We start from the raw sequence: 54,468 nt of genomic DNA, 5'->3' as shown, positions 1-54,468 counted from the left end.
CCGCGGTCGGTGCCGCCCCAGCCCATCGGGTTGTCGCTCGCATCGTAGATGTACCAGACGCTGAAGGCCCGCGAGGCGTTGACGTAGAAGAGCCCGGTCTGCGGGCTGAAACTCGGCGAGAACCAGTTGGTGGCGCCGCCCTGGTTGGGCGTGACGAGCGCACCGGCCACCTGCGGACGCTTGTCGGGATTGGGGATCGGCTGGCCCTTCTCGTCGTAGCCCTTCGACCAGTTCGTCTTCACGTACTCGGCCGACACGATGTTCTTGCCGGTGAGCCGATCGAGCACGAAGAAGTGGCCGTTGCGCGCCGCCATGGCCACCAGCTTGCGCGGCTTGCCGGCGACCGTGCCATCGATGAGCACGGGGGTCTGCGTCGCGTCCCAGTCGTGCGTGTCCTGCGGCGAGGCCTGGAAGTACCACTTCATCTTGCCGGTGTCGGCATCGAGCGCCACCAGCGACGCCGTGTACAGGTTCGAGCCCTCGCGGTTCTTGTACGCGACCACCGGCTGCGGGTTCCCCGTCGTCACGTAGATCGTGTTCGTGTCGGGGTCGTAGGTGATCGGCTGCCACGTCATGCCGCCGCCGTGCTGCGCCATGTCGAGGTTCGGCCACGTGTCGAGGCCGGGATCGCCTGCCTTCTGCGGCGTCACGTACCAGCGCCAGATGAGCGAGCCGTCCTTCGGGCTGCGCGCATCGAGGTACGCGGGCATGTCGAGGTCGTCGCCGCTGACGCCGACGATCAGCTTGTCCTTGACCACGACCGGTGCGACCGAGCCGTAGTAGACCATCTCGGTCGAGCAGTACTCGGTGAACCAGCGCTCCTTGCCGGTCGTGATGTCGAGCGCCACGAGGTTGCAGTCGGGCGTGACGAAGTACACCGAGTCGCCGAGGATGGCGACGCCGCGGTTGCCGATGTGGATGCCGCCGCGGTTGCGCGTCCACGTGTAGTGCCAGATCTCGCGTCCGGTGCGCGCCTCGACCGCGTACGCATGGTCCGGAATCGTGAAGTACAGCACGCCGTCGACCTGCAGCGGCGTCGCCTTGATCGCCCCGCCGGCGTTGGGCAGGTCGTAGAGCCAGGCGAGGCTCAGGTGCTGCACGTTCTTGTCGGTGATGTGCGTGAGCGTGCTGAAGCGGCGGCCCGAGTAGTCGCCGTTGTAGGTAGGCCACGACGAGAGCGTGGGCTTCAGGATCTGCGCGACCGTGAGCCCGCCCTGCTGGGCCACCACCACGCTCGTCGCCAGGCTGGCGGCCGCGACGGCCGCGAGGATGAGGCGCTTCACTTCAGGGACTCCAGGTAGGCCACCAGATCGTGGATCTGTGTGTCGGTGATCACGTCGAGCAGGTCGATGTGGGCCTGCAGCGGGTTGGTGGTCGTGACCGTCGTGCCGGGCGCCTTCCGCACGGCGCGCACGCTGCCGTCGGCCAGCCGCAGCGTGACGAAGAAGTCGCTCTGCTCGAGCAGGACGCCCGACACGGCCGGTCCCGTGGGCGGCGTCACCGTGGCGGTGACCGCGTTGGGGCCCGGCGTGGCGGCGGCCGCTGCGGCGGGACCGCGCCCGCGACCAGGACCCGCGCCGGGGAACAGCATCCGCTGCTGGATGTCGACGGGGGCGGGGATGCGCTTGCCGATGCCGGCCAGGCTCTTCGACGTCGACGTGTGGCAGGTGGCGCACTTGCCGGCGCCGTTGAAGTAGGCCTCGCCAGCCGCGCGGTCGCCGACGAGGATGTCGCCGACCGTGAACAGCGCGGATCCGCGCATGGTGTCGTTAACCCGCTGACGCAGGAAGTGGGCGAGCGCGACGACGTCGGCATCCGTGAAGCTGGCGCTCGGCGTGCCGCTCTGCGTCTTGTGCCCGGCCTTGAGGAAGGGCCCGAGCACGCTGCCGGCCACCTGCGCCGACCGGTCGAAGTTGACCGTCGTCGTGCGGATGATGTTCGGTCCGCCGCCGTCGCCACCGCGCGCCTGCGTGCCGTGACAGTCCACGCACTCGCGGGCCCAGATGGCGCGGCCCCGGTCGTGCGCCGCCTGGTCCACGACGGGCGTGCGCGGAATCTGCACCACGGGACCGTCGGCCCGCGTGCCGTCGGGTCGGGGCATGGTCACCCGGATCTCCTGCGGCTGCTGACCGGCTGGCGGGGCTTGCTGGGCCGACAGCCCCAGCCCCAGGCTGGCCACGACTGCGGCCACCAACGACGAACGCACCTTGTGCATGCAGGCTCCCGAGAGATACACGTGACGAGGCACAAGGGATACGCGAACAGGACGGCCGTCGTCAAACGGGACGGCCTTTGGCCGTCAGGACCGGCAGTCGGGAGTCGGGCGTCGGCAGTGAAGGGCGCCCGTGCCCGCCGCATTGGCCCTCCCGACTGCCGACTCCCGACTCCCGACTCCCGACAAAGGACCTACAACGACATCACGTCGAACTGCTCGTGGTGCAGGTACGCGTCGGGTCGCACGGTGACCCGGCGGCCGATGACCTGCTCCACTTCCCTCAACACGCCGCGCTCCTCGCCAGCCAGCGCGTCGGCGATCTCGGGGTTCACGCGCAGCAGCACGCCGTTGCCGTCGATATCGTGGCCCACCTTGCGCATCTCGTTCAGGATCTCCTGGCACACGGTGGCGCTCGACTTGATCGTGCCGCTGCCGGAGCAGTACGGGCACGTGTCGGTCATCAGCCGCTCGAGGCTCTGCTTCACGCGCTTGCGGGTGATGATGATCAGCCCGAAGTCGGAGACCTGGATGGCCTTGCTCGGCGCGCGGTCGCGCCGCAGCTCCTGCTCCAGTGTCTGGAAGACCTTCTGGCGGTTCTTCTTGTCCTCCATGTCGATGAAGTCGAGGACGACGATGCCGCCCATGTCGCGCAGGCGCAACTGCCGCACGATCTCCTTCACCGCCTCGAGGTTGGTCTTGAGGATGGTGTCCTCGAGCCGCCCGCTGGTCTTCTTGCCGACGTAGCGCCCGGTGTTGACGTCGATCGCGACGAGGGCTTCCGTCTGGTTGATGACGATGTAGCCGCCCGACTTCAGCCACACCTTGCTGCGGAGCGCCTTGTCGATCTCGGTGCGGACGCCGTACTCCTCGAAGATCGGGAAGTCGCGCGTGTAGAGCTTCACGCGCGGCAGCATGGCCGGCATGATGCGCTCGATGAGCGACGTCACGCGCCGGTGCTCTTCCGGCGAATCGATCCGGATGACGCTGAACTCGTCGGTCAGCAGGTCGCGCAGCAGCTTGGCCACCAGCGACTGCTCGCGGTAGATGACCGCGGGCGACCGCTGCGTGTCGGACTTGTGCTTGATCTCCTTCCACACCTGGTGGAAGTACTCGAGGTCGCCGAGGATGTCGGCGTCGGGACGGCTGGCCGCGGCGGTGCGGATGATCACGCCGCCGTTGAAGCCATGGGCCTCGCGGAACTGCTTGACGATGCCGCGCAGGCGCGCCCGCTCCTCGCGCGACTCGATCTTGCGCGACACGCCGATGTGGTCCACCGTCGGCATGAAGACCAGGAAGCGGCCCGGGATGGTCACGTGCGAGGTGATCCGGGCGCCCTTGGTGCCGATGGGCTCCTTGACCACCTGCACGAGGACGTCCTGGCCCTCCTTCAGCAGGTCCTCGATGTTGGGCTGCGCGGCGCGGTCCTGCCGCTGCCGGCGATCGCCGCTGCGCTGCGCCGCCTGTGCGCCCGCCTCCGCGCCGGTCTCGCCGGCGGCCTCGATCCCCTCCTCGGCCGCGTCCGCGTCGGCGTGATCGGCGGCCGTGGTGGGCTCGTCGGGGTCGTCCTCGAGCGCCTCGGCCGGCGTGATGACGTCCGAGACGTAGAGGAACCCGTCACGCTCGAGGCCGAGGTCGATGAACGACGACTGCATGCCGGGCAGCACCTTCGACACCCGGCCCTTGTAGACGTTCCCGACGACGCCCTGCTGGCGCTCCCGCTCGATGAAGAACTCGACGACCTGGTCGTCCTCGAGAATGGCGACCGCGGTTTCGCGGTCGTTCGCGGAGACGATCATCTCCTTGGTCATGCACGACACTCCCGGTGGCCGCCGCCCCCTCCGCATGTGCCCTCGCGCGACGCGCGCGCGACGGGCCCCGGTGCGCCGCCGGCGACCCGGCGGTCAGGCCGAGCAGCCGCAGCACCAGGTGCCACACGAGGAGGAAGGACGAGGTCACCATCAATTCGCGAACCGCCGCATCCGCACGTTGAGGATGAGGCCGAAGCTCATGAGCGTGGCGATCATGGACGAACCGCCGTAGCTCATCAGGGGCAGGGTGAGGCCCTTGACCGGCGCGAGGCCGGCCGACATCGCGATGTTGTAGATCACCTGGAAGGCGAAGCACGAGACCAGGCCCACCACCAGGTAGGCCCCGATGCGGTCCCGCGCGAGCCGCGCCGCCTCCAGCGAGCGGAGCAGCACGAACAGGTACAGCCCGAGGGTCGCCAGCACCCCCAGGAAGCCGTGCTCCTCGGCGAGCACGGAGTAGACGAAGTCGTTGTGGGCGACGGGCAGGAACTTGTACTGCCCCTGCGTGCCGTTGAGGAAACCCTTACCCGTGAGGCCGCCCGACCCCACGGTGATGCGGGCCTGAATCTGCTGGTAGCCCGCGCCGCGGGCGTCCTGCGAGGGATCCAGGAAGGTGACGACGCGGGATCGCTGGTAGTCCTTGAGCCCGTACACCCAGGCCACGGGCGCGAGCAGGACGCAGACCAGGACGGCGTATCCGACCAGGCGCATGCGCAGCCCGGCCGCGTACGCGATGCCGCCGAGGACCGGCAGCAGCGTGACCGCGGATCCGAGGTCGGGCTGGCGTGCGATGAGGAGGAATGGCAGGAGGAGCAACCCGCCGGCGACGGCGAGATCGCCGGTGCGCAGCGCCAAGAGCTTCTCCTGGCCGAACCACGTGGCCAGCAGGAGCGCCAGCGCCGCCTTGGCGAACTCGGACGGCTGCAGGTTGAAGACGACGAGCGAGATCCAGCGCCGCGACCCGCCAGCGACGACGCCGAAGAAGAGCACGTAGACCAACAGCACGGCCACGCCGACGAAGAACACCGGCGCGTACTCCGACAGCGTGCGGTAGTCGATCATCAGCACCAGCGTCATCGCGATCAGGCCGATGCCGCACGCCGAGAGCTGGGTGTAGAACTCGCGGCCGACCCGATCGCGGATCGGGTCGTAGGTGGTGCTGTAGATCATCAGCAACCCGACCCCGCAGAGCAGCACGATCGCGCCGAACAGGAACCAGTCGAGGTGGCGGTAGAGGCGTTCTTCGAACATCAGCGTGCCTCCACTCGACGGGAATCGGGAATCGGGAGTCGAGAGTCGGGCGCGTCGAGCCGGGCACCGCTGACCGTCGACCAGGGTCGACGGCTACGAACTGGCGCGGAGCGCTCGCGACGCATCGGCACCAGTCGCTGCTCGAGGTCGCCGAGCAGCCGCGATGTGCGAACCATGACCGCCGGCTCCGCCGAGGATTCGTAGGCGCCGGACTTGTCCGGCGCGATGGCGGCCCCGCTCATCGCGCGCCTCCGGTCGGGGCGGGCGCGGCGGGGGGCGGCGGCGTGACACGCGCGACGGGCGCAGCTGGCGCGCGCGGCGTGGCGCGCTGCGTGGCGATCGTCGCGCCGGGCGTGGCAGGCGCGGCGCCGAGCGTCGGCAGCGCGCGGCCCTCCTCCTTGGCGAACCACGTCTCCATCATGAACTTCGCGATGGGCGCGGCCGAGTAGCCGTGCTCGGCGTGCTCGGCGAACACGACCCCCGCGATCGTCGGGTTCTTGGCCGGGGCGAAGAACACGAACCAGCCGTGATCGCGCAGGTCGCGGTCGCCCTTCGCACGCGCCTTGCCCTGGTTGGAGATCACCTGCGCCGTACCGGTCTTGCCACCGACGTCGTAGCCGACGATCTTGCCGCGGCCGCCCGTGCCGGCGCCGTTGACCACCATCCACAGCCCCTCGCGCACGACGTCCACGTTCAGCGGCGTGATGCCGAGGTCCCGCTGGCCGTCGGGAGCCGGCAGTTGCTCCCAGCCCTTGCCGTTGTCCACCGCACGCACCAGGTGCGGCACCACGCGCGTGCCGCCGTTGGCCACCGAGGCCATCATCACCGCGAGGGACACCGGCGTGACCGACACCTGGCCCTGCCCGATCGACACCGAGATCGTCTCGCCGGCGTACCACTTCTCGCCGGTGCGCTGCTTCTTCCACGCCGTCGACGGCATGATGCCCTGCGTCTCGTGCGGCAGGTCGATGCCGCTCATCTCGCCGAGGCCGAGCGCCGTGGCCCACTTGTGCATGCGGTCGACGCCCAGCATGTTGCCGAGCGTGTAGAAGTACACGTTGCACGACTTCTCCAGCGCCTCGCGCATCGCGACCGATCCGTGACCGCCGGCCTTGTGGCACTTGAAGAAGCGTCCGTAGAAGGAGGCGCCGCCGCCGCAGAAGATCCGCGTCTCTGGCGTGATCACGCCCTCCTGGAGGCCAGCCACGGCGACCGGGATCTTGAACGTGGACCCCGGCGAGTAGCGCCCCTGGATGGCGCGGTTGTTCAGCGGGCGGAGCGGATCGGTCAGCAGGCCGTTCCATTCGGTCCGGCCGATGCCGGCCGCGAAGGCATTCGGGTCGTAGGCCGGCAGGCTCGAGAGGGCAATGACCTCGCCGGTCCGGGGCGCGAGCGCAATGGCCGCCCCCCGGAAGCCGTAGTGCCGGAACGCCTCCTCTGCCGCGCGCTGCACGTCGGCGTCGATGGTCAGTTGCAGGCGTCGCCCCTCGACCGGCTCCTCCTCGCCCAGCACGTCGATCTCGCGGCCGCGGCTGTTGACCACGACATGCCGCGCGCCGTCGGTGCCCATCAGCAGGGGGTTGTAGGTCTGCTCCACCCCGGCCTGACCGACGACCGCACCGCCTGTCACCTCGCGGTACTCGGGCCGCGACAGTTGCGCGTCGGTAACCTCGCCGACGTACCCGATCAGGTGCGCCGCCATCGAGTCGGCCGGGTAGCGCCGCGTCGGCGTCTTCTCCACGATCACGCCGGGCAGTTCGAGCCGGTGCGCCGCGACGGCGGCGATCTGCGCCTCGGTGACGTCGCGGATGACCACCGTCGGGCGGTACGTCGGCAGCCGCTTGCTGCGCTCGAGCGCCTCGGCGATCGTCTCGACGGGCGTGCCGGTGAGCTGCGCGACCAGTTGCGTGGTGCGCGACAGGTCCGACACCTGCTCGCGGACGATCGAGATGTTGAAGGCGAAGCGGTTCTCGACGAGCACCAGGCCACGGCGATCGAACAGCACGCCGCGCGGCGCCTGCAGGGGCAGCGCACGCTGGTGGTTGTTCTCCGCCATCTCGAGGAACTGCTGGTGGCGGGCGACCTGGAAGTACCAGAACGCGGTCGCCAGCGCGAGGAACACCGCGGCGAGGCTCCACTGGAGCACGCGCAGGCGCAGCGGCAGGTTCAGGCGTTCCTCGGCGTTCATGCTCGCCCCGTCTTCATGGCGCGGTGACTCAACGCGCCAACCTTCGTCGTCCTTCGTGGCGCCGGTTGTACTGCCGGCGCTTCCACCACTCCGGTCCCCGCTCGATGACCTGGGTCGCGACCACGCCCACCAGGGCGTTGAGGAGGCTCTGCACCAGGATCTGTCGCCAGGGCCGGCCGATGGCGTGTCTCTCTATCATCGCGTACAGCCCGAGGAAACACACGCCGTGCAGCCACGTCGAGGCGAAGAAGACCACGCCACGCGGGATGATGCCGCTCACGATGAACTGCGTGGCGACCACCCCGGCCAGGAACCCCACCAGGGTCTTGGCCAGGCCGGCGACGCCCAGCACGCCTCCCGAGAGGGCATCCTGGCAGAGGCCGGCCACGGTGCCGGACACCAGCCCGGCCGTGGGCCCGAAGAAGATGGCGGTGCCCACCACCACCACCAGCACGAGGTCCATCGCGATGAACCGGCCGAACCACTGGTAGCCGACCACCGTCTGCAGCATCAGCGCCACGACCAGCGCCACGCTCACGCCGATGACGCGCGTCATGGGGTGGGCCCGGAGCGCGCCGGCGGCAGCGCCTCGCGGCGCCCGGCGCCCGTCTCACGCGGCGTCGACTGGCGCACGGCGTCCGTTGCGGGACTGCCCGCGCCGGTGCCCACGCCCCCGGGCCTGGTGGCAGGCGCCGCCGAGCCTGCCGGGGTGCCGGTCACGGGCGTCGGCGAGGGCGGAGCCGCCCCCGCCGCAGCGGGCGACGACGCCGGGGCCGGTCCCTCCGGCCCCGGCGCGGGGCTCGCCTCGGGGGGCGCAGGCTGGGGTCCGGTCACCAGCAGCACCGTATCGAGCGACGAGAAGTCCACGCGCGGCCGGATGGCAATGAGTCGGTACAGGCCCGATCCGCGCTCGGCCCGCTCGACGCGCCCCAGCACGAACCCGCGCGGGTAGATGCCGTCGAGGCCCGAGGTCAGCACCAGGTCACCCGGCGCCACATCCGCCAGGTTGGACACGTACTCCATGCGGAGGGGCACGTCGGTGTCGGCGTTCGAGCCAACCACGACGCCGCCCGCGCCGTTGCGCTCGATCACGCCTCCCGCGCCGGCGTTGCGGTCGATGATCAGCTGGACCTTGGCGGCGTGCGCGGCAGGTTCGTCGATGACCCTCCCGACGACACCGAGCGGCGAGAGCACCGCCATGTCGCGCCGGACGCCGTCGGAGGCGCCCTTGTCGATGGTCACGGTGCGGAACGCCGCGACGGGGTCGGCCGCGATCACGCGCGCGGCCATCGTCGCCGGCAGTTCGGTCCGCTGCAGTTGCAGGAGGCGCTCGAGTTGCTCGGCGCGCCGCGCCTGCGCCGTCGCATGCTGCAGTTCGACGCCGAGGCGATCGAGGTGCAGTTGCAGTGCGTCGGCCCGCGCGCGGTGCCCGCGCAGGGCCACGTAGTTGCCCCACGCGCCGGTGACGCCCTGGGTGACCCACGAGGTCAGCGCCTGCACCCGCGACAGGGCGCCGAAGATCGTCGTCTCGAGCACGCTCACACCCGTCTGCGAGCTCACCTGGGCCGAAATCAGCAACAGGTGTCCGAGCAGCGCCGCCACCAGCAGGTAGCCGGTGCGCTTCTGGAACTCGAGGACGGGACCGCGGTCGTTGGTCAGCACGGATGGGGGCTAGCGGCTGGGAGCTGGGAGCTGGAAGGCATCCAGCCCCCAGCCCCGAGCCCCTGAGTGCGTCATCAGTCGATCGAGATCTTCCTGAGCAGGTTGAAGTCCGACAGCATGCGGCCGGCGCCGAGCACGACGGTGGAGAGCGGGTCTTCCGCCATCGCCACGGGCAGGCCGGTCTCCTCGCGGAGGCGCTTGTCGAGGTTCTTGAGCAGCGAGCCGCCGCCGGTGAGCACGATGCCGCGGTCGACGATGTCGGCCGAGAGCTCGGGCGGCGTGCGCTCGAGCGCGATGCGGACGGCGTCGACGATCACGTTGACGGTCTCGGCCAGCGCCACGCGGATCTCGCTGTCGCTGATGGTGATCGTCTTGGGCACGCCTTCGACGAGGTGCCGCCCCTTGATCTCCATCTCCGTGGGCTCCTCGAGCGGGAAGGCCGAGCCCAGTTCCATCTTGATCTGCTCGGCGGTCCGTTCGCCGATGAGCAGGTTGTAGGTCTTCTTGATGTACTGGATGATGGCCTCGTCCATCTCGTTGCCAGCCACCCGGACGGCCTTGCTGTAGACGATGCCCGCCAGCGAGATGACGGCGATGTCGGTGGTGCCGCCGCCGATGTCGACGATCATGTTGCCCGAGGGCTCGGTGATGGGCATGCCGGCGCCGATGGCGGCCGCCATCGCCTCCTCCACCAGGTGCACCTCGCTGGCCTTGGCGCGATAGGCGCTGTCCTTCACCGCGCGCTTCTCCACCTGCGTGATCTCGCTCGGCACGCCGATGACGATGCGGGGGCGCACCCACACGTTGCGGTTGTGCGCCTTCTTGATGAAGTACGTGAGCATCTTCTCGGTGACCTCGAAGTCGGCGATGACGCCGTCCTTCATCGGCTTGATGGCCACGATGTTGCCGGGCGTGCGCCCGAGCATGTCCTTGGCTTCCTTGCCGACGGCCTCGATGCGGCCGTTCACCTTGTTGATGGCGACGATGGAGGGCTCGTTGACGACGATTCCCTTGCCCCTGGCGTACACACACGTGTTGGCGGTGCCGAGGTCGATGGCAAGGTCGCTCGAGAACAACGAGAACAGGGAACGCAGGCTCACTCGGAGGTACTCCTCTTGGGACGGCCGGCTGCTGCAGCCGGCCCTGTCGTCGTGTCGGGTCGTGCGGCCCGTCCGAGCAGCACGGCCCTGATGCCGTTGCGGCCATGCCGCTTGACCCAGTACATCGCCTCGTCGGCGGTGCGGATCAGGTCGGCGGCCGTGAATGTCGGGCGCCTCAGCGTGGCGACGCCGACCGAGACGGTCAGGCGCAGATCCACCCCGTACGCCGTCAGGAACGTCTCGGCGGCGACGCGCTGCTGGATGCGGCGGGCCACGCCCGCCGCATCACGCGCCCCCGTGTCGGGCAACACCACCACGAACTCGTCGCCGCCGTAGCGGACGGCCGTGTCCGTCAGGCGGACGCAGGCCCGCAGGAGGTGGCCCACTTCCACGAGCGCCCGGCTGCCCATCAGGTGGCCGTGGCGGTCGTTGACGCGCTTGAACGCGTCGAGATCCAGGAAGACGAGCGACAGCGGCCGCTTCGTCCTCGCCAACCGGGAGCGCTCGCGCTCCACGGTCTGCAGCAGGTGCCGGGCGTTGTACAGGCCGGTCAGGTCGTCGATGGCCGCCAGTTCCCGCAGGCGGTCCATCTGGCGCACCCGTCCCAGCGCCAGCCCGGCGGGCCCGAGCACCTCGTCCTCGAGCGCGGCGGCGGCGGCCAGGACGTCTGGCGGCCGCGGCGCCGGCGCCCCGTCGATGCCGACGAGCACCCCTGCCACATCTTCTCGGTCGCGAAGGACCCACGCGACAGCGGCCGTGTCGGGCCCGACGCCCAGGGCGGCCCGGACCGAGCCGGCGCTCCAGGGCGCGTCGGCACGCAGGGCGGCGTCGGCAATCGTCAGGGCGGCCTGTCCCAGGCGTCGGCGCGGCGTCGGCCCGGCGATCAGTTCCGGGCCGTATCGGCCGGGAATCACCACCGCCCAGGCCTGGAGGGGTAGCCATTCCGACACGGTGTTGACGAGAAACCGAGCAAGGGCCGGAGCCGTGGCAGGGCCCTGGAGGGCGAGCCACCAGGCGTGCAGGGCCTCGCGTGACGCAAGCGCGCGGCGCGCGGTGCGCGGGAGGCGAGGCAGACCAAGGGCCAGGTTCACGGCGGCGATACTCGGGGCGTCTGGAGGGTCAGGCGGGCGTCTCGGCAGGTACGAACCGCCCTTCATCATAGCCTTGCACATCCAGTGCCGTATAATCAGGGGCTTCGTACACCGGGTGCCGGGTTCAGGGTGCCGGGTACGAGAACCAGATCCAGTTCGCCACCGGAGAGCGGCTGCGCAAGGGACGGCTGGCGAGTGTCGCGCGAGACCTCGGCCCCGTCCCCGGCACCCGGTACCCGGTACCCGGAGATTTCCGTATGACCATGCTCGACCGGATGCGTCGCCACCAGGGGTGGCTCAAGTGGAGCCTCGCACTCGTGGTGCTCACATTCGTGTTCTTCTACGTGCCCGACTTCCTGAGCCCGACCAACGGCGGCGCCACGGGAACGACGAGCGACGCCGTCGCCACCGTGCAGGGGCGCCCGATCACGGTCGCCGACTTCACGCGGGCGTACAACGCGCAGATGGCGCAGTTCCGGAACGCGTACGGGGGCAACATGAGCACCGCGATGCTGCGGCAGCTCGGCCTCGACCGCCAGGTACTGCAGCAGATGATCGACCAGGAGGCGGTGCTCGCCGAGGCCACCCGCCTGGGGATCACGGCCAGCGACGCGGAGGTGCGCGAGCGGATCATGAGCGTGCCCGCGTTCCAGGAGAACGGCCAGTTCATCGGCGAGCAGCGCTACCGCCAGTTGCTGCGGCTGCAACGCCCGCCGATCACCGCCGCGCAGTTCGAGGACGAGATTCGCAACAGCGTGATCCTCGACAAGATGCGCGCGACGCTGACCGAGTGGATCACGGTCTCGGACGCCGAGGCCGACGCCGAGTACAAGCGCCGCAACGAGAAGGTCACGCTGGAGCTGGTGTCGTTCCCCACGGTGTCGTTCCTCGAGCAGGTGCAGGTGTCGGACGCCGACGTCAGCGCCTGGTTCGACGCCAACAAGGAGACCTACCGGATCGGCGAGCGCAAGAAGGTCAAGTACCTGCTGCTCGACGCCCAGGCCATCCGCCAGAACATCACGGTGCCCGAGCAGGACATCCAGCGCGCCTACCGCCAGAACATCGATCAGTACACGCAGACCGAGCAGGTGCGCGCCAGCCACATCCTGCTCAACACCGAAGGCAAGGACGAGGCCGCCGTGCGCGCGAAGGCCGAGGACCTGCTCAAGCAGCTCAAGGGCGGCGCCGATTTCGCCGCGCTGGCCCGGGCCAACTCCAACGACCCGGCGAGCGCCTCCAAGGGCGGCGATCTGGACTACTTCGGCAAGGGCCGCATGGTGCCCGAGTTCGAGGCGGTGGCCTTCACCCAGCCGGTGGGCCAGTTGAGTGAGCTCGTGCGGACCCAGTACGGGTTCCACATCATCAAGGTCACCGACAAGAAGGCGGCCGAGGTGCAGCCGCTCGACGCCGTGCGCCCGCAGATCACCGAGCAGCTGAAGTTCGAGCGTGCGCAGACGCGCGTGCAGGACCTCGCCACGGCCATCGCGACGGAAGTCAAGGCGCCCGCCGACCTGGACAAGGCCGCCAACACGCGTGGCCTCAAGGTGCAGGAATCGCCGTTCTTCACGCGCACCGAGCCGATTCCCGGGCTCGGGGCCTCGCCCGAGGTGTCCGAGGCCGCCTTCTCCCTCGAACAGGGCAAGGTGAGCGGACCGCTCCGCACGGGCACCGGCGTGGCGTTCCTGACCGTCACGGGCAGCGAAGCCGCGCGCGTCCCGGCGCTGTCCGAGGTCAAGGATCGCGCGACCAACGACCTCAAGCGGAAGAAGGCCCAGGATCTGGCCAAGGCCAGGGCACAGGCCACGGCGACCACGCTGAAGGGCGCGGCGGACTTCGGGGGCGCGGCCAAGGCCGCGGGCCTGACGCTGCGCAACGCGGACGGCATCGTGCGCGGCGCCGCCATCCCCGAGGTCGGGCCGAGCCCGGCCGTCGATCAGGCGGCGTTCTCGCTGCCGGTCGGCAGCGTCAGCGACCCCATCCCCACCCCCAACGGCGCCGTGGTCGTGAAGGTGGTGAGCCGCACCGATGTGCCGACGGCCGACCTGGCCAAGAATCGCGACGCCATCCGTCGCGAACTGGCGTCGCAGAAGCGCGCGCAGTTCTTCGCCAGCTACATGACCAAGGCCAAGCAGGGCATGGGCATCACCATCGACCAGGCCGTCATCCAGAGACTCACGACGTGAGCCTCGCCTTCGGCTCGCTGACGTCGTTCGCCTGGTAATGCTGCGATGCTGCGATGCCGAATGCCGAAGGGCAAAGGCTAAAGGCTGAAGGACAAAGAAAGGGCGGGACTGCCACCTGGCGATCCCGCCCTTTGTACGTCGGTCAAGCCTTGAGCCCTGAGCCCTGAGCCTACTTCCTACCGCACAAACACCCACGGCAGCAACGCGAGCGCCTCGCCGCGTCGCAGCATCTGCAGCGGCCGCCGCACGGACGCGAGCGTCTCGCGGTCCTGCGGGCTGAGCAGCGCCTCGCCCAGCGACGCGCGCATCGACTGCCCCCCGCCCAGCGTCGACGACAGCGCTTCGAGCACGGACGGGCGCGGTGGGTAGGTCACCAACTGCACGGTGGTGTCCTTGGCGATGCCGGCCCGCTGCTGCGCGATGGCGATCGCCCGGGGCAACCCCCCGAGTTCGTCCACCAGGCCCTTCTCCCGGGCCTGTCGGCCGGTCCACACGCGCCCCTGCGCGACCGCGTCGATCTTCTCGGGCGTCGAGCCGCGCGACTCGGCCACCTTCTCCACGAACTGGTCGTAGAAGGCCTGCATCTGCTCCTCCACCTTCACCCGCTCGTCCGCGGTGAACGGCCGCGCGCCCGAGTACATCTCGGCGTACTTGCCCTCACTCACCGCCTCGATGGTCATGCCGAGCTTGTTGTAGGTGCCCCCGACGACGAACTTGCCCGAGAAGATGCCGATCGAGCCCGTGAGCGTGCCCGGCTGGGCAACGATCACGTGGCCGGGCATGGCGATGTAGTAGCCCCCCGAGGCCGCCAGGTCCGACATGGACACGACCAGCGGCTTGCGCGCCCGCAGCAGCATCAACTCGCGCCAGATCACGTCGGAGGCCACCGTGGACCCGCCCGGGCTGTCCACCCGCAGCACGGCCGCCTTGATGCTGTCGTCGTTGCGGACCTCGCGGATGTACTCGGTGAGCTTGTCCGAACCGACCTCGGTGCCAGTCGCCCCGGTGCCACCCGACCCCGACACGATGGTCCCGACGGCGTAGAGCACCGCGACCTTGGGGGCCGTGAGCGACGGACGCGCCGCCGGCATCAGGGTGAGGTACTGCTCGAGGGGCAGTTCCGAGAAGCGATCGCCGAGGCCGCTGGTCTTGCCGATCTCGTCGAAGTAGGCCACGTCGTCCACGAGGCCATGCCCGAGCGCCGCGTCTGGCAGCATCGGCCCCTGGTCGACCAGCGTGCGCACCTCGTCGACGGTCTTCTTGCGCGCGCTGGCCACGACGCCGAGGAGCTGCTCGAACGCGTCGTGGTTGAGCGACTCGGTCATCTCCCGGTGCGCCGGCGTGAAGCCCTTCTCGGTGAAGGTGTTGACGGCCGTCTTGTAGTCGCCGATGTGCAGCAGGTCGGGCTGCGCCCCCACCATGTCGAACGTGCCGCGCAGGAACACCTGGTAGCTGGCCAGCCCCGTGAGGTTGAGCTGCCCGGGCGGGACGAGCACCACACGCGTCGCCGCCGACGCGAGCACGTATTCGCGGTCGCCGGCGTACTCGAGGAACGCGACCAGGGGCTTGCCAGACGACCGGAAATCCACCAGCGCGTCGCGGAGTTCCTGGACCTTCCCCCACAGCGCGGGTGCCTGGATGGGCTTGAGCAGGACGCCGGTCACGCGCGGGTCGGTCTTGGCCGCGCGGAGCGCCTCGGTGATGCTGCGGACCGTGACGGGCTCGTGCACGAGCGCGTCGAACGGATTGGTCGAGATCTCCTCGAGGTCCCCCTGAATCTTCAGGACCAGGACGCCCTTGTCGGGCACCCCAGGCGGGCGACTGAACGCCACCCACGAAAACGCCACCAGCGCGGCCGAGAGGAGCACGGCACACCCCAGCAGGAAGACGACCACCCAGATGCCTCGTCGCACAGCCACGCTCGTTCCTTCGTCGGAAGCGGCGCCCATCACGGAGGCGCCGGATGTCGGGGTCCCTTGGAAGGAGCATAGCACCCGCGTTTCGCTTCCCTCTTCCGCTGTGTGTCGAGGTGCGCTATACTCCGTCGTCTGTGACCGGCCCGGTCACGCGCCCTTATGCGGAAGTGGCGGAATTGGCAGACGCGCAGGTCTCAGGAACCTGTCGGGGCAACTCGGTGAGGGTTCAAGTCCCTCCTTCCGCACCAGCCTTCGCTCACCTGCGGTGAGCTTCGGCTGGCAGGCCATGCGGTCTTCACGACGCTTCGGCTGGCAAGCCACACAACTCAGCAGGACCGGTCAAAGGTGCCCACAGGCACCTTTTTTCGTCTTGATTCATTACAGCGTGTCTACAGGCGGACAAGTTGGCCGCGACGCGCCGCGTCTCGAGCTGTTTCTCGCAGGGCACGGGTCTTGCCTCAGTGAAGGCTGTGCCCGCGCAGTCGCGCCGGCCAGGAGACGACCGATGCGCATGCTCCCTCAGCGTCGCCGAGTGCTCTGGAAACTCTTCCGCGCCGGCCAATCCGTCAGGTGCGAGGTGTCTCCGCACCCCTTCGGCATGGAACTGCGCTACCTCGTCAATGGCAAGCCGGTGATGAGCCGCGTGTTCGAGGAATGGGACGCGCTCGAACATGCGGCGTCCGCGTGGTGCGAAGGCCTGCTGCTTCGCGGGTGGCGGGACGACGCCGCGCCGTACGGCGACACGGCGCGCGCCGCGTCCTGACATCCGATTCGGCCCCTCTCCCGCCTGCTACACTCGGTCCATGAGTGTGGCGGGCGGTCCTTACGTCGCGTTGGCCGTCCTCTGCCAGCGCATCGATCTCCAGCCGGACGGTACGGCCAACATCCTCGGCATCGTCGATGGGCTGGCGATCGACGATCCCACCCTCCCCGGCACTCCCCCGCTCGTCCTGAACGTCCGCGCGCTGATCGCCTTGCGGGGCGGCAGCGTCCGCGGCCCCCACACCGTCACCCTGCGGGGCTGGTTCCCGTCTGGCGCCGAGGGGCTGGCGGCCGACACGAGGGTGGCGTTCACGGACGAGCGTCCCGCGATCACGCTGAACCTGCCACTCGAGCTCGAGCTCCCGGAGATCGGCACGTACGTGTTCGACGTGCTGTGCGACGGCGAGTTGCTGACCGCCATCACGCTCGACGTCGTCCAGCGCTGAGCGCGCCGGCCCCACCACCTCTTCGTCCCTACTGCAGGCAGGTGGTCGGCCCGGGCGTCGGCGGTGCCGTGGTTTCCGCAGACCGGACCGAGAGGAATTGCACCTTCGGCGGCACGATCGGCGCCAGGGTGATCGAGACGCGAAGCGCCCCGCGTTCGCACGGCATGACCCACTCGCCGCGCAAGGCGTTCTCGGCGACGAGCGGGCCGTCCGCCCGACACGCCCCGTGCTTCTCGCGCAGTTGCTCGAACGACCGCTTGCGGCGTTCCTTCGCCACGTCGAGATAGAGGTTGTTGGCGGCAATCCGCTCAGCCAGTCCGTCGTCCCACTGCTGGATCAGGCGCGTGACGTCGGCGCGCATGCCGACGAGCGCCGCCGAAGGTTGCGGCTGCCGCGGCACCAGCGCAGCGGTCCGCGACAACGCGGCAAGCGCGGCGTCGAAGCGTGGTCCCCAGTTGGTGTAGGTCAACGACCCCATCGCCACGAGGCCGACGCCGTGCTCTGGCAACCAACGCATCTGCGAGCCGAACCCGGGCAAGCCACCCGAGTGGGCGACGACATGCGAGAACTCGCAGGTCTGCGAGACACGGAGGCCGTATCCGTACCCGCCGGACTGCAGCTGCACTCCCCCGCCGGGCAGCACACGCGCCAGGGCGGTTGCCGTCCGCCACACCTGCTGCATCTCGCGGCGCGACGACCGGCGCAGCGGCCCCGCCTCCGCGCCATCGCGCGCGGGCCAGGCGTCCATGTGCCAGGCGACGTACGCCGCGAGATCGCGCAGCGACGTCAGCATCCCGCCCATCGCGCCGAACGCGCCGTCGGGCAGCGGGGGCTCTTCCTTCCAGCGCTCGTCTTCCCAGCGGTAGCCATGCGCCAGGCGCGCGGGCGGCACGGCGGGCGCGTCGAGGGTCGTGTCCGACAGCCCCAGGGGCACGAGCAGCCGCGTGCGGACGTACTCGCGATACGGCATGCCCGCGACGTTGGTGACGATGCGCCCCAGGATGGCGAAGCCGTAGTTGGAGTACTCGTAGGCAAGCCCGGGCGGCGTCGAGAACGGGATGCCCTGGCGCATGAGGGCGTCCATCTGCGCGTCGGTCACCGCCAACTGCTGATCGCCCCACGGGTTGTCCTCGGGAAAGCCCGTGGCGTGGGTCAGGAGGTGGCGCACCGTGAGCCGAGGCGAATCGGTGGTCGGATACGCCAGCGCCTTCAGTTCGGGCACGTAACGCTCGGCGGGGTCGTCGAGCGAGAGCTTACCCTCGTCCCGCAGCATCAGGATCGCCGCGGCGGTGTAGCTCTTGGTCATCGACGCGATGCGGAACACCGTATCGGCCGTGACGGGCGCCTGCGTCGTGACGTCCTGCACACCGAACGTGCCGGTGTGCACGAGACGTCCGTCCACGATCACGCCCCAGGCCATGCCGGGGACATGTGCGGTGCGTGCGTACTCGGTGAATATCCGGTCGATGTCGGGGAACGCGGTGGCCAGCGCGGCCGCGCGATCCGGTGTCGCGCCGACCGCGGGTGACTGCGCGTGGCTCGGTCCGGCCAGGGACATCGCCAACAGCCCGGTCGCCACGCCAGTCCTCAGAGTGCGGCGTGCCACGGAAAGGTTTCGTTCGCCCATGGTTGCCCGCCCTCTGCTGCGGTGACGGCCCGTGCGGAGAACGGCCCCTGTCCAGGGTCCGACTGCCGACTGCCGACTCCCGACTGCCGTTCCCTTACCAGTTCGGTTCCTTGCCCTCGATGAGCGACTCGGTCTTGCGGATCTCCGGGCCGTTCTCGGTGCACACCGCGTAGCTGCTCTCGTACATGGACACGCCGGCGAACTCGCCGTTCTTGTTCAGGATGTAGAAGTTCAACCCGAACTTCGGCTTGCCTTCGTGGATGAGGCGCTTCTCGATGGTGTTGGCGCGCACCCGGCGCAGCGCCTCCATGCCGGCATCCTTGGGCGACTTGCCGGCACGCATCTGCTCGACGATCAGGAACGAGCACAGGCCGTACAGGTTGGCCTCCCCACGCCCGGTCGACCCGGCCGCGCCGATCTCGCCGTCGACGTACAGGCCGGCGCCGAGGATGGGCGAGTCGCCGACGCGCCCGGGGATCTTCCACGCCAGGCCGCTGGTGGTCGTGACGCCGCAGATCTCGCCCTTGGCGTTGACGCCGTCGCAGTTGATGGTGCCGAAGTAGTGGTCACGGTCGATCAGGCCGTCGCGCACCATCGACCACCCGGCATCGAAACCGGCCTGCGCCCGCTTCTCGGGGTCGAGGAAGTGCTCCGGGTCGAGGCGGCGCTTCCATTCGAGCCACAGCCTGCGGGACGTGTCGGTGTTGAGGTCGTCCTCGATCTCGAACCCCATCTGGCGGGCGAACTTCTGCGCCCCGGCGCCGACCAGCAGGTGGTGATCGGTGTTCTGCATCACCGCGTACGCCACCTTCGATGGGGTCCGCACGCCCTCCAGGGCCGCCACCCCGCCGGCGCGCTTCTTCGGCCCGTGCATGCAGCACGAGTCGAGCTGCACCACGCCCTCCGCATTGGGCAGGCCGCCATACCCGACGCTGGTGTCCTTGGGGTCGAGCTCGACGATGTTGACGCCTGCCACGAGGGCCTCGAGGACGTCGGTGCCCCCGGTCATCAGGCGGAACGCCCTGGCGACACAGCTTTCGTTGCCGTCGTGCAGGCGCGTCTGGCCGTTGCTCGAGGCGATGACGACGGGGCGGGGCCGCGACTGCAGGATGGCCGGGGCGCCCTCGGCGCGGGTGGCCAGGCCGAGGCCGGCGGCGGCCGCGCCGGAGCGGACGAAATCGCGTCGATTCAGGCGGGAAGACATGCGCCAGAGTGTACGATAGCTGGTCTACAGGCCGGGTGAGTGCCCCCTGGCCGCTCGATCCGTGCCCCACGCGTCTGTGCTGCTGAACCCGATGTCGGGGTTCATGGCCGGCGTGTCGGCGCCGATGCGAGAGGTGTGCTCAAGACAAGCGAAGGAGCCATGTCCGACTTCCCCGTCCTCCCCGAACGCATTGCCGGCCTGCAGGACCTCGCCATGGACCTGTGGTGGGTGTGGCACCGCGACGCGCGCGAGGTGTTCCGCCGGCTCGACTACAAGGTCTGGCGGCTGACCGCCCACAATCCGGTGCGGATGCTGCGCCTGCTGTCGCCGGAGGGCCTCGCCGCCGCGGCGGCCGATCCGGCGTTCCTCGGCCTGTACGACGAGGCGATGCGCCAATTGCAGGCCGCGCGTGCCGGGGAGCACACGTGGTGGGCCGAGCGCGCGACGTTCGGTCGGACCCGTCCCATCGCCTACTTCTCGGCGGAGTTCGCGCTGCACCAGTCGCTCCCGATCTATGCGGGCGGCCTCGGTGTGCTGGCCGGCGACCACTGCAAGGAAGCCTCGGACCTCGGGTTGCCGTTCGTCGGCGTCGGCTTCATGTACCCGCAGGGCTACTTCCACCAGAGCGTCACGGCCGACGGCTGGCAGCAGGAGATCTACGAGCAGATCAACTGGGAGAACGCCGCGACGCAGCCCGCCCGCGCCGCCGACGGCTCGGAGCTGGTCATCGCCGTGCCCCTCGGCAGCCGTACCGTGCTCGTCTCGGTCTGGCAGGTCAAGCTCGGGGGCATCTCGCTGTACCTGATGGACACCAACCTGCCCGAGAACGCGCCCTGGGATCGCGAGCTCTCGGCGCGGCTCTATGGTGGCGACCGCGAGACCCGGGTCCAGCAGGAGATCATCCTGGGGATCGGCGGCGTCCGCATCCTGCGGGCGCTCGGACTCGAGCCGGCGGTGTGGCACCTGAACGAGGGGCACGCCGGCTTCGTCGTGCTCGAGCGGATTCGCGAGTTGCTCGAGCAGGGGCGATCGTTCGACGAGGCGCACGCCGAAGTGCGCAAGACGACGGTGTTCACGACGCACACGCCCGTGCCGGCCGGCCACGATGCCTTCCCGTTCCACATGGTGGAGACGCACCTGGCGGGGTGCTGGGGCGGACTCGGCGCGCACCGCGAGGACTTCCTCGCACTGGGGCGCTACGACAACGGCAGCGGCACGCTGTTCAACATGACGGCGCTGGCGATGCGCAGCGCCAGCGGCGTCAACGCGGTCAGCCAGCTGCACGGCGAGGTGACGCGCGAGATGTGGGCGCCGCTGATCCAGGAACTGCCGCCGCAGGACGAGCCGGTGAAGGCCGTGACCAACGGCGTGCACCTCACCAACTGGCTGTCGCTCGAGCTCACCCGCACGCTCGACAAGTACCTGCCGGCCGACTGGCGCGCGCGCCACGACGAGCCGGCGTTGTGGGACCGCGTGCTCGACATCCCGGACGAGGTGCTGTGGGAGACGCGCGAGAAGATGCGCTCCTACATGTACAACTTCGTGCGCGAGCGCATTCGCGAGCGCTGGGTCCGCGAGAACATCGCCCCGCCCCGCGTCCTGGCCGGCGGCACGTTCCTCGGCCAGCAGGCGCTCACCATCGGCTTCGCCCGCCGCATGACGATGTACAAGCGGCCCGACCTGATCTTCCACGATCCGGATCGGCTGGCGCGGCTGCTCAACGACCCCAAGCGGCCGTTGCAGATCGTGTTCGCGGGCAAGGCCCACCCGGCCGACGAGGGCGGCAAGCACGCCCTGCAGGGGATCTACCGCCGCGCGCTCGACCCGCGCTTCGGCGGCCGCATCGCCTTCGTCGAGGACTACGACCTGCACGTCGCCCACTACCTCGTGCAGGGCTGCGACGTGTGGCTCAACAACCCCCGCAAGCCGCTCGAAGCGAGCGGCACCAGCGGCATGAAGGCCGCAGCCAACGGCGTGCTCAACGTGAGCATCGGCGACGGGTGGTGGCCGGAAGGCTTCGCCGGCGGCAACGGCTGGCTGATCGACCCCGGTGTCGAGCACGCGGACCCGTCGGCGCAGGATGCGGCTGACGCCGAGGCGCTGTACCGGCTCCTCGAGAACGAGGTCGTGCCGGCGTTCTACGAGCGTGACGACCACGACGTGCCTCACCGCTGGGTGGGCATGGTCAAGCAGTCGATCCGCACGGTGGCGCCGCAGTTCTGCACGCGCCGCATGCTGAAGGAGTACGTCGAGCGCATGTACATGCCGGCGTTCGAGCACAGCGTGGGCAAGGACAAGTAAGAAGAGCAGAAGAGTAGAAGGTAAGAAGGCAGGGCGGGAAGGGCGAAGGACGGACGGGCGAAGCCTCCAAGGCTTGGCGCGGTCACCTTCACCTTCCTCCCTGCCTTTTCTGCGTCTGCCCTTCCGCCTTCCCGCCCTGCCTTCTTTCCTTCTGCTCTTCTACGCTTCTGCCCTTCGTGATTGTCGCGCTGGCGCCATGCGACAATCACGTAATGCCTCGTCGTACCGCGTCCAGCGCCCGCTGCGCCCTGTGCAATGCCAAGGAAGTGTCCGAGCCGCGAGGCGAGGAGAAGTACTGCCGCGACTGCTGGGACAAGAAGATCGCCGTCGAGGAGATCGTCGCGCGCGAGTTCGCGCTCAAGCGCTACATCCGCGCCCACAGCGCCGAGAAGTACCTCATCTACCACTCCACCCTGAAGCGTCCCTGCGGGATGCTCATCGTGGTGGACGATGGGTACGACCTGTTCCTCACCCTGGTGCTCTATCCCACGTTCGGGTGGGAGGAGCCTGCCTACCACCTCGAGGGCGATCCCGAGACGCGCAGCTTCCACGAAGTGCTCGTCGACGTCGTCGTCGCCGAGGTGATCGAGCCGTGGGGCGGCGGCAAGTGGCACATCGAGATCATCCGCGCCACCCAGGCCGAACCCGAGGAGTGGAACGGCGAGTTGTAAGCCGGGCGCCCGGCTAGGTGAGCGCCAGGTACTCGTGCACGAACCGCACGACCATCGAGCCCTCGCCGACCGCCGAGGCGACGCGGTTCATGGCGCTGGCGCGCAGGTCCCCGGCGGCGAACACGCCGGCCACGCTCGTCTCGAGCGCCAGCGGCTCGCGTGACTCCTTCCAGATACGCGCGTACCCCTGGGCGGCCATCAGGTCCCGCCCCGTCTGCACGAAACCACGCCCGTCGCGGATGACCTCACCCGGCAGCCACTCGCTGCGCGGCTGCGTGCCGATGAACACGAACACGGCATCCACCGGCTCGACGACCTCGCCCTCGATCCCGGGCGACGTGAACGCCACGCGCTCGACGTGGTCACTGCCCTCCACGCGCGCGATCTCCGTGCCCGTCCGCAGGCGGATGTTCGGCGTCCTGCCGATCTGGTCGATCAGGTACTGCGACATCGTGGCCTGCAGCGAGGCGCCACGAATCACGATGTCCACCTCCGCCGCGTACCGCGACAGGTACATCGCGCCCTGCCCTGCGGAGTTGCCGCCTCCCACCACCACCACGCGCTTGCCGGTGCAGACGGGCGCCTCCGTCGTCGCGGCGCCGTAGTACACGCCCGCGCCCGTGAACCGGGTCACGCCTGGCGCCGGATGCTCGCGGTAGGCCATGCCGGTGGCCGCCAGCATGGTGCGGGTCACCAGTTCGCGGCCATCACTCAACTGCAGCCGCTTGTACCCGCCCTCGAGCGTCACGCCCGTGACCTCGACGGGCACCAGGCACTCCGCCCCGAGCCGCTGCGCCTGCGCAACCGCGCGACGCGTGAGCTCGCTGCCGCTCACCCCGGTCGGAAACCCGAGATAGTTCTCGATGCGCGAGCTCGTGCCTGCCTGTCCGCCGGGCGCGTGCCGGTCGAGCATGAGCGTCTTCAAGCCTTCGGAGGCGCCGTACACGGCCGCCGCCAGTCCCGCCGGTCCCGCGCCCACGATCACGAGGTCGTAGAGGTCGTGTGCCGCCGCGAGGGGACGCTTCAGGTGCTCGGCGACCTGTCGCGGCTCGGGGCTGCGAAGCACCGTGCCGTCCTCGAAGAACAGCGCGGGGAGGTCGTCGGACGCGAGCGAGGCGGCCTCGACGAGCGCCGGCGCCTCGGGGCTGCGCGCAAGGTCCACCCACTGGTACGGGATGAGGTTGCTCGCCAGGAAGTCCTTGATGGCGTGCGACCGGGGGGACCACTGATGGCCGACCAGCCGGAGGCCCGCGGCCTCGGGCGGGGCATCGGCCTGCCAGGTCTCGAGGAGGTCGTCGAGTACCGGGAACAGCTTCTCTTCGGGCGGCGCCCACGGCTTCGAGAGGTAGTGATCGAGGTGCGCGTCGTTGATGGCGCGCACGGCCGCGTCGATGTCGGAGTAGGCCGTCAGCAGCACGCGGCGCGCGAGCGGGTACAGATCCCGCGACCTGGTCAGCAGTTCGGTGCCCTGCATGCCCGGCATGCGCTGGTCGCTGAGGATGAGGGCCAGCGCATCGCCGCGCTTCTTCATCTCCTGCATCGTCTCCAGCGCCTCCTGCCCGGAGGACGCGCTCAGCACGGTCCACTTGTCGCGGTACTGGTCCCGCAGGTCGCGACGAATCGCCGCCAGGACCTGGGGGTCGTCGTCGACGGCCAACAGCGCGGCCTTCCTCACGACGGCCTCCCGGCCTGCGCAGCGGCAGCGATCGGCAGCGAGACGCGGAACTCGGTGTGCCCGGGCGTCGACTCGACGTCGATGTCGGCGTTGTTGTGCGAGAGCAGGCGACGCACGATGTCCAGGCCCAGGCCAGTGCCCTGCCCCACCGGCTTGGTCGTGAAGAACGGTTCGAACATGCGGGAAAGCACCTCGGGAGGGATCCCTGGCCCGTTGTCCACGATCCGGACGACGACGTGCCCGCGCTCGTGCCTCGCGGTCACGTCGACACGGCCGTTCTCGGCAACCGCGTCGAGCGCGTTGTCGATCAGGTTGGCCCAGATCTGGTTCAACTCACCGACGAAGCCGACGACGTGCGGCAGCTCTGGCTCGACGACGATCGTCACGGCGATGGACTTGCGCCGCGCCTTCGACTTCAGCACCGTGACCGTGTTGCCCAGGTTCATCGCCAGGTCCAGCGGCTCGGCCGCCGGCGCCTGATCCATGTGCGTGAAGCCCTTCACGGCCTGCACGAGGCCGGTGATGCGCATGGCGGCATCCTGGATCTCCGAGGCCAGTTCACGCACGGAGCAGCCGGCCGCCGCCCACCGCAGTACCGCGCCGAGGGCCGGACCGCTCACGGCTTCCGCGATCCGATCGAGCGCGTCGATCGTCACGGCCGTCTCGGCCAGGAGCGAGGCCAGCCGGTCGTCGAGCCCGTGGACGCCGAGCCAGTCGGCGATGTCGTCCTCGCGCTGGGCGCGCTGCAGGGGCGACAGGATGCCCTTGGCCGACGACATCAGGCACGAGTTCCGGACGGTATCGATCGCGGCCAGCTGCTCGTCGGTCAGGCTCGAGGCGCCAAGGATGCGCGTCGCCGACTCCGCCTCCTCGAGGCGATCGTCGAGCAGCGCGGCGCTCCGCTCGATGGCGGCGGCCGGGTTGTTCAACTCGTGCGCGAGGCCGGCCGCGAGCTTGCCGAGCGACGCCATCTTCTCGTTGCGCAGGTCGCTCGACGTGAAGCGCCGGGCGCGATCGACCATGCTGTGGACGAGGATCGTGGTCACCTCGTGGCATTCACGCGTCATGTCGCGAAGCCGCGTGCGGTCCACCGCGAGGATGGTCGTGGGCTCCTGGGCGACGGTGTTGCCGGGGGGGCTGGCCAGCCGCGAGTACGGGAGCATGCCCGTCACATCGCCGGCCCGCCACTCCATCACCTTGTCGCGGCTGGCGCCACGCTCCACGAAGATCGCGATGTGGCCGGACAGCACGACGTACATGCCCTGGACGGTCGTGTCCTTCCGTGTGAGCACCTCGCCCTCGCCCAGGTGACGCACGGTGCCGTGCGTCGCCAGCCAGGCGAGTTCCTCGCGCGGCGCACTGCCAAGAGTCGTGTGCTGCGCCAGCTGCTCGACCAGATCACTCGGTGTCACGGCGCCCCCCTCCGCGGGGCGGCTCATCATACACGGCGTCGCGTCATTGCCACCGCAGGGGCGGCAACGTCCGCACGTCGATGAGGGCTACCGTCTCGCGGGTCCGCCCGGTGTGGAACTGCACGTAGTCGCCCCGGCGGTCGAACGAGGCGTGCGCGTGCACGGCCCGGACGCCGTCGCGGATCCCGGTGGCGAGCAGGCGCATCGTGCCCGTGGCGGTCTCGAGCAGCCACAGCCGGCCGGCGCTGTCGTCCACCACGAGGAACCGGCCATCTGGACGCGCGGCGACATGCCAGTAGTCCCCTTCCTTCACCATGCGCGCGCCGCCGTCCTTGCCGGCAATCATCACGCCCTGCTTGTCGTTGATCAGGGTCAGCTCGCCGGTGCCGGCGATCCAGGCCTCGTGGGTGATCCACTCCTTCAGGGGCGTGACCCAGGTCCTGCGGTCCGTGCGCGCGTAGAAGGGGCGGTTGTGCCGCCCGTCGGCGTCGACCACCCACGTGCGTTGCGGCGCGTAGCCGCCCGTCTCCCACACGTAGAAGATCACGTCGTCGGTCGGGCTGTGCTGCACGTGGCCGATGCGGAACCCCTGGGTGATGACGGTGCGGTACTCGCCCGTCCGCACGTCCATGCGCCCGATCTCCCACGTGCCCTCGTCGCGCTGGACGGAGAGCGCGAGGTGCGTGCCCGCGCCGTTCAGCGACGGCTGGCCGAAGCCGCCGACGGCCGCTCCCGGGATCCTGCCGACCGTCTGCTCGGTGAAGGTCACGATGTCGAGCGACACCACCGCGGGGCCGCGCTGCAGGTACACGCGACGCGGGTTGGTGTGGTCGGGGAGCGCGCCGCGCGACGTGCCTTTCGGGTCGTCGGTGAGCTGCACGATCCGCCCCGTGTCGACGTCGGCGCGATACAACTGCGACGTCCCCGTCCGCGTCGACGTGAAGAGCAGGTACCGGTTGTCGGCGGTGAAGTTGGAGACGTGGAAGTAGAGGTTGTCGCTGGTGCCGGCCGTCGCGATCTCGCGCACGGTGACGCCGGTGACCGGATCGACATAGGACTGCTGCTCGATCCCCCAATCGCGGCCGACCTGGGCACCGGCAGGCGCGGCCCACGACAGGACGACGAGACAGGCGAGCGACAGGGAGCAGGACGTGGCGCGCATCGGGATGCGCGTCATTACACCTCAAGTCGGGCCGGCTAGCTGCCCACGACCGGGGCGTACCGCTGGCGGGCCCGGACGTCGAGGCCGCGGCGCGCCACCTTGACCTCGATGCTGCGCGACTCGGGATGCTTCTTGCCGGGTGCGGGGTCCGGCTGCGCGTACGCGAGGCGGTAGTACTGCCGGCTGTCCTGCAACACCTGAGGGAAGATCTTCGTCAGGTCGTTGGTCCACAGTGTCTGGATGCCGCCGGTGTTGCGCGCGAGGATGGCCAGGCTGCCGAAGATCTCGCCGTTCGAGATCTGCGTGGCCTGCGTGAACTGCGGGTTCTCCGAACCGCCCATGTTCACCATCTGGCTCGATGGCAGGTGGGCGGTCGATGGCGCACGCAGTCCCCGGGGGTCGACGGTGTAGATGGCGACGTTGCCGATGGCGGCCTCGCGCAGCACCTGCATGTAGTCGTTGAACGCCGCCTGTCCCGCGGGTGTGAGGCGAGCATTCCCTTCCTGCACGAACCCGTCGTGGCCCTCGCTCACGAGGAGAATCGCGCGCCGTTCGCGCGCATCGTCGCGCACGGCGCTCGCCACGTGCCCGAGCACTTCCATGGCCCGTCGCGTGCGGAACTCGGCCTCCATCGGCGTGCCGCCCGTCTTCTGGCCCCGGAAGGCGCGAATCGCGGCGCGTGCCGGCTCGCGTCCGGTGGTCAGGTCGAGCGCGATCTCGCCCGTCGGCGCCGTGTTCACCACGGCCAGCCGATCGTGCGGCCCCAGCGCATCGACGAACGCCAGTGCCGCGTCTGCCGCCGGGGCGGTGCGCGTCGGATGGATGTGCCAGTCGTCGAGCACCAGCACGAAGTCGCGCCGCTGCGACGGCTGCTCGCCACGACCGAGGTCGACACGCTCGAAGGCCGTCAGCGGTTGCGGCTTCCCGTTGTCGAGCACGGTGACCTCCTCGGCCCGGAGGTCGGTGACGGGACGCCCGTCGCGCGTGACGATCGCCGACACCTCCACCAGCGTGGTGCCGCCGCGGAAGGTGGGCTGGCCGGAGGGCGCGGGCGCCTGCGCCTGCAACGTGGCGGCGGCGAGGACGGTGGCAACCGCGAGGGGCAGGCGACGCATGCGGACCTCTCCGGACATCGTGCCCCCTTCATTCTGAATTCTGAATTCCGAATTGTTCAGTGCGGCTCGGCGAGCCTGTCCACGCGATCGCCCAGCATCGGCCAGCGAGGCACGCCACCGACGGCCACCTTCGCCAGCGACCAGGCCCAGAGCAGCAGGCCGATCACGACGATGCCCTGCGTCGCCCAGAGGCCCGCGCGAAACAGCGCGAGCGAACTGAGGAGGCCGATGGCGGCGATGCCGAGCGTGAACGCGCCGATCACCGAGAGCACGCCGAACCCGAGCACCGACTGCGCCGCGTGCCACCGGGAGGGGCGGTCACGCGACTCGAGCCACAGGACGAGGACTCCCGAAATCCAGCCGGCCGAGTACGCGAGGAGGGCGGCCTGCCGGGGCGTGAGCCCGAGCGACGTACGCTCGGGGGCCGTGGGCAACGCCGGGCCCGACGGCCGAGCTGGAAGCTTCGCCATGCGGCGACCAGCGTAAACCAGAACAGGCGACAGGCAATGGGCCACAGGCCACCTGACGCGCAGGCCGCCTGCAACCCGTAGCCCGATGACCTACTTGTCCGCGACCTTCTCGAAGCGGATCGGCCCGTCGTGCTTGGTGACGCCCGCCACGGCGAACGGCGTGGTCACGGTGGCCGTCACGCTGGATCCCTGCACGGGTGGCACTTCCCGGTACATCACGATGAGGGTGTCGCCGTCCTTGCCGACGCCGGCGATCTCGACCTTGTAGCCGCTGGTGGGGCGATTGCCGAGGAACACGCCGACCACCATCATCTGGTCGAAGGCCACCTGCGGCGCGGCCTGCTTGGTCGGCAACTGGGCCCAGAGGGCGGCCCAGTCCTGTTCGTTGCGCACGACGGACTCGCGCTGGGCACCGCCGCCGTTGCTGAGCGGGCCGTGCGCGATCGGCACGAAGCGCGGCGCGTTGGACGCGGTGGTGGCGCCGGCGCCAGGAGGCCCGTAGACGGCGAACGTCAGCTCGCGCGACACGGCAGGCTTGTTGACGCGCGGCTTGGCCTCGACCTTGAGCACGTACAGGCCGGGGGCGAAGTCCTTGAGCGGCACCTCGAACTGCACGCCATAGCCGCCGCCCTTGCCGCCGCCGAGCTCGGTGGACTTGCGCTCCTCGGAGGTGTTGAACACCTTCGTGCCGTCGGCGCGCGTCACGGTGGTGGTCACGTCGACGCTGTGCGCGCCCTGGATGGCGTCGTACACGTCCACGTAGCCGAACAGGTTCTCCACCTGTGCGAAGCCGCGCGTCGTCGTCGGCGGGAGCGGCATCAGCTTCTTGAGCGACTCCTCCATGCGCGGTGTCGGCGTGAGCTGCGCACCGGTCGACGTCAGCAGGATGCCGCTGATGCTGAGGTCCTTGTCCGAGAAGTCGGGCACCACGAGGTCGGTGAAGACCGAGCCGAGGGTGCCATTGTTGGACTCGCGGGCCGCCACGCGGAGCTGGTACCGGCCCGGCGGGAGGTCGAGCGTCGCCACCGACCGGATGCCGGTCTGGGCCATGCGGTCACGCGTCTCCTTGCGGAGCTTGAGGTCGAGGTTGGCGCGGTCGCCATCGGGCACCTTGCCCATGATGTCCATGGCCATCATGGAGATCTCGAGGGTGTTGGTGAAGACGTCGCCGGCCTGCTTGAAGGCCAGCTTCTCGCCCTCGACCTGCACCGTCACGGCCACCGACGAGGTCTTGTTGGCGCCCTTGAAGGGCGCGGCGTTCACCGAGATGTTGAGGCCCGGCGTGGCCAGTGCGGAGTTGAGGGCGAGGCGCACCTCGGGCGACGTCCCGGCCGCCGACTCGGTGATCTTCTTCTCTTCCTTCTCCTTGGGCGCCTGGTAGGCCTTGCGCGCGTAGACCTTGACGTCCTTGCGGTTCACCTTCACCTCGATGCGCCGCACGCTGCCGTTGCGGCGATCGTCGGTCGGGTAGTACCCGATCAGGTAGTAGTTGCTGCTGTCGCGGACGACGCGGTCGTAGATCTTCGTGAAGTCGTTGCTGTTGACCGAGAAGGCGCCACCGGTCTCCTCGGCGAGCGACATCAGGCTCATCTGGGCCAGGCGCTGCTCGTCGCGGATGTTCCACGGGTTGAGGCCCAGCGTGACGTCCTGGGGCGGTGCCTGCATGTCCATCTCGTCGTCGGACATGCCGACGAGGCCGCGGGGGTCGATGGTGTAATACGCGACGTTGCTGCGGGTCGCGGCGCCGATGGCGTCGCGCATCGAGAACAGCACGTCGCTCGAGAAACGCGCCCCGCCCTGCCCCATGATGTCGATGATGTTGTAGTCGATGCCCTCGCTGTAGAACAGCACCGCCTTGCGGCTGCCGTTGACCGTCTCGAGCAGGCGCGACACGTTGCGCAGCGTCTCCATCGACGAGCGCGCGTTGAAGGCGCGCTCGGGGTCGAGCATGTCGAGGGCCCGGTCACGCGCGGCGTTCTGGTCGCCCGACGAGGCCTGCAGGGCGTTGAGGTACTCGACGCGGTTGCGGTAGTCGTCGAGCCGCTCGAGGGTGGCCGATCGCATCCGCATGCCGATCAGCTTGTCGACGGCGGCGGTCATCAGCTCCTTGTCGCTCGTGAACTCCTGCGACGCGTTGTTGCGGCCGCTCGCATGGATCACCGCCACCGAGTCGTTGGCCGCGACGTGCTTGTCGATGAACTGCTTGACGGCGACCTTGACCTGGTTCGCCCGCAGCGCCCCGATGTGGTAGTCGTCGAGGATGATCACGTAGACCCGACCCTCGCGCGCCCCCTCGTTGGTGGCGACGTCGAACTTGAGGGGCCGCCCCTCGATGAGGGTCCGCTCCGGCGCCTCGAACGGGATCCGCACCGGCGTGAACACGCTGATGGTCTGCGGCTTGCCGTTCTCGAACACCTGGAAGTCGCCCTGCTTCAGGTCTGCCACCAGGTTCCCGTCATCGTCGGTGACGATGGCCGAGACCTCGACGTAATCGATCTGGGCGCGGAAGGTGGGGCGCTGGGCCTGGTCGGCCTGGGACGCGGGTGCAGCACTCCCGGCCTGCTGGGCCAGGAGGCCGGCCCCGGCCAGGAGCGCGAGGACCGCCGTGGAGGACACGAATCGACGCATAGGGGTACCGGGACACGGGACGTGGACCTGCCACCTCCCGCTGGACTGCGCGCTGGCATCAGCGCTGGACAACTCGGGATTATAAGACGCGCCTGGCCGTCGCATGGTCGAGACGGGTCCATGAACGGACCGGCCCCGGCAGGCGTCCTACCTTCCGCGGGCGGATGAGCCGCGCCGTATACTTTCCCGATGCCCCTCGATATCGCCGCCGTCCAGGCGAGTCTCGCTGCCGCTGCCCTCGATGGCTGGCTGCTGTACGACTTCCACGGCTCCAATCCCATCGCCCAGTCGGTGGCCGGCATGATCGGCGCCCCGAAGATGACCACCCGCCGGTGGTACTACTTCATCCCGGCCCACGGGGAGCCGCAGGGCCTGGTCCACGCCATCGAGCGGCACAACCTCGACCACCTCCCGGGCACGATGCGGCCCTATGCCGGCCGGCGCTCGCTCGACGAAGGGCTCGATGCCCTCCTGGCGGGCAGTCGTCGGATCGCGATGGAATACTCGCCGGGCTGCAACATCCCGTACCTGTCGCGCGTCGACGCCGGCACGCTCGAGTCCGTGCGGCAGCGGGGCGTCGAAGTCGTCTCGTCGGGCGACCTCGTGCAGCAGTTCGAGGCAGTCTGGTCGGCGGCGCAGATTGCCACGCACGAAGCCGCGTCAGCCTCGCTCTACCGCATCAAGGACCGCGCCTTCGACGTGCTGCGGCAGGTCGCGGCCGGCGCCCTCCAGACCACCGAGTACGCCCTGCAGCAGCAGATGGTGGGCTGGTTTGCCGAGGAAGGTCTCGTCAGTTCGGACCCGCCGGTCGTGGCGGTGATGGCCAACGCCGGCAATCCGCACTACCTCCCGACGGCCGCGGTGCACCAGCCGATTGGCCGCGACCAGCTCGTGCTGCTCGACCTCTGGGGCAAGCAGGCGACGCCGGGGGCCGTCTTTGCCGACATCACCTGGGTGGCCTACACGGGCGCCACGGTGCCGGCCGAGATGGCCAGGGCCTTCGACGCCATCGCCCGGGCGCGCGACGCGGCCGTGGCCGGGGCGCAGGCGGCGCTGGACGGCGGCGGGCACCCGCGCGGGTTCGAGCTCGATGGGGCGGCTCGCGAGGTCCTGATCGGGGCCGGCTACGCCGACGCCATCCTGCACCGCACCGGCCACAGCCTCGGGGAAAGCGTCCATGGAAATGGCGCGCATCTCGACGATTACGAGACGCGCGACGAACGGCAGTTGCTCGACGGCTCCGGGTTCACCATCGAGCCGGGCCTGTACTTCCCGACGTTCGGTGTCCGCACCGAGATCAACGTCGTCATCAGGGGCGCCGAGGCGCGGGTCACGGGCCCGTGCCAGGCCGCCATCACGGCCCTCGCGGGCTGAAGGGTCCGGGCTGCCGCGCCTCCCGCCGGCCGCCCCGCAGTCGCAGGACGCACGGAGACACGCATGTCCACTCGCAAGACCACGCTCTTCTACGCGGTGCTGCTGGCGATCGCCTCGGTGGCGATCGGCATGGTGCTGGCGGCGCGGCTCGACCTGTCGCCCACCTCGTCGGCCCAGCCCCTGACCGCCGCGCCACCGGCCAACAGCGCGCCCATCACCGGGACCGTCGACGCGACCACCTTCCGCACCATCGCGCGCGAGGTGTCGCCGGCCGTCGTCAACATCCGCACGGAGTCGACCCCCCGCACCGACGAGCTGACCGAGTTCTTCGGCGGCGAGGACTTCCTGCGGCGCTTCATGCCGGAAGGACAGCAGCCCGGCCAGGGCAACCGGCAGCGCCAGCGGCAGCGCCAGCAGCCGCAGTCGCAGGGCGCCGGCACCGGCTTCATCATCGACGCGGCCGAGGGCCTCATCCTCACCAACAATCACGTGGTCGAGAACGCCAACAAGATCCACGTGGCCTTCTTCGGCGACGAGGATGACGTCGAGTTCGAGGCCAAGATCGTCGGCCGCGACCCGCTCACCGACAGCGCGCTGATCCAGTTGCTCAAGAAGCCGGCCATGCCGCTCCATCAGGTGAAGTTCGGCGACTCGGACCAGATGCAGCCCGGCGACTTCGTGGTCGCCATCGGCAACCCCTTCAACATGAACCACACGGTCACGGTCGGCGTGGTCAGCGCCCTCGGTCGGCCGTTCCCGGTCGCGCCGCAGCGCAGCGTCAACATGCTGCAGACCGACGCCGCCATCAACCCCGGCAACTCGGGTGGCCCGCTGCTCAACGTGCGCGGCGAGGTCATCGCCATCAACACCGCCATCCTGAGCGACCGCGCCCAGGCGTCCAACATGGGCATCGGCTTCGCGGTGCCGATCAACCTCGTGCGCGAGCTCGTGCCGCAGCTGCGGACCGGCAAGGTCACGCGCGGCATGATCGGCGTGCAGATCCAGGGCATCGACGCCCAGGCCTTCGAGGACTACGGCCTCACGAGCCGGTCGGGCGCCCTGGTGTCGGTCGTCGCCCCCGGCGGCCCGGCGGCCAAGGCCGGCCTCAAGCCGCTCGACGTCATCGTCGAGTTCAACGGCAAGGCCGTGAAGAACCGCGACCAGCTGGTGGACATGGTCACGCGGACCCGCCCGGGCACCACGGTGCCGCTGCGCGTGGTGCGTGATGGCAAGAACACGCCGCTCAGCGTGACCATCGGCGAGCTCGACCTCGAGGCCGAAGCGGGCACGACCGAGGAGGAGAGCGCCGTCGAGGAGAGTGCCGGCTTCGGCATCGGCCTCGAGGACGTCACGCCCGACATCGCACGGCGGCTCGAGTTGCCGCGCGCCACGGGCGGGGCGATCGTGACCGAGGTCGATCCCGGCAGCGCGGCCGCCGAGGGCGGGCTGCGTCGCTTCGACGTGATCACGCAGATCAACGGACAGCCGGTCACCAGCGCCGCCGATGCGAGCAAGAAGCTCCAGGCGATCGCCAGTGGGCGCCTGGCGCGCCTCCTCGTGCTGCGCAGCGGGCAGGAACTCGGGCTCGCCATCCGCAAGGAATAAGTGGTCGAGCGCGAGATCAAGCTCGAGTACCCCTCCATCGAGGCCGCGCGCGTCGCCATCGGCGCGCTCGGCCTCCCCTTGCGTCATCCCCGTCGCCTGCAGGACGACGCCCTCTACGACACGCCGGAGGGCAGCCTCCGCGGCAAGGGGTGCGCCCTCCGCCTGCGCCTCGACGACGGCTACCCGATCGTCACCTTCAAGGGCACGCCCGTGCCCGGCCCGATGAAGGTCCGCCCGGAGTTCGAGACCGCCACCGCAGACGCGGCCATGACTCGCGCCATCTTCGAGGCACTCGGCTACCAGATGGCCTTCCGATACCAGAAGTACCGCGAGGAGTTCGGCGACGAGACCTGCGTGGTCGCCGTCGACGAGACGCCCGTGGGTGTGTTCGTCGAACTCGAGGGCCAGGAAGCGCGCATCACCGCGCTGGCCGAGGCGCTCGGGGCGACGCCCGACCGCTACATCACCGCGTCGTACGCGCGCCTGCACGGCGAGCGCCGCGCGGCACTGGGGCTCGGGCCCCACATGCTCTTCCCCGCATGACGGCCTGGCCGCCGCCGGCGCTCGTGCTCACGGCCGGCCTCGGCACGCGCCTGCGCCCGCTCACGGACCTGCGCGCCAAGCCCGTCATGCCGGTGGGCGACGACACGCTGGTCGGCATCATCCTGCGACGGCTGGCCTCCGAAGGCATCACGGACGCCGTGCTGAACCTCCACCACCTGCCGGAGACCATCGCACGCGAGGTCGGCGACGGGTCACAGTACGGCCTGCGCGTCCGCTACTCGTGGGAACAGCCCGTGGTGCTCGGGTCGGCCGGCGGGCCGCGTCACGCGCTGCCCCTGATCGACGGCGACACGCTGCTGATCGTCAATGGCGACACGCTGTGCGACATCCCGCTGCGTGCCGTGTGGGACGCGCATGTCGCCCACGACGCGCAGGTCACGATGGGGCTCATGCCGCATCCGGCGCCAGGGCGCTACGGTGGCGTCACGATGGACGTGCCCGTCCCGGCGCCGGGGCCGAGGACGCCCGCCGCGCGGTGCCCCCAACTGGCCGACGGCGTCGTCACGGGCTTCGTGCCCCGGTCCAGCAGCGCACCGAGCGTGCACTTCCCCGGCGTCCAGATCGTGCAGCGATCGGTGCTGGCGGACCTGGCCGACCACGTGCCTGCCGAAAGCGTGGCCGGCATCTACCCTCGCCTCATGGCCACGCACCCCGGAGCCGTCCGCGGCGTGGTGTTCGACGCGCGCTTCGACGACGTGGGCACGGTGGACGACTATCGGCGCACGTGTCGCGCCCAGGCCGCCGACGCGCAGGGCAACGTCATCGCGCACACCGCGACGGTGGCCCCGTCGGCGACGCTGCGCCACTGCATCGTGTGGCCCGGCGCCCACGTGCCCGCCGACTGCGTGCTCGATGGCGTGATCGTGACCGGCGCCCATCCCCTGCCGCAGGGGACCCACCTGCGCGACGGCATCGCGTAAGCGACTCGCCAGCCATCGCCGAGCGGCGCTCGGGCCTCTCGTCCTGGTTCCCTTGCGGCTTCAGCCTTCAGCCTTCGCCCTGAGCCTTGAGCCCTGAGCCATGCCCCGGGCGTCGCGGACGCGCGCGTCCGCGACGCCTGTTACCATGCTTCGCGCGTCCGGCGGGCGGGCGCTTCGACAGGACGTGCTGGTGGCTGATTCGTTCCAGGATCGCGTGGAGCAGTATCTCGGGAGAAGCGGGCAGCGCGCGCGCGGCGTACGCGTGGTGCCGCTGACGGGCGATGCCTCCGATCGTCGCTACTTCCGGCTGATTTCGCCCGAAGGCCAGACGATGGTGCTGGCCGCCTACCCGGCGGCCTTCGACGAGACACTGCCCTTCCTGAACGTGACCCGGCTGCTCGACCAGATGCCGGTGCCGGTGCCGGACATCCTGGACGAGGCCCCGGATCTCGGCCTGTTGCTGCTCGAGGACCTCGGCGACGTGACGCTGCAGGCGCATCTCGGCCTGGCGACCTCCGAGGAGCACGGCCGGCTGTACCGCGAAGCCGTGCGCCTGATCGCGGCGCTCCAGAGCCGCGGCGCCGAGTTGGCTTCGGACGCGTACCTCCCGTACGGCATTGCCTTCGACGAGGCGAAGCTGGGCTGGGAGATGGACTTCTTCCTGAAGCACTACCTGCTCGGCTATCGGGGCGTCCAGCTCGACGAGGGCACGCACACGGCCATCCGCGCGGAGTTGAAGCTGCTCGTGGAGCGACTCGCGGCGGAGCCTCGCGTGCTGTGCCACCGCGATTACCACAGCCGCAACCTGATGCTGCACAGCCAGCGGCTGTACCTGATCGACTATCAGGACGCCCGCCTCGGCCCCGACACGTACGACCTCGCCTCGCTGCTACGCGACTCGTACGTCGACCTGTCGGACTCGACGGTCAACTGGTTGCTGGCCTACTTCCTGGCGCTGACCGGCCGGCCGGAAGCGGAGGCCGAGTTCCGCGAGCGGTTCGACGTCATGTCCCTGCAGCGCAACCTCAAGGCCCTGGGTACGTTCGGGTACCAGACCACAGCCAAGCAGAACCCGGTATACATCCAGTACATCCCCCGGACGCTGCGCTACGTCCGCACGAACCTGGCGCGCTACCGCCAGTTTGGCCGCCTGCACGACCTGCTCGCGGCCCACGTGGACGAACTCAAATAGAAGGGCCACGGGCTGCAGGCTGCAGGCTACCTGCAGGCAGCCTGTCGCCTGTAGGCTGTAGCCTATTCCCGTGGACTTCGGCCTCTCCACCCATCTCTTCCATGCTGAGCGCCTGGGGCCGGGACATCTCGAGGCCATGGCGGCCGAGGGCTTCTCGGCTGTCGAGGTCTTCGCCACGCGCTCGCACGTCGACTACCACGACGCGCAGGTCGGCCGCGACCTTGCCGCCTGGTGCGCGTCGGCTGGCGTCCGCCTGCACAGCGTGCACGCGCCCATCACCGAGTTCCTGCACGGCACGACCTGGGGCCCGCCCATCTCCACGGGCACCGCGTCGGCCGCACAGCGGGCCCGGACCATCGACGAGTGCACCAGGGCCCTGGCGCTCGCCGAGGTGGCGCCCTACGAGCACCTGGTGCTGCATCTCGGCGTGCCGGACGAGTACGCCCCGCCGACCGGCGACAACCAGCGCGATGCGGTGCTCCGGACGCTCGAGGCCCTGATTCCCGTCGCCGAGCGGGTGGGCGTGCGCATCGCCGTCGAGGTGATTCCCAACGCCCTGTCCACGGCGCGACAACTGGTGCGCCTGATCGAGGACGAGGAGCTGCCCCACCTCGGGATCTGCCTCGACGTCGGCCACGCCCGCCTGCAGGGCGACGTGGTCGACGCGCTCGAGACCGTGGCCGGCTACCTGGTGACCACGCACCTGCACGACAACCGCGGCCGGTCGGATGACCACCTCGTGCCCTTCGAGGGCGTCATCGACTGGGGGGAACTGCTGATCGGCTTCCAGAAGGTCGGGTACGACGGGACGCTGCTGTTCGAACTGGCCGCCGGCGCCGATGGCGCAGCGGCGACCCTCCGCCGCGCCGGTGCCGCCCGCCGCCGGATGGAATCGCTGCTCGGCCTCGACTTCGCCTTCAGCGAGGACTGACGCCCCGAGAGGCGTCCCTACCGGATTTCGGCGTTTCCTGCGATCCTGTCTGTCGGACTTATGCCGCCTGTTGCCTACATTCAGGACATCGCCCAGTTCGACGGCCAGGACGTGACCCTCCGGGGGTGGCTGCACAACCGCCGCTCCAGCGGGAAGATCCACTTCCTCATCGTGCGCGACGGCACGGGCTTCATCCAGGTCGTGATGTCCAAGGCCGACATCGGCGAGGAACTGTTCGCCAAGGCCGACCACCTCTCCCAGGAGACCTCGATCATCGTCACGGGCAAGGTCCGCGCCGATGCGCGGGCCAAGGGGGGCTACGAGCTGACCGGCACCGGGTTCGAGGTCGTCGGCGACTCGGTGGACTACCCGATCACGCCGAAGGAACACGGCGTCGACTTCCTGATGGACCGGCGGCACCTGTGGATCCGGTCGCAGCGCCAGCACGCGATCCTGCGGGTGCGCCACGAGATCATCGATGCCGTCCGCGACTTCTTCAACAGCCGCGGCTTCATCCTCGCCGACACGCCCATCTTCACGCCGTCGGCCTGCGAAGGCACGACCACGCTGTTCCCGGTCAAGTACTTCGACGACGGGACGGCGTACCTCACGCAGAGCGGCCAGCTGTACAACGAGGCCAACGCGATGGCGCTCGGCAAGGTCTACGCCTTCGGGCCGACCTTCCGCGCCGAGAAGAGCAAGACCCGCCGCCACCTGACCGAGTTCTGGATGGTCGAGCCCGAGGTCGCCTACGCCAACCTCGACGACACGATGTCGCTCGCAGAGCAACTCGTGGAATCGGTGGTCTCGCGCGTGCTCGACAAGCGCCGCGCCGAGCTCGTGCAGCTCGAGCGCGACACGAGCAAGCTCGAGACGGTGAAGACGCCGTTCCCGCGCATCTCCTACGACGAGGGCATCGAGCGGCTCAAGGCGGCCGGCCTGCCCGTCGAGTGGGGCGGCGACTTCGGCGGCACCGACGAGACCGTGCTCTCGGACCAGTTCGACCGGCCCGTGATGGTGCACCGGTACCCCGCGGCCGTGAAGGCGTTCTACATGAAGCCGGATCCGGAGCGCCCCGAACTCGCCCTGGGCGTCGACGTGCTCGCACCCGAAGGCTACGGCGAGATCATCGGCGGCGGCGAGCGCCTCGCGGACTACGACCTGCTCCTGCAGCGCATCAAGGACCACGACCTGCCGCAGGAAGCCTTCGACTGGTATCTCGACCTGCGACGCTACGGGTCGGTGCCGCACGCCGGCTTCGGCATGGGCATCGAGCGCGTCGTCGCCTGGATCTGCGGCCTCGAGCACGTCCGCGAGACGATTCCGTACCCGCGGATGCTGTACAGGCTGTACCCGTAAACAGCCCGGGTGCCGGGTGCCGGGTGCCGGGTGCCGGGTGCCGGGTGCCGGGTGCCGGGTACTGGCTACCGGGCAGCGCCTTCTCCCCTGGCATGAGACATCAGGCATGACGCATGGCGCTCGTCAAGCGTTGGGCTCAAGCGTTAAGCGTTAAGCGTTAGGCGTCAATGAAGATTGGACTGGTTTCCCTCGGTTGCCCCAAGAACCTCGTCGACTCGGAGGTGATGCTGGGGCTCGCCGAACGCGCGGGGCATGAGATCACCGGGGACGCGGCCGACGCCGACGTGCTCGTGGTGAACACGTGCGCCTTCATCGACTCGGCCAAGCAGGAATCGATCGACACCATCCTCGAGATGGCGCAGCACAAGACGGGCGGCCGCGCCCGCCGGTTGGTCGTGACCGGCTGCCTCGCCGAGCGATACCGCGAGGAACTGCGGGAGCAGATCCCCGAGATCGATGCCGTGCTCGGCACCGGCGAGGTCGACGCCATCGTGGGCGCCCTCGAGGGGCAGTCGCCTGCGGCACCGGGCAGTGCCGCGCCGGTGGGGCTGTTCGCCCGCGGCGCCGACGGGTCGGCGCAGCCGCTGAGTGCGCGGCACCGCGACGCCGACGCGCCCCTGCCGACCTACCTCTACGACGCGGCCACGCCGCGCCGGCTGACCACGCCGGGCCACTACGCCTACGTGAAGATCGCCGAAGGGTGCGACTACAACTGCGCCTTCTGCATCATCCCGAAGCTGCGCGGGGCCTACCGGAGCCGCGACGAGGCCTCGGTGGTGGCCGAGGCGCGCGCGCTCGCCGCTCGGGGGGTGAAGGAACTGCTGCTGGTCTCGCAGGACACCACGTTCTACGGCATCGACCGCGACCGGCAGGACCGCGGCGCGCTCGGCCGCCTGCTGCGCGCCCTGAACGCCATCGAGGGCCTGGAGTGGATTCGCCTCCTGTACCTCTACCCCACCACGATCACGGCCGAGACCATCGAGGCGATGGCCGCCTGCGAGAAGGTGGTGCGGTACATCGACCTGCCGCTGCAGCACGCGGCGGCGGCGATGCTCAAGCGCATGCGGCGCCCGGGCACCCGCAAGAGCTACGAGGCGCTGCTCGGCAACCTCCGCCACGCCCTGCCCGGCGTCACCCTGCGGACCACCTTCGTCGTCGGCTTCCCTGGCGAGACCGAGGCCGACGTCGACGAGCTCGTGGACTTCATCAAGACCATCGAGTTCGACCACGTGGGCGTCTTCACCTACTCGCACCAGGAGGGCACCGCGGCGGCCAGCCTCGACGATGACGTGCCGGAGGCGGTGAAGCGGAAGCGGCAGAAGCGGGTGATGCAGGTGCAGCAGCGCATCGTGGCACGGCGCCAGAAGGCGCGGATCGGCCAGATGGTGCGCGTGGTGGTGGACGGCCCGTCGAAGGAGCACGACCTCGTGCTCCAGGGCCGGCTGCCCGGCCAGGCGCCCGAGGTGGATCCGGTCGTGTTCTTCACCGACTGCGACCCGACGGAGTTCCCGCCCGGGACCTACGTGGACGCCGAGGTGGTGGATGCGGCGGGCTACGACCTCATTGTCAGACCAGTAGAAGCGCTGACCTTGTAATCCCGCGATGCCGCGATGCCCGTCGTCCCGGGCCTTCCGCGCGGCCCCGAAACCGTGGTACAGTCCACGATTGGAGTTCAGGCTACCCTTCCGGAGTGGGCCGCTTTGCCCACTCTTTGTGTTTCAGGGGTCGCCGTCTCGTCGACTGTGACAACCGACACGCGCCTGGAGCGCGTCCGGACCGCGGCAGACCGCGTCGCCGGATCCAGCGGCCTCGACATCTTCGACATCCAGCTGCGGCGGGAGTCGAGTGGCTGGGTGCTGCGTGTCGTCATCGATCGGCCGCTGCAGCGCGATGCCGACGGTGCCGTGGTCGTGGAGACGCCGGAGCAGTCCATCGGCATCGAGGACTGCCAGCGGGTGAGCACGGACCTGAGCACGATTCTCGATGTGGAGGACGTGCTCGACCACGCCTATACCCTCGAGGTGTCGTCACCGGGCCTCGACCGCCCGCTGCGGCACGCCGACGACTACCGGCGGTTCAGCGGACGGCTCGCGAAGCTGGTGGTGCCGGCCGGGGTCGAGGGCCAGACGCATTTCGAAGGCCGGATTGCCGGTGTCGAGGACGAGGCCGTCATCCTGCAGGTGGGCCGTCGCAAGGAGCGACGGATTCCGCTTGCGGCGATCAGTCGGGCCCGTCTCGAGGTGGAGTTCTAGACGCGATGAGTACCAATCCGCTCGTGCAATCGATCGAGACGCTCGCCAAGGAGCGAGGGATCGATCCGGCCATCGTCATCACGGCGATCGAGGAGGCCGTGCTCACCGCCTCGCGCAAGTCCTACGGCAAGGACGGCGAGAACCTGAAGGCCCGCCTGAACTACGAGACGGGCGAGGTCGAGCTGCTGGCCGTGAAGAAGGTCGTGGAGACCGTCGAGAACCCCGCGATCGAGATCTCGCTGGGCGACGCCCAGGACATCTACCGGGTCTACGGCGAGGAATACGCGGCGGGCATCGAGCTCGAGGACGAGATCGAGTTCCCGAAGAGCAAGGAAAAGCTCGGGCGCATCGCGGCGCAAACGGCCAAGCAGGTCATCTTCCAGAAGGTCCGCGAGGCCGAGCGGCGCAACGTGTTCGACGAGTTCTCGTCGCGCGTCGGCGAGGTGGTGACCGGCATGGTCAAGCGCTTCGAGCAGGGCGACATCATCGTCGAGCTCGGGCGCATCGAGGCCAGCCTGCCCCGCAAGGAGCAGTCCCGCGCCGAGAACTACGCCATCGGCGACCGCGTGCGGACGGTGATCAAGAACGTCAACGAGAACCTGAAGGGGCCGCAGGTCATCCTGTCGCGCACCGACCCGGCGCTGCTCGTGAAGATGTTCGAGCAGGAAGTCCCGGAGATCTACGACGGCACCGTGATGATCCGCGGGGCCGTGCGCGAGTCGGGCGATCGCGCCAAGGTGGCCGTGTACAGCCGTGAGCGCGACGTCGACCCGGTCGGCGCCTGCGTCGGCATCAAGGGCACCCGCGTGCAGGCCATCATCCGGGAACTGCGGGGCGAGAAGATCGACATCGTCGAGTTCTCGGAGGATCCCGTCGAGTTCGTCACCAACGCCATCAGCCCCGCGCGCGTCCAGCGCGTGACCATCCTGGACGACCAGGAGCGGGTGATGGAGGTGGTGGTCGAGGACAAGCAGCTCTCGCTCGCGATCGGCAAGAAGGGCCAGAACGTGCGGCTCGCCGCCAAGCTGACCGGCTGGAAGATCGACATCAAGAGCGAGGAAGAGAAGCGCAAGGAAGTCGAGGCCCAGCTCGCCGGGTTCGACTGGAATGCCGTGGCCGAGGGCCAGGCCGAGGTGCCGCTGACCGGCGCCGCTGCGATGGACGCGCTGTTCGACCCCAACATGGGCGTCGAGGCCGCGACCGAGCAGGCCGAGGCCACGACCGCCACGCCGGGAGCCGATGCGCTCCCGGGGGATGCCTCGCCGATGGACTTCGAAACGGGTCCGGGCAGCGACGCGGAACCGCCGCAAGAGTCGTAGTACTCGTACGCCCCGTGGGGGCGTCGCGAGAGAAGGGCCGACCGGGGCCAAGGGCACGGTCGGAGGCAGGCCTAGAACGAAGGGGACACGTTGTCGACTGTCCGGATCTACAAAGTCGCGGAACTGCTGAATGCTCCCAGCCAGGAGGTCATGGACCTCCTGAAGGTGGAGGCAGGCATCGAGGTGCGTTCGGCCTCGAGCACCATCGAAGAGGTGGTGGCCAGGCAGTTCGTGGAGCGCCATGCGCGCAAGCGCAACATTGCGCTCCCGCCCGCGGCGCAGATGTTCAACGAAGGTCCTGCGGCACGGCCCGTGGGCAAGAAGCCCGGTCCGGGCGGAAAGGCTCCCGCCGCGCCGGAGCCCCCCAAGCCGGCCCCGCTGCCCCCGCCGCGCCTCGTGAAGGCGCTCAAGGTGCCGGGAGCGCCAGTGGCGCCCCTGTCCGGCTCCGAGGTCGTCGCCCCGGCCGCGGCATACGTCCCGAACGAGGCGCCCCCGGCGCCGGTCGAGACAGCGCCCGCCCAGGTGCCTGAGCCGGTGGCGCCGAGCGCGCCGGCGGTGCCGGCGGCCTCGGCACCGGCGCCCGAATCGATCGCGCCGCCACCCGCGCCCGTCGAGGCGGTCGCCGTCGCCAGTGAACCTGCAGCGCCCGCCGAGCGGGAGGCCCCCGCGCCTCCGGCCGGGGCGGACGCGCCGGTCGCACCTGCCCCGGTCGCCGAACCGGTGGTCCCGGCGGCCGCGGCAGCGGCACCGTCGTCCCCGGAGGACGACCAGGACCCGAGCCGCATGGTGCCGCCGTCGATTCGCCTGCGTGTCGAGGATCCCAACCGCCCGGTGACCGCCCCGCCGATGCGCCCGGCGCGCCCGGCGGCACCACCGGTGCCTCCGCCCGTCCGGCGCCCTGCGCCGGTCGGCGGCCCGGCTGGCCCCGCCGGCCCGGCAGGCCCGCCGCGCCCGGCCTCATCAGGCCCGCGTCCGCTCCCCCCTGGGGCGGCGCTGCCTGGAGGCCCGCGCCCGCTGCCGACGCAGCCGATCCGCTCGCCGCTGCCTCAGACGGCACGCCCGAGCTACCAGCCCACGTTCGCCCCCCTCGGCCGCGCCCCAGGCGTCGTCGGTCCTGGTGGACGTCCGTTCGGAGGCCCTCCAGGACAGCCGGGCCAGCCCGGACAGCGCCCGGGCGCCGCGCAGTTCCCGCGACCGGGCCAGCCCGGTGGCGGTCCCGGTGGCTATCGCCCCGGCGGTGCGCCTGGCGGGCATCGTCCCCGCCCCGGCGGCCGCAGTGGCGGCAGCCGCACCCGTGGTCCGCGTCTCGAGCAGCCCATGCAGTCCGGGCCGGCGGCGCCGCCGCCGATCACGCGGATCATCACCCTCGCCGAGGGCATGACCGTCAAGGACCTGGCCGACAAGCTCGAGGCCAAGGTGAAGGACGTGATGCGCGTCATCCTCGAGCAGGGCATGCGCATGACGATCAACAGCACCCTCGACGCCGACACGGCCACGATGCTCGCGCGCCAGTTCGGCGCGGAGGTCGAGGTGCGCACGTTCGAGGAAGAGATCGTCGAGTTCGAGGAGGGCACCAGCAACCCGGAGGACCGCGTCAGTCGCGCGCCGGTCGTCACGGTGATGGGCCACGTCGACCACGGCAAGACGACGCTGCTCGACAGCATCCGCACGACGCGGGTCGCCGAGCGCGAAGCGGGCGGCATCACGCAGCACATCGGGGCCTACGCGGTCGAGCTGAACGGTCGCAAGATCGTGTTCCTCGACACGCCGGGTCACGCGGCGTTCACCACGATGCGTGCACGCGGCGCGAAGGTCACCGACGTGGTGGTCCTCGTGGTCGCGGCCGACGACGGCGTCATGCCGCAGACGCGTGAGGCGATCGACCACGCGCGGGCGGCCAAGGTGCCAATCATCGTGGCGATCAACAAGGTCGACAAGCCGGACTCGAACCCCGAGCGCGTCATGCGCGAGTTGTCCGAGGTCGGGCTGCTGGCCGAGGCCTGGGGCGGCGACACGGTGATGGTGCCGGTCTCGGCCAAGGCCAAGCAGAACCTCGACACGCTGCTCGAGATGATCCTGCTGGTCACCGAAATCGGCGAGCACAAGGCCAACGCCTCGCGCAATGCCTCGGGCACGGTGCTCGAAGGCAAGCTCGATCGCGGGCGCGGCCCGGTGGCCACGGTGCTCGTGCAGGACGGCACGCTGCACGTGGGCGACACGGTGCTGGTCGGGACGATCGTCGGCAAGGTGCGCGCGTTGCAGGACGACCGCGGTCGTTCGGTGCGCGAGGCCGGCCCCTCCACCCCGGTCGAAGTGCTCGGCCTGGGTGGCGTGCCGACACCTGGCGACACGTTCCAGGCCGTCGAGGACGTGGCCAAGGCCCGCCAGATCGCGATGTTCCGCGAGGAGCAGGCCAAGGCCAAGTCGCTCGGCGCCAAGGGCGGTCGCATGACGCTCGAGTCGCTCCAGAAGCACATCGCCGAGGGCGACGTGAAGGAGCTGGCGCTCATCATCAAGGCCGACGTGCAGGGCTCGGCCGAGGTGCTGGCCGACTCGCTCCAGAAGCTGGGCGACGACCGCATCAAGGTGCGCGTACTCAGCTCCGGCGTCGGCGCCATCAACGAGTCGGACGTGCTGCTCGCCACCGCATCGGAAGCCATCATCATCGGCTTCAACGTGCGGCCGGACCGCAACGCCGAATCGGTGGCCGATCGCGAGAAGGTGGACATCCGCCTCCACTCGATCATCTACAACGTCACCGACGAGATCCGCGCCGCGATGGCGGGCATGCTGGCCCCCACCATCAAGGAGAACCGGATCGGCATGGCCGAGGTGCGCGAGGTGTTCCGCGTGCCGAAGGCCGGCACGGTGGCCGGCTGCTTCGTCACCGAGGGCGTCATCCGCCGCTCGGGCGACGCTCAGGCCCGGCTGCTGCGCGAGGGCGTGGTCATCCACACCGGCAAGCTGAGCTCGCTGCGGCGCTTCAAGGACGACGTGTCGGAGGTCAAGAACGGCCTCGAGTGCGGCATGACGTTCGAGCGCTACAACGACGTCAAGGCCGGCGACACCATCGAGGTGTTCGTCACCGAGGAAATCGCGGTCGTCATCCCGGGCTGACGCCCGGCGGCGCCGGGCGTCAGCCCGGAATGCCGCGATGCTGCGATGCCGCGAATGCCGAAGGGGCCAAACCCTTCGGCATTCGTCGTTTCTGGCCCGCTTGGCCTTCCCGACGTCTTCCTGCTTCCTTCCGCCCTGCCGTGCCTTCGCGGCATTTCCGGCATTCCGGCATCGCAGCATTTGTACAATGCAGGAATGCAAGGTTCAGGTTCCCGCGCCGAGCGCATCGCCGACCACATCAAGGACGAGGTCAGCCAGTTGCTGTCGTTCGAGGTGAAGGACCCGGCGATCGGCCTGCTCACGGTCACGCACGTCAAGATGACGAGCGACATGGGCCTGGCCCACGTGTACTACACGCTGGTCGGCGACGAGGCCGAGCGCCGCAAGACGGCCAGGGCACTCGAGCGTGCCACGCCGTTCGTGCGCCGCCGGCTGACCGAGAGCATGAACATGCGCCGGGCCCCCGAGGTGAAGTTCCACTACGACGAGAACCTGGAGCGCCAGGAACGCGTCGAGACGCTGCTGCGCGAGATCGCCAGCGAGCGCGCCGAACGGGAAGCCCGCGAGCGCGCCGAGGCCACGCCCGATGACCACGCTGAGTGACGTCGCCGTGCCCGCGGCCCTCGTCGAGGCGCTACGGGACGCCGGCCCGGTCCTGATCTGCGGCCACGCGCGCCCCGACGGCGACTCGCTCGGGTCGGTAATGGCGATGGCCATCGCGCTGCGCCGGCTCGGGCGGCCGGTGCGCACCCTGTGCAGCGACCCCGCGCCGGCGCCCTTCCTCGTGTTCCCGCACATGGACACGCTCGAGATCACGCGCGAGGTGGATGCCGCGGGCGCGACCGTCATCGTGATGGAGTCGAGCGCGCTCGGGCGGACCGGTGTGGCCGGATTCGAGCAGGCGAACGCCATCCTCAACATCGACCACCACCTGGGCAACACCGCGTACGGCACCGTCAACTGGTTCGACGAGGGCGCGGCCGCCTGCGTCGAGATGGTGGCCGACGCCATCGACGCGCTCGGCGTGCCGTGGGATGCCGACATCGCCACCTACCTGTACCTGGGGCTGCTCACCGACACCGGCGGGTTCCGCCACTCGCACATCTCGGCGCGCAGCTTCGAACTCGCGCGTCGCTGCGTGCTCGCGGGCGCCGATCCGGTGCACATCGGCCAGGTCGCCTACGACAGCTTCAGCCTCGGTCGGGTGCGCCTGATCGGCGAGCTGCTGCACGGCATGCGGCTCGAGGCGGGCGGACGCCTTGCGGTCCTGACCCTCACCCCCGACGTGCACGTGCGCGCGGGGTCGTCGCCCGACGAGACCGAGGGGCTGATCAACATGCCGTTCACCGCGCAGGAGATTCGCGCGGTGTGCCTGTTGCGCAACGACGAGGACGGCGTCACGCGTGTGAGCTTGCGCTCCAAGGGACTCATCGACGTGCGGGCGGTGGCCCAGGAGTTCGGCGGCGGCGGGCACAAGAACGCCAGCGGCTTCACGGTCGCCGAGTCGCTCGAGGCCGTGGAAGCGCGCCTGCTGCCCCTCGTGCTCGACGCCCTCCGGTGAGCGCCGTGCTCGATGGCGTGCTGGTGGTCGACAAGCCGGCCGGCGTGACGTCGCACGACGTGGTGGCCGTGGTGCGGCGTCGGCTGCCGCGTGGCACGAAGGTCGGGCACACCGGCACGCTGGACCCGTTCGCCACGGGCGTGCTTCCGGTGGTCGTCGGGCGCGCCACCCGCCTCTCGCAGTTCCTCACCGCCAGCCGCAAGCGGTATCGGGCCGACGTGGCCTTCGGTGTCGCCACCGATTCGGGCGATTGCACCGGGGTACCGGTGGCCGAGGCACCGGCGGAGGTTCGCGACCGGATCACGCCGCAGGCGCTCGCGGCAGGACTCTCGGCCGCGGTGGGCACGCATGGCCAGGTGCCGCCGGCCCACTCGGCAAAGAAAGTCGACGGTGAGCGTGCCTACGCGCTCGCCCGGCGCGGGGAGACGGTCGACCTGGCTCCGGTCCCGGTCACGGCGCACGCGGTCACGCTCGTCGAGTGGGATGTCGAGCGCGGGGTGGCCGTGGTGGACCTCGAGACGTCAGCCGGCTACTACGTGCGCAGCTTCGCCCGCGATCTCGGCGACGCCCTCGGCGTGCCAGCGCACCTGGCCGCCCTGCGGCGGACCGGCAGCGGTGTGTTCGACCTCGGTCAGGCCCGCGGCCTGGATGCCGTCGCCCAGTCGAGCGCCGACACCCTGACCGACTGGCTGCTGCCGCTGGCCGCCCTGCTACCCCACCTGCCTGCGCTCACGCTCGACGAGGCACAGGCGCGCGCGGTGCGGCACGGCCTGCCGTTCGCGCCGGCCCCCGGACAGGCTGCGGATGCCTTTCTTGCCGAGCGGGTCCGTCTGCTGGACGACGCCGGCACCCTCGTGGCCCTCGCCGTACCGAGCCGGCAGGCGCGCGGCCTGCTGCACGCCGACATCGTGCTGGCCTGACCCGCCTCAGCGCAGGCGCGGATCGAGCGGGAAGTCCACGACGGCAGTGATCTGGCAGCGACCCGCTGCGGGATGGGCCGGGTTGAGCAGGTAGTTCCACGACTCCGGCGCCATCACCGAGGGCACACGCAGGAGCCCGGTCGCCCGGCTCCGGAGCCAGGCGTCACCAAGGGCTCGCGTGGTCGCGATGTCGTCGCGCCACTGGTACGGCAGCGAGCCGACGTCGGCGACCGCCAGATCTGCCGTGTCGACGCGCAGCCATCGGTACGCCTCGGGGAGCGCGGCCAGTGAGGCCCCCTGGACGAGCATCTCGAGCAGGCAGGACGCCGGGTGATCGGCAAGGTAGACGACCGGCTGGCCCCGTGAGTGCCAGCGCCCGCTCGCGTACAGCCCGCCCGCGCCCGAGAGGTCGGCGTGCTGCGAGATGCGCCAGCAGATCACGCAAACAGGCCGTGCTCGAGGCGCACGAGCGTCTCCTCGACGGCCCGGGCGCCGATCTCGCTCTTCAAGAGGTCGAGGGGCCGGGCACGATTGAGGGACAGGTTGGGCTCGCGGAGCCACGCCCACGCCACCGCCCGGCCGCCCAGCACGGCTTCTGCGGTGGCCAGCATCCGGGCGAGTCGCACGGCGCGTTCGGCCTCTTCCATCGCCAGCGCCTCCCCTCGGGCGCGGCGATGCCGCAGCGTCCGGGGATTGATGACGAGGTCGCCGATCTCCGTGGCGGAGAACCCGGCCTCGAGAAGTTCGTCGAGCACCGACAACGGCAGCGTGCCCGAGACGACGATATCGGCGAGCCGGAGGTCGTCGCGCGGGGGGCGCTCACGAACGACGAGGGACGAGCGCGGCATGATGCCTACTGTAGCACGGCAACACTGCCACCAGCCAGGCAGCGGGCAACCGAGGGACATCGGCTGGCGTGGGGCGACCAGGATCAGCTATCATTCCGAGTTCGCTGGCTCCCGATGGACGGGCGCCATGCACGTCGACGGACCGGTGCCCCACGTGGGTCGACTGGGCCGCTCGCGGAGGAAGCACCGTGGCACTGACGAAGGACCGCAAGACCAACCTCATCGAGGATTTCCGCCAGCACGAGTCCGACACGGGCTCCCCCGAAGTGCAGGTGGCCATCCTGAGCGAGCGCATCACCTACCTGACCGAGCACTTCAAGACGCACGCGAAGGACCACCACTCGCGTCGGGGCCTGCTGAAGCTGGTCGGCCAGCGTCGCCGGTTGCTCGACTACGTCAAGGCCAAGAACACCGACCGCTACGCCCAGCTGATCAAGCGTCTGGGCATCCGCAAGTAGCGAGCCATACCAGGGGACGGAAGCCGTGCTTCCGTCCCTTCGCGTTTGGCGCGCTCAGCGATGGCGCGCGGCTCGTGGCAGGCCCGGCGGCCCCTCCGCCGTGCGGCCCCACTCGCGCGACATCGTCGTACCGCACGCACACCGCCAGGGCAGACAGGTCCCCTGGCACATGACATGACAGGGAACCCCATGCACACGCGCAGTCTCGAGCTCGGTAACCGGGCACTCTCGTTCGAAACCGGCAAGCTCGCCAAGCAGGCCGATGGATCGGTCCTGGTCCGGATGGGCGACACGGTCGTCCTCGTCTCCGCCTGCCACGCCTCCTCGCCCCGGGTCGGCATCGACTTCCTGCCGCTGACGGTCGACTACCGCGAGTTCACGTACGCGTCGGGCCGCATCCCCGGCGGCTTCTTCAAGCGCGAAGGCAAGCAGACCGAGAAGGAAACGCTGACCAGCCGCCTGATCGACCGGCCGATTCGTCCGCTCTTCCCCGCCGGCTGGGCGTTCGAGACGCAGATCATCGCGATGGTGATCTCGGCCGACACCGACTACGACTCCGACGTGCTGGCCGTGACCGGTGCGGGCTGCGCGCTCGCGCTGTCGGAGATGCCGTTCCAGAAGACGATCGCCGGCGTCCGCGTCGGGTACGTCGACGGCGCCTACGTGATCAACCCGACCTTCAAGCAGCGCAAGACCAGCGCCCTCGACCTGATCATCGCCGGCAGCGCCGACGCGATCATGATGGTCGAGGCGGGCGCGCAGGAAGTGCCGGAGGAGACGATGGTCGGCGCGCTCGACGCTGGCCACGAGGCGATCAAGCGGATCGTCGCCACCATCGACGAGCTCGTCGCCGCGACGCCGAAGAAGAAGCTGACGGTGGCCGCCAAGGCGACCGACGCCGCCTTCCAGCAGGAGGTCGAGGACAAGGCGCTGCAGCCGCTCGCCGAGGCCATGCGCCTCAAGGACAAGCTCGAGAACTACAGCCGCGTCGATCAGGTCCAGGCCGAACTCCTCGCCTCGTACCCCGACACCGAAGTCGAGAAGCGGGCCGAGGCCAAGAAGGTCTTCAAGGGCCTCAAGGAGAAGGTGCTGCGCAGCGAGATCCTCGAGCGCGGCCAGCGCCTCGATGGTCGCCGCTTCGACGAGATCCGCCCGATCTGGACCGAGGCGCAGGTCCTGCCGCGCGTCCACGGCTCGGTCGTCTTCACCCGCGGCGAGACGCAGGCCCTGGTCACCGCCACGCTGGGCACCGCCGACGATCAGCAGAAGATCGAGACGATGGACGGCGAGATGTACAAGCGCTTCATGCTGCACTACAACTTCCCGCCGTTCTCGGTCGGGGAGACGGGCTTCATGCGCGGCCCGGGCCGTCGCGAGATCGGCCACGGCGCCCTCGCCGAGCGGGCCCTCGTGCCCGTGATGCCCACCGAGGAGCAGTTCCCCTACACCGTCCGCGTCGTCTCGGACATCCTCGAGAGCAATGGCTCGTCGTCGATGGCCAGCGTGTGCGGCGGGTCGATGGCGATGATGGATGCCGGCGTGCCGCTGCGCGCGCCGGTGGCCGGCGTGGCGATGGGCCTGATCCTCGATGAGGACACCGGCAAGTTCGCGGTGCTCACCGACATCGCCGGCGCCGAGGACCACTACGGCGACATGGACTTCAAGGTGGCCGGCACCGCGGCGGGCATCACCGCGCTGCAGATGGACATCAAGGTGAGCGGCATCACCATGGAGATCATGCGGCAGGCGCTGGCGCAGGCGCGCGAGGGCCGGCTGTTCATCCTCGGCAAGATGGCCGAGACGATCGCCGCGCCGCGCACGCAGACCTCGCAGTGGGCGCCGCGCATCGTGACCATCAAGATCCCGGTCGACAAGATCCGCGACGTCATCGGACCCGGTGGCAAGATGATCCGCAGCATCATCGAGCGCACCGGCGTCAAGATCGACGTCGAGGACGACGGCCGGATCAACGTGGCGAGCAACGACGAGGCGTCGGCCGCGCGCGCGCTGGCGATCATCCAGGAGCTCACCGCGACGCCGGAGATCGGCAAGACCTACATGGGCAAGGTCCAGCGCATCGCCGACTTCGGCGCATTCGTCGAGATCATGCCGGGCGTGGACGGCCTCCTGCACGTGTCGGAGATCGCCCTGCACCGCGTGAAGGACGTGCGCGACGAGCTCAAGGAAGGCGAGCAGCTCCTGGTGAAGGTGCTCAACGTCGACCCGTCGGGCAAGATTCGCCTCAGCCGCAAGGCCCTCCTCCAGGAAGAGCAGCCGAAGGCCGAGTAGGTTCTCGGCAGTCGGGCGTCGGCAGTCGGCAGTCGGAAGGGCGCTTCCCTCACGGGGGTTGCGCCCTTTCTCGTTTCGCCCGACCATGAGTGTCGTCTCACACCGGCGTTGACCGACCCCTCCACCTTCCCTACCCTGCCGACCCTCGTCACCGAGGCAGACGCGCCCGCGCGGGTCGCCGGGGGCGTGGTGCACGATCTCGGCCTCGGCACGCCGCGACGCATCGGGCCCTACACGATCACGGGCGTGCTCGGCACCGGGGGCATGGGCGTCGTGTACCGCGCGACGCAGGAGGAACCCCTCAAGCGGGAGGTGGCCCTCAAGCTGGTGCGCCGCGGGCTGGACACCGACCGGCTGATCGCCCGGTTCGAGGCCGAGCGCCTCGTCCTCGCCCGCATGAACCACTCGGGCGTGGCCCGCGTGTACGACGCGGGCGCCACGGCCGACGGGCGCCCCTACTTCGTGATGGAACTCGTCGAGGGCCTGCCCCTCACCGAGTTCTGCGACGCCCGGTACGCGCCGGTTCACGAGCGCCTGGCGCTGTTCGTGAGTGCGTGCCGCGCCGTACAGCACGCGCACCAGAAGGGCATCGTCCACCGCGACCTCAAGCCGTCCAACATCCTCGTGTCCGACGAGGAGGGTGCGGCGGTGCCCAAGGTGATCGATTTCGGGATCGCCAAGGTCGTCGCCGAGGACGGCCCGGATCGCCACCTGCTGACGCGCGAGGGCCAGTTCGTCGGCACGCCCGAGTACATGAGTCCCGAGCAGGCCGGCGTGCTCGAGGCCGACGTCGACACCCGCGCCGATGTGTACGCGCTCGGCGTCGTCCTCTACGAACTGCTGGCCGGGCGCAAGCCGCACCGCTTCACGTCGGGCACCCGCGACGAGTTGCAGCGCGTCCTCCGCGAGCAGTCGGTGGTACGACCGAGCACCGCTGTGGGCACGCCGCCGCCACGGGCCCGCTTCACGGCGGCGGAGCCCCCCGAGGCCGAGGAATGGCTCGCGATCGCCGTCGCGCGCCAGACGACGCCCGACCGCCTGCGCCGCCTGCTGGCCGGCGACCTCGACACCATCGTGCTCAAGGCGATGGCCTTCGAGCCGACGCGCCGCTACGCCTCGGTCGACCAGTTGGCCGACGACGTCGAGCGCTACCTGCAGGGCCAGCCCGTGCTCGCGCGGCCCGATTCGTGGGTCTACCGGACACGCAAGTTCGTCGGGCGTCACCGACTGGCCGTGGCCGCCGCCGGCGTCGCGGCCGTGCTGCTGGTGGCCTTCTCCGCCATGACCGCCGTCCAGTCGGCGCGCGTGGCCCGTGAGCGCGATCGCGCCGAGCAGGCGCTGGCACGCGCCTCGGCCGTGAACCGCTTCCTCGTGGACATGTTCGGGCAGGCCGACCCGAGGCAGGCACTCGGCGAGCCCATCACCGCCGAGCAGATGCTGGAACGCGCGGCTGCGCGCCTGCAGACGACGATGCGCGACCAGCCGGAGGTGCGCGGCGAACTGCTGCAGTCGCTGGCCGACGTCTACAAGCAACTCGGCAAGTACGACGTGTCCGAGCGCCTCAACGCCGAGGCCGTGGTGATGCGTCGCAGCGGCGACCCGCTCGTCCTGGCCGAGAGCCTCGACGCGCTCGGCGACGTGCGTCGCTACGCCGGCAGGCCCGACGAGGCCGTGGCGCCGCTCGAGGAGGCCCTGGCCATCCGCCGCCGGTTGTTGCCGGCGGTCGACAGGGACGTGGCCGAGACGTACAACAACCTCGGGCTCGTCCGGCAGGCGCAGGGACGCCATGCGGAAGCCGAGGCGCTGCATCGCACCGGCGTCGCCATGTGGGAGCAACTGCAGTCCAGGGAAGAAGGCGAGGATCTCGTGGCGCTCGGGCTCACCAACCTCGGGCGCGCCGTGCGGGCCCAGGGCCGCAGCGAGGAAGCCGCGACGCTCTTCCAGCGCGCCCTCGACATCCGGCGCGCGGTGCTCCCGCCCAACAGCCCGCGGATCGGCAGCAGCCTTGCCTTCCTCGGGCTGACGCGCCTCGACGCCAATCGCCCCGAAGAGGCGCTGGACCTGTTCCGACAGGGTCTCGCCATCCGGCTCGCGACGCTGGGCCCAGAGCACCCGCAGACGCTGCAGTCGCGCGTGCAGGTGGCGCGCGCGTCGTGGAAGTTGGGCGACCTCGCCGCGGTGCGGCGAGAAGCCGAGGCCGTGATTGCGGCCGTCGGTGTCAACCCGAACGCCTCGCCGGGCACGGTCGGCGAGGCGAGGCTGTTGCTGGCACACGCCGCCCATGCGTCCGGCCGGATCCCCGAGGCGCGGGCACATCTCACCGACGCGCGCCGCCTCCTCGCCGCGGAGCGCGGGTCGACGCTTCGACGGGAACTCGAGGCACTGGCGGCCAGCCTGGAGCCACGATGACCGACGCCCCCCTGCTCTCGCGCCGCGACGTGCTGCGCACCGTGGCAGCGCTCACCACTGCCCCGCTCCAGCCCGAGCCCGAGGCGCCGGGCCGCCGCTCGTTCACGGTGGTGGCGCGCAAGTACACGTTCGAGCCGGAAGTCATCGACGTGCGCCGCAACGACGTGGTGCGTCTCACGCTCACCTCGCCCGACATCGCGCACAGCTTCACCGTGGATGCCTATCGCATCCAGAAGCGCGTGCCCCCGGGCGGCAGCGTGACGTTCGAGTTCCGTGCCGACGAGATCGGACGCTTTCCCTTCTACTGCAGCATGCGCGCCGACGAGGGCTGCCAGGACATGCAGGGCGAACTCATCGTCCGGTAGGGCACGGCTGAACCAGGGACAAGGGACGAGTACGCAAGTCACAAGGGGTACAAGGGACACGGGAACAGGACGCAAGGGACCAGCCACGAGCGACACGG

44 protein-coding genes and 1 tRNA gene are annotated in these 54,468 nt (G+C 69.9%); 24 read left to right on the top strand and 21 right to left on the bottom strand.

Annotated elements, in window-relative coordinates; genetic code table 11:
* The 10 genes from ACIRDX_RS04560 to ACIRDX_RS04515 form a co-directional block, all read right to left on the bottom strand.
* Positions 1–1,283 (bottom strand): PQQ-binding-like beta-propeller repeat protein (locus tag ACIRDX_RS04560; protein ID WP_396624217.1); only part of this gene is annotated, 1,283 nt, incomplete at its 3' end.
* Positions 1,280–2,215, bottom strand: a complete 936-nt coding sequence (locus ACIRDX_RS04555; protein WP_396624216.1) for a c-type cytochrome — start codon at positions 2,213–2,215, stop codon at positions 1,280–1,282. The genes ACIRDX_RS04560 and ACIRDX_RS04555, both read right to left, overlap by 4 nt.
* 191 nt (positions 2,216–2,406) lie before the next feature.
* Entirely contained in the window at positions 2,407–4,023 is a 1,617-nt protein-coding gene (locus tag ACIRDX_RS04550) for a ribonuclease E/G (RefSeq protein ID WP_396624215.1), read from the bottom strand.
* A gap of 150 nt (positions 4,024–4,173) precedes the next feature.
* Complete coding sequence (gene rodA, locus ACIRDX_RS04545) at positions 4,174–5,274, bottom strand: rod shape-determining protein RodA (RefSeq protein WP_396624214.1); 1,101 nt, start codon at positions 5,272–5,274, stop codon at positions 4,174–4,176.
* Entirely contained in the window at positions 5,274–5,516 is a 243-nt protein-coding gene (locus ACIRDX_RS04540; protein ID WP_396624213.1) for a hypothetical protein, read from the bottom strand. Before ACIRDX_RS04540 ends, rodA begins: the two co-directional genes overlap by 1 nt.
* Positions 5,513–7,462, bottom strand: a complete 1,950-nt coding sequence (gene mrdA / locus ACIRDX_RS04535) for a penicillin-binding protein 2 (protein WP_396624212.1) — start codon at positions 7,460–7,462, stop codon at positions 5,513–5,515. The genes ACIRDX_RS04540 and mrdA overlap by 4 nt, the downstream gene beginning before the upstream one ends.
* A gap of 28 nt (positions 7,463–7,490) precedes the next feature.
* Positions 7,491–8,018, bottom strand: a complete 528-nt coding sequence (gene mreD / locus ACIRDX_RS04530) for a rod shape-determining protein MreD (protein WP_396624211.1) — start codon at positions 8,016–8,018, stop codon at positions 7,491–7,493.
* Positions 8,015–9,124: a rod shape-determining protein MreC gene (gene mreC / locus ACIRDX_RS04525; protein WP_396624210.1), complete on the bottom strand. Its 1,110-nt coding sequence runs from the start codon at positions 9,122–9,124 to the stop codon at positions 8,015–8,017. The genes mreD and mreC overlap by 4 nt, the downstream gene beginning before the upstream one ends.
* Before the next feature lie 74 nt (positions 9,125–9,198).
* Entirely contained in the window at positions 9,199–10,224 is a 1,026-nt protein-coding gene (locus ACIRDX_RS04520; RefSeq protein WP_396624209.1) for a rod shape-determining protein, read from the bottom strand.
* Positions 10,221–11,315 (bottom strand): diguanylate cyclase, encoded by a 1,095-nt coding sequence (locus tag ACIRDX_RS04515; protein WP_396624208.1) that lies wholly within the window; start codon positions 11,313–11,315, stop codon positions 10,221–10,223. The genes ACIRDX_RS04520 and ACIRDX_RS04515 overlap by 4 nt, the downstream gene beginning before the upstream one ends.
* Before the next feature lie 257 nt (positions 11,316–11,572).
* Between ACIRDX_RS04515 and ACIRDX_RS04510 the strand changes: the two genes are divergently transcribed.
* The gene (locus tag ACIRDX_RS04510; RefSeq protein WP_396624207.1) at positions 11,573–13,498 is read left to right on the top strand and encodes a peptidyl-prolyl cis-trans isomerase; all 1,926 of its coding nucleotides are present in this window, start codon (positions 11,573–11,575) and stop codon (positions 13,496–13,498) included.
* Between the two features lie 176 nt (positions 13,499–13,674).
* On the opposite strand, the gene sppA is transcribed toward ACIRDX_RS04510, so the two are convergent.
* Positions 13,675–15,417: a signal peptide peptidase SppA gene (sppA, locus tag ACIRDX_RS04505; RefSeq protein WP_396624206.1), complete on the bottom strand. Its 1,743-nt coding sequence runs from the start codon at positions 15,415–15,417 to the stop codon at positions 13,675–13,677.
* A 158-nt stretch (positions 15,418–15,575) separates the two neighbouring features.
* On the opposite strand from sppA, the gene ACIRDX_RS04500 reads away from it, so the two are divergent.
* The 3 genes from ACIRDX_RS04500 to ACIRDX_RS04490 all read left to right on the top strand — a co-directional run bounded on the left by ACIRDX_RS04500 (position 15,576) and on the right by ACIRDX_RS04490 (position 16,622).
* A tRNA-Leu gene (locus tag ACIRDX_RS04500) sits at positions 15,576–15,662 on the top strand.
* 257 nt (positions 15,663–15,919) lie between these two features.
* Positions 15,920–16,177, top strand: a complete 258-nt coding sequence (locus ACIRDX_RS04495) for a hypothetical protein (protein WP_396624205.1) — start codon at positions 15,920–15,922, stop codon at positions 16,175–16,177.
* Positions 16,178–16,217: 40 nt separating this feature from the next.
* Positions 16,218–16,622, top strand: coding sequence for a DUF6941 family protein (locus tag ACIRDX_RS04490; protein WP_396624204.1), 405 nt, complete (start codon positions 16,218–16,220; stop codon positions 16,620–16,622).
* A gap of 28 nt (positions 16,623–16,650) precedes the next feature.
* Here the strand turns inward: ACIRDX_RS04490 and ACIRDX_RS04485 are convergent, their stop codons facing one another.
* Positions 16,651–18,201 carry a serine hydrolase domain-containing protein gene (locus ACIRDX_RS04485; protein ID WP_396624203.1) on the bottom strand — a complete coding sequence of 517 codons (1,551 nt, stop codon included), beginning with the start codon at positions 18,199–18,201 and terminating at the stop codon, positions 16,651–16,653.
* Positions 18,202–18,343: 142 nt separating this feature from the next.
* Positions 18,344–19,453, bottom strand: coding sequence for a N(4)-(beta-N-acetylglucosaminyl)-L-asparaginase (locus ACIRDX_RS04480; RefSeq protein ID WP_396624202.1), 1,110 nt, complete (start codon positions 19,451–19,453; stop codon positions 18,344–18,346).
* 159 nt (positions 19,454–19,612) lie between these two features.
* Between ACIRDX_RS04480 and glgP the strand changes: the two genes are divergently transcribed.
* Together glgP and ACIRDX_RS04470 are read left to right on the top strand one after the other, a co-directional pair.
* Complete coding sequence (glgP, locus tag ACIRDX_RS04475) at positions 19,613–21,754, top strand: alpha-glucan family phosphorylase (RefSeq protein ID WP_396624201.1); 2,142 nt, start codon at positions 19,613–19,615, stop codon at positions 21,752–21,754.
* Between the two features lie 212 nt (positions 21,755–21,966).
* Positions 21,967–22,425 carry a hypothetical protein gene (locus ACIRDX_RS04470; protein WP_396624200.1) on the top strand — a complete coding sequence of 153 codons (459 nt, stop codon included), beginning with the start codon at positions 21,967–21,969 and terminating at the stop codon, positions 22,423–22,425.
* Between the two features lie 13 nt (positions 22,426–22,438).
* Here the strand turns inward: ACIRDX_RS04470 and ACIRDX_RS04465 are convergent, their stop codons facing one another.
* The 6 genes from ACIRDX_RS04465 to ACIRDX_RS04440 form a co-directional block, all read right to left on the bottom strand.
* Positions 22,439–24,100 carry an FAD-dependent oxidoreductase gene (locus ACIRDX_RS04465; protein WP_396624199.1) on the bottom strand — a complete coding sequence of 554 codons (1,662 nt, stop codon included), beginning with the start codon at positions 24,098–24,100 and terminating at the stop codon, positions 22,439–22,441.
* Positions 24,097–25,512 (bottom strand): ATP-binding protein, encoded by a 1,416-nt coding sequence (locus ACIRDX_RS04460; RefSeq protein WP_396624198.1) that lies wholly within the window; start codon positions 25,510–25,512, stop codon positions 24,097–24,099. The genes ACIRDX_RS04465 and ACIRDX_RS04460 overlap by 4 nt, the downstream gene beginning before the upstream one ends.
* Positions 25,513–25,555: 43 nt before the next feature.
* Positions 25,556–26,674 carry a hypothetical protein gene (locus ACIRDX_RS04455; RefSeq protein WP_396624197.1) on the bottom strand — a complete coding sequence of 373 codons (1,119 nt, stop codon included), beginning with the start codon at positions 26,672–26,674 and terminating at the stop codon, positions 25,556–25,558.
* A 35-nt stretch (positions 26,675–26,709) separates the two neighbouring features.
* Complete coding sequence (locus ACIRDX_RS04450; RefSeq protein ID WP_396624196.1) at positions 26,710–27,789, bottom strand: VWA domain-containing protein; 1,080 nt, start codon at positions 27,787–27,789, stop codon at positions 26,710–26,712.
* A gap of 56 nt (positions 27,790–27,845) precedes the next feature.
* Positions 27,846–28,259: a hypothetical protein gene (locus ACIRDX_RS04445; RefSeq protein WP_396624195.1), complete on the bottom strand. Its 414-nt coding sequence runs from the start codon at positions 28,257–28,259 to the stop codon at positions 27,846–27,848.
* 90 nt (positions 28,260–28,349) lie between these two features.
* On the bottom strand, positions 28,350–30,875 hold the full coding sequence (locus ACIRDX_RS04440; protein ID WP_396624194.1) for a VWA domain-containing protein: 2,526 nt from the start codon (positions 30,873–30,875) through the stop codon (positions 28,350–28,352).
* 201 nt (positions 30,876–31,076) lie between these two features.
* On the opposite strand from ACIRDX_RS04440, the gene ACIRDX_RS04435 reads away from it, so the two are divergent.
* The 14 genes from ACIRDX_RS04435 (at position 31,077) to truB (ending at position 48,001) form a co-directional block, all read left to right on the top strand.
* Positions 31,077–32,261 carry a M24 family metallopeptidase gene (locus ACIRDX_RS04435; protein ID WP_396624193.1) on the top strand — a complete coding sequence of 395 codons (1,185 nt, stop codon included), beginning with the start codon at positions 31,077–31,079 and terminating at the stop codon, positions 32,259–32,261.
* 63 nt (positions 32,262–32,324) lie between these two features.
* Entirely contained in the window at positions 32,325–33,866 is a 1,542-nt protein-coding gene (locus ACIRDX_RS04430) for a trypsin-like peptidase domain-containing protein (protein ID WP_396624192.1), read from the top strand.
* Positions 33,867–34,409 (top strand): class IV adenylate cyclase, encoded by a 543-nt coding sequence (locus tag ACIRDX_RS04425; RefSeq protein WP_396624191.1) that lies wholly within the window; start codon positions 33,867–33,869, stop codon positions 34,407–34,409.
* Positions 34,406–35,350: a sugar phosphate nucleotidyltransferase gene (locus tag ACIRDX_RS04420; protein WP_396624190.1), complete on the top strand. Its 945-nt coding sequence runs from the start codon at positions 34,406–34,408 to the stop codon at positions 35,348–35,350. Before ACIRDX_RS04425 ends, ACIRDX_RS04420 begins: the two co-directional genes overlap by 4 nt.
* A 145-nt stretch (positions 35,351–35,495) precedes the next feature.
* On the top strand, positions 35,496–36,542 hold the full coding sequence (locus ACIRDX_RS04415; RefSeq protein WP_396624189.1) for an aminoglycoside phosphotransferase family protein: 1,047 nt from the start codon (positions 35,496–35,498) through the stop codon (positions 36,540–36,542).
* Positions 36,543–36,612: 70 nt separating this feature from the next.
* The gene (locus tag ACIRDX_RS04410; RefSeq protein WP_396624188.1) at positions 36,613–37,473 is read left to right on the top strand and encodes a sugar phosphate isomerase/epimerase family protein; all 861 of its coding nucleotides are present in this window, start codon (positions 36,613–36,615) and stop codon (positions 37,471–37,473) included.
* Positions 37,474–37,533: 60 nt separating this feature from the next.
* Complete coding sequence (gene asnS, locus ACIRDX_RS04405; protein WP_396624187.1) at positions 37,534–38,832, top strand: asparagine--tRNA ligase; 1,299 nt, start codon at positions 37,534–37,536, stop codon at positions 38,830–38,832.
* 167 nt (positions 38,833–38,999) lie between these two features.
* Positions 39,000–40,427 carry a 30S ribosomal protein S12 methylthiotransferase RimO gene (gene rimO, locus ACIRDX_RS04400; protein WP_396624186.1) on the top strand — a complete coding sequence of 476 codons (1,428 nt, stop codon included), beginning with the start codon at positions 39,000–39,002 and terminating at the stop codon, positions 40,425–40,427.
* A gap of 147 nt (positions 40,428–40,574) precedes the next feature.
* Positions 40,575–41,084, top strand: a complete 510-nt coding sequence (gene rimP, locus ACIRDX_RS04395) for a ribosome maturation factor RimP (RefSeq protein ID WP_396624185.1) — start codon at positions 40,575–40,577, stop codon at positions 41,082–41,084.
* 5 nt (positions 41,085–41,089) lie between these two features.
* Positions 41,090–42,403 (top strand): transcription termination factor NusA, encoded by a 1,314-nt coding sequence (nusA, locus tag ACIRDX_RS04390; RefSeq protein ID WP_396624184.1) that lies wholly within the window; start codon positions 41,090–41,092, stop codon positions 42,401–42,403.
* 90 nt (positions 42,404–42,493) lie between these two features.
* Complete coding sequence (gene infB / locus ACIRDX_RS04385; RefSeq protein WP_396624183.1) at positions 42,494–45,520, top strand: translation initiation factor IF-2; 3,027 nt, start codon at positions 42,494–42,496, stop codon at positions 45,518–45,520.
* A gap of 195 nt (positions 45,521–45,715) precedes the next feature.
* Positions 45,716–46,123, top strand: coding sequence for a 30S ribosome-binding factor RbfA (gene rbfA, locus ACIRDX_RS04380; protein ID WP_396624182.1), 408 nt, complete (start codon positions 45,716–45,718; stop codon positions 46,121–46,123).
* Positions 46,107–47,081 (top strand): bifunctional oligoribonuclease/PAP phosphatase NrnA, encoded by a 975-nt coding sequence (locus ACIRDX_RS04375; protein ID WP_396624181.1) that lies wholly within the window; start codon positions 46,107–46,109, stop codon positions 47,079–47,081. Before rbfA ends, ACIRDX_RS04375 begins: the two co-directional genes overlap by 17 nt.
* Positions 47,078–48,001, top strand: a complete 924-nt coding sequence (truB, locus tag ACIRDX_RS04370; protein ID WP_396624180.1) for a tRNA pseudouridine(55) synthase TruB — start codon at positions 47,078–47,080, stop codon at positions 47,999–48,001. The genes ACIRDX_RS04375 and truB overlap by 4 nt, the downstream gene beginning before the upstream one ends.
* A gap of 6 nt (positions 48,002–48,007) precedes the next feature.
* On the opposite strand, the gene ACIRDX_RS04365 is transcribed toward truB, so the two are convergent.
* Positions 48,008–48,442: an RES family NAD+ phosphorylase gene (locus tag ACIRDX_RS04365; protein ID WP_396624179.1), complete on the bottom strand. Its 435-nt coding sequence runs from the start codon at positions 48,440–48,442 to the stop codon at positions 48,008–48,010.
* Positions 48,439–48,849: an antitoxin Xre/MbcA/ParS toxin-binding domain-containing protein gene (locus ACIRDX_RS04360; RefSeq protein ID WP_396624178.1), complete on the bottom strand. Its 411-nt coding sequence runs from the start codon at positions 48,847–48,849 to the stop codon at positions 48,439–48,441. The genes ACIRDX_RS04365 and ACIRDX_RS04360 overlap by 4 nt, the downstream gene beginning before the upstream one ends.
* Before the next feature lie 188 nt (positions 48,850–49,037).
* On the opposite strand from ACIRDX_RS04360, the gene rpsO reads away from it, so the two are divergent.
* The 4 genes from rpsO (at position 49,038) to ACIRDX_RS04340 (ending at position 54,370) form a co-directional block, all read left to right on the top strand.
* Positions 49,038–49,307, top strand: a complete 270-nt coding sequence (gene rpsO / locus ACIRDX_RS04355) for a 30S ribosomal protein S15 (protein WP_239489361.1) — start codon at positions 49,038–49,040, stop codon at positions 49,305–49,307.
* 189 nt (positions 49,308–49,496) lie between these two features.
* Complete coding sequence (gene pnp, locus ACIRDX_RS04350) at positions 49,497–51,596, top strand: polyribonucleotide nucleotidyltransferase (protein WP_396624177.1); 2,100 nt, start codon at positions 49,497–49,499, stop codon at positions 51,594–51,596.
* Positions 51,597–51,704: 108 nt separating this feature from the next.
* Entirely contained in the window at positions 51,705–54,005 is a 2,301-nt protein-coding gene (locus ACIRDX_RS04345) for a serine/threonine-protein kinase (RefSeq protein ID WP_396624176.1), read from the top strand.
* Complete coding sequence (locus tag ACIRDX_RS04340; protein WP_396624175.1) at positions 54,002–54,370, top strand: cupredoxin domain-containing protein; 369 nt, start codon at positions 54,002–54,004, stop codon at positions 54,368–54,370. Before ACIRDX_RS04345 ends, ACIRDX_RS04340 begins: the two co-directional genes overlap by 4 nt.
* The last annotated feature ends 98 nt before the right edge of the window (positions 54,371–54,468 follow it).

It is taken from the genome of Luteitalea sp. (assembly GCF_044337415.1).
In the GTDB taxonomy this organism is placed as follows: domain Bacteria; phylum Acidobacteriota; class Vicinamibacteria; order Vicinamibacterales; family Vicinamibacteraceae; genus Luteitalea.
This window is presented reverse-complemented; position numbering and strand designations above follow the sequence as displayed.

Bases quoted from the DNA above. Each gene is read 5' to 3' on its own strand.
- ACIRDX_RS04555 (WP_396624216.1), bottom strand. From the start codon at position 2,215: ATGCACAAGGTGCGTTCGTCGTTGGTGGCCGCAGTCGTGGCCAGCCTG.
- ACIRDX_RS04550 (WP_396624215.1), bottom strand. From the start codon at position 4,023: ATGACCAAGGAGATGATCGTCTCCGCGAACGACCGCGAAACCGCGGTC.
- rodA (WP_396624214.1), bottom strand. From the start codon at position 5,274: ATGTTCGAAGAACGCCTCTACCGCCACCTCGACTGGTTCCTGTTCGGC.
- ACIRDX_RS04540 (WP_396624213.1), bottom strand. From the start codon at position 5,516: ATGAGCGGGGCCGCCATCGCGCCGGACAAGTCCGGCGCCTACGAATCC.
- mrdA (WP_396624212.1), bottom strand. From the start codon at position 7,462: ATGAACGCCGAGGAACGCCTGAACCTGCCGCTGCGCCTGCGCGTGCTC.
- mreD (WP_396624211.1), bottom strand. From the start codon at position 8,018: ATGACGCGCGTCATCGGCGTGAGCGTGGCGCTGGTCGTGGCGCTGATG.
- ACIRDX_RS04510 (WP_396624207.1), top strand. From the start codon at position 11,573: ATGACCATGCTCGACCGGATGCGTCGCCACCAGGGGTGGCTCAAGTGG.
- ACIRDX_RS04495 (WP_396624205.1), top strand. From the start codon at position 15,920: ATGCGCATGCTCCCTCAGCGTCGCCGAGTGCTCTGGAAACTCTTCCGC.
- ACIRDX_RS04490 (WP_396624204.1), top strand. From the start codon at position 16,218: ATGAGTGTGGCGGGCGGTCCTTACGTCGCGTTGGCCGTCCTCTGCCAG.
- ACIRDX_RS04480 (WP_396624202.1), bottom strand. From the start codon at position 19,453: ATGTCTTCCCGCCTGAATCGACGCGATTTCGTCCGCTCCGGCGCGGCC.
- glgP (WP_396624201.1), top strand. From the start codon at position 19,613: ATGTCCGACTTCCCCGTCCTCCCCGAACGCATTGCCGGCCTGCAGGAC.
- ACIRDX_RS04470 (WP_396624200.1), top strand. From the start codon at position 21,967: ATGCCTCGTCGTACCGCGTCCAGCGCCCGCTGCGCCCTGTGCAATGCC.
- ACIRDX_RS04455 (WP_396624197.1), bottom strand. From the start codon at position 26,674: ATGCGCGCCACGTCCTGCTCCCTGTCGCTCGCCTGTCTCGTCGTCCTG.
- ACIRDX_RS04450 (WP_396624196.1), bottom strand. From the start codon at position 27,789: ATGCGTCGCCTGCCCCTCGCGGTTGCCACCGTCCTCGCCGCCGCCACG.
- ACIRDX_RS04445 (WP_396624195.1), bottom strand. From the start codon at position 28,259: ATGGCGAAGCTTCCAGCTCGGCCGTCGGGCCCGGCGTTGCCCACGGCC.
- ACIRDX_RS04435 (WP_396624193.1), top strand. From the start codon at position 31,077: ATGCCCCTCGATATCGCCGCCGTCCAGGCGAGTCTCGCTGCCGCTGCC.
- ACIRDX_RS04430 (WP_396624192.1), top strand. From the start codon at position 32,325: ATGTCCACTCGCAAGACCACGCTCTTCTACGCGGTGCTGCTGGCGATC.
- ACIRDX_RS04420 (WP_396624190.1), top strand. From the start codon at position 34,406: ATGACGGCCTGGCCGCCGCCGGCGCTCGTGCTCACGGCCGGCCTCGGC.
- ACIRDX_RS04415 (WP_396624189.1), top strand. From the start codon at position 35,496: ATGCTTCGCGCGTCCGGCGGGCGGGCGCTTCGACAGGACGTGCTGGTG.
- asnS (WP_396624187.1), top strand. From the start codon at position 37,534: ATGCCGCCTGTTGCCTACATTCAGGACATCGCCCAGTTCGACGGCCAG.
- rimO (WP_396624186.1), top strand. From the start codon at position 39,000: ATGAAGATTGGACTGGTTTCCCTCGGTTGCCCCAAGAACCTCGTCGAC.
- nusA (WP_396624184.1), top strand. From the start codon at position 41,090: ATGAGTACCAATCCGCTCGTGCAATCGATCGAGACGCTCGCCAAGGAG.
- rbfA (WP_396624182.1), top strand. From the start codon at position 45,716: ATGCAAGGTTCAGGTTCCCGCGCCGAGCGCATCGCCGACCACATCAAG.
- ACIRDX_RS04375 (WP_396624181.1), top strand. From the start codon at position 46,107: ATGACCACGCTGAGTGACGTCGCCGTGCCCGCGGCCCTCGTCGAGGCG.
- ACIRDX_RS04360 (WP_396624178.1), bottom strand. From the start codon at position 48,849: ATGCCGCGCTCGTCCCTCGTCGTTCGTGAGCGCCCCCCGCGCGACGAC.
- pnp (WP_396624177.1), top strand. From the start codon at position 49,497: ATGCACACGCGCAGTCTCGAGCTCGGTAACCGGGCACTCTCGTTCGAA.
- ACIRDX_RS04340 (WP_396624175.1), top strand. From the start codon at position 54,002: ATGACCGACGCCCCCCTGCTCTCGCGCCGCGACGTGCTGCGCACCGTG.